The sequence below is a fragment of the Caenimonas soli genome (assembly GCF_013155545.1).
GTDB lineage: Bacteria > Pseudomonadota > Gammaproteobacteria > Burkholderiales > Burkholderiaceae_C > Ramlibacter > Ramlibacter soli.
The window spans coordinates 55,593-110,136 of sequence record NZ_JABJVV010000001.1; the positions used below are offsets into that span (position 1 = coordinate 55,593).

Consider the following 54,544-nt stretch of genomic DNA (forward strand, 5'->3'; position numbering starts at 1 on the left):
CGCCGCCCGTCCAGCCGGGAAAGCCGATACCGAAGATCGAGCCGATGTTGGCGTCGTGCACGGTAGTCAGCACATTCTCCGAAAGGCAGCGCGCGGTTTCGACGGCCTGCCGATAGAGCAGCCGGTCTTTCAGGTCCTGCATGTCCCAGCGGATGCCCGGCTGCTCGAACAGGTTCTTGAGTTCCGGCCAGAGGTACTTCTTGGCGCCCTTTTCCTCCGGGTACTCGTAGAAGCCGGCACCGGCCGCGCGGCCATTGCGATCGAACTCCTTGACCATGCGCTCGACCAGCAACTCGCCGGCCGACGGGATGTAGGTGCCGCCCTCGGCCCGAATGTCAGCGCGGGTCTGGTCCAGCACGTGCACCGACAGAGACAGCGCCGTCTCGTCCAGCACGGCCAAAGGTCCCACCGGCATTCCGGCCTGGATGCCCGCCTGTTCGACGACCGCAGCGGGGATGCCCTCGCCGACCATGGCCGAACCTTCCATCACGAAGGTGCCGAACACGCGAGAAGTGAAGAAGCCACGCGAGTCGTTGACCACGATGGGGATCTTGCCGATGGACTGGACATAGTCGAAGGCGCGGGCCACCGTTTCATCGTCGGTCTGTTTGCCGCGGATGATTTCCACCAGCTTCATCTTGTCCACCGGACTGAAGAAGTGGATGCCGACGAATTTTTCCGGGCGCCGGCTGGCCTTGGCCAGGCCGGTGATCGGCAGGGTCGAGGTGTTGCTCGCGAAAAATCCTCCGGGCGCCAGCATGGGCTCGGCTTCCTGGGTCACGCGTGCTTTGAGTTCGCGGTTCTCGAACACGGCTTCGATGATGAGATCACAGCCCTTCAAATCTTCGATCGAATCGCTGGCCGTGATGCGCGAGAGCAGGGCGTTCTGGTCCTGCGGGCTCATGCGGCCCTTCTCCACCCGCGGCTGGGTCACCTTGACGCTGTAGTTGCGGCCGGCCTCGGCCTTCTCCGCGGTCACGTCCCTCAGCACGGTAGGAACGCCGCGGCTGGCCTGCACGTAGGCGATGCCCCCGCCCATCATGCCGGCGCCCAGGATGCCCACCTTCTGCGGCTTGTAGCGCGGCACGTCCTTGGGCCGCGACTGCCCCGACTTGATCGCGTTCATGTTGAAGAAGAACGTGTTGATCATGTTCTTCGCGACCGGGCTGGCGATCAGCTTGGCCAGGTAGCGCGACTCGATGCGCAGGGCCGTATCGAAATCGACCTGCGCGCCTTCGACCATCGCGGCCAGCGCGTATTCCGGCGCCGGGTACAAGCCGCGCGTCTTCTGCTTGAGCACGGCGGGGGCCACGCTCAGCATGCCGGCGATCTTGGGATTGCTGGGTGTGCCGCCTGGCATCTTGTAGTTCTTGTCGTCCCAGGGTTGTTGCGATTGCGGGTGCGCGTCGATCCAGGCCAGGGCTGCCGGCCGGAGGGCCGCAGCGCCAGGCACCAGTTCATGCACCACGCCCATCTCCAGCGCTTCGCGCGGCGTGAACAGCTTGCTCTCCAGGATGTAGGGCTGCGCGCCCATCAAGCCCAAGAGGCGGGTCATCTTGGTGATGCCGGAGGCGCCGGGGATAAGGCCCAGCGTGATCTCGGGCAGGCCGAACTGGATCTTGGGGTTGTCCACGGCCACGCGGTAGTGGCCCACTAGCGCGACCTCCCAGCCTCCGCCCAGGGCTGTGCCGTTGAGGCAGCTGACGACGGGCTTGCCCAGCGTTTCCAAGGTGCGGAAATTCTTCTTGGTCTGCTGGATCTCCTGGAACACCTTCGGCGCGTCAGTGGACTGCAGGCGCATCGTGCCCTTCAGGTCCGCGCCGGCGAAGAAGGTGCTTTTGTTCGAGGCCAGCACGATGCCCTTGATGGCCTCCTTGTCGCGGACGACCTGGCCGGTGACTTCGGTCAGGTCGTTCTGCCACTGCGCACACATGGTGTTGACGGGCGATCCCTCCTCGTCGAAGGTGATGGTGGCGATGCCCTCGACGAGTTCGTACTTGATGGTTTTCATGAGATCAGATTCTTTCGACGATGGTCGCGATGCCCATGCCACCGCCCACGCACAGCGTGGCCATGCCATAGCGCAGTTTGCGGCGATGCAATTCGTCGATCAGGGTGTTGAGGATCATCGCGCCCGTGGCGCCCAGCGGGTGGCCCATGGCGATGGCGCCGCCGTTGACGTTGACCTTGTCGTGGGGCACGCCCATCTCCTTCATGAACCTCATCGGCACAGCGGCGAAGGCCTCGTTGACCTCGAACAGGTCGATCTGGTCGATCGTCATGCCGGCCTTGGCCAGGGCCTTGCGTGCTGCGGGCATCGGGCCGGTGAGCATGATTGTCGGGTCGGCGCCCGACAGCGCCGCGGCGACGATGCGCGCCCGCGGCTTGAAGCCGTGGGTCCTGCCCGCCGCCTCGCTGCCGATCAGGACAGCGGCCGCGCCATCGACGATGCCGGACGAGTTGCCGGCATGGTGCACGTGGTTGATGCGCTCGACCTGCGGATAGCGGCTGATCGCGACGTCGTCGAAGCCCATCGCGCCGAGTTGCTCGAACGCTGGCCGCAGCGAAGCCAGTGCCTCCATGGTGGTACGGGGTTTGATGAATTCGTCCTGCTCCAGGATGGTCTGGTCCAGGAAGTCCTTCACAGGCACCACGGAACCGGCAAAGAAGCCGCCTTCGCGCGCCTTGGCGGCACGCATCTGGCTTTCCATGGCGAAGGCATCCACGTCTTCGCGCGAGAAGCCTTCCAGCGTGGCGATCAGGTCGGCGCCTATGCCTTGCGGCACGAAGGCCGTGGCCGAGTTGGTTTCCGGGTCCTGCGCCCAGGCGCCGCCGTCCGAGCCGATGGGCACGCGGCTCATGCTTTCCACGCCGCCTGCCACCACCAGGTCCTCCCAGCCGGAACGCACTTTCTGGGCGGCCATGTTCACGGCCTCCAGCCCGGAGGCACAGAAGCGATTCAGCTGCACGCCCGAGCAGCGGAAATCCCAGCCGGCCTTCAGCGCCGCGACCTTGGCGATGACCGAGCCCTGTTCGCCGATGGGCGAGACCACGCCCATCACCACGTCATCGACCTGCGAGGTGTCGAAATCGTTGCGCCGCTGCAGCTCGACCAGCACGCCGGCCAGCAGGTTCACCGGCTTGACTTCGTGCAGGCTCCCATCCTTCTTGCCCTTGCCGCGAGGCGTGCGGATGGCGTCGTATACGTAGGCTTCGGTCATGATCTTTCTCCTGGCAGGGCGGCAAAAAGCCAGTATATTCATTTCACCAAGCGGGTGCTCTGTAAAAATAGCGACACTTGAGGGGATCAACGAATGAAAAAGCACGAAATCAACCGGCGCCAGCTGGGCGCACTGGGCGCGGCGCTGGCGGCGGGTCTGGCCTTGCCTGCCCGGAGCCAGGCACCTGCGCCGGTGCGCAAGCCCTACATCGCCGACATGCACTCGCACTACGGCATGTTCCTGCCTCGCCTGTTCGGTATGGACCTGGACAAGCACATGCGCGAGAACGGCATCGTGCTGCTTTCCTGGGCGGTGGTGGACGACAGGCGCTGGATCTCGTCCACTGCCGCCGGCTTACGCCAGGTCGCTGAGCCGCAGCCCGGCCAGATCTGGGCCTATTTCCAGGAATTGATGGCCGATTACGAGGGGCGGCTTGCACAGTGGAAGGTGGCCAAGGCGCTCACCGCGGGTGACGTCGATCTGGCGCTAGCGGGCGAACCGCGCGTGCTGCTGGCCTGTGAATCGGCCAACTTCCTGGAAGGCCAGCCCGAGCGCCTGGCGCAGGCCCACGCGATGGGAGTTCGCCACCTGCAACTGGTGCATTACATTCGCACGCCGCTGGGCGACCACCAGACCGCCGAGCCTGTCCACGGCGGCTTGACGCCCGTGGGGGCGAAGGTCGTGGCCGAGTGCAAGCGGCTGGGCATGGTCGTGGATCTCGCGCACGGCACGCCGGCGCTGGTGGACGGAGCCCTGGACGCCTCCGATGCGCCCATGGTCTGGTCGCACTCCTGGATTTCCCCGCAAGGCGGCACGCACAAGGACGTGGGTTATATCGCCCGTTCACTCTCTCTTGCTTCCGCCAAAAAGATCGCGGCCCGCGGCGGCGCCGTGGGCCTGTGGTGCCTTCGCTTGGGCAATGACCCCGCGTATCCCGTGAACAGCAAGGGCACGTTCGCGGACGAAATGATGCGCATGTGCGACCTGATCGGGCCGCAGCACGTCGCCTTCGGCACCGACATGGAGGGCGTCTGGCCCAACCGGGTATTGAACGACTACAGCGATTTGCGGGACGTCATCGACAACCTGCTCAAGCGTGGCATCGACGAGACGACATTGCACAACATCTTCATCGGCAACTACGCGCGCATCGTCAAGGCGGCCATGAACGGCGCCGCCAAAACCTGATTCCCAAGGAGCAGTCCCATGATCCCTCGCACGCTATTCACGGCCGACCACGAGGCCTTCCGCGACGCCTTCCGCAAATTCTGCGAGAAAGAGATCGCCCCGCACCACGAAGCCTGGGAAGAGCAGGGCTACGTGGACCGCGCCGTCTGGAACAAGGCGGGCGACAACGGCTATCTGTGCGCGACCATGCCGGAAGAGTACGGCGGCTCGGGCGTGGACAAGCTCTATTCGGTGGTCCAGATGGAGGAACTGGCGCGCGGCGGCTGGAGCGGCATCGGCTACAGCCTGCACAGCGAGATCGTCGCGCCGTACATCCTGCACTACGGCACCGAGGAGCAGAAGAAGAAATACCTGCCCAAGCTGGCCAGCGGCGAGATGGTGGGCGCCATCGCCATGAGCGAGCCGGCCGCGGGCAGCGACCTGCAAGGCATCAAGAGCACCGCCATCAAGCAGCCCGACGGCAGCTACCTGCTGAATGGCAGCAAGACCTTCATCACCAACGGCTGGCACGCCGACCTGGTGGTGGTCGTTGCCAAGACCCAGCCCGACGCCGGCGCCAAGGGCACCAGCCTGCTGCTGGTCGAGCGCGGCATGAAGGGCTTCGAGACGGGCAAGCGGCTCAAGAAACTGGGCTTGAAGGCGCAGGACACCAGCGAACTGTTCTTCGACAACGTGCGCGTGCCGGCCGAGAACTTGCTGGGTGGCGCGGCTTTCGAGAACAAGGGCTTCATCTGCCTGATGGAGCAGCTGCCCTGGGAGCGCATGCAGATTTCCGTGACGGCCGTGGCCTCGGCCCAGGCCGCGATCGACTGGACCGTGCAGTACGTGAAAGAGCGCAAGGTGTTCGGCCAGCCGGTGGCCAGCTACCAGAACACCCGCTACACCCTGGCCGAACTGCAGACCGAAGTGCAGATCGCGCAGGTGTTCGTCGACAAGTGCAACGAGCTGGTGGTGCAGGACAAGCTGGACACCGCCACCGCCAGCATGGCCAAGTACTGGACGACCGACCTGCAGTGCAAGGTGATGGACGAGTGCCTGCAACTGCACGGTGGCTACGGCTACATGTGGGAATACCCGATCACCCGTGCCTATGCGGATGCGCGGGTTCAGCGCATTTACGGCGGCACCAATGAGATCATGAAAGAGGTGATTACGCGCGCTATGGGGCTGGGCGCAAAGTAGCGCCGCAGCCCCGACGCATCACTCGGCCGTGGCTCCGTCGATCACGGCGCTTACCTTGGAAATCTTGTTGGCCGGAAAGCCGCCTTTCTCGGCGTGCTCGCGCACCTCTTTCTCGCTGTCGGCGATGTAGACGCAGTAGATCTTGTCGTCGGTCACATAGCTCTGCTGCCAGGTGACCTTGGGGCCCATCTCGCGCAGCACGTCGCACGACTTCTGCGCCACTCCCTTGAGTTCCATGCCCGACAGCTTGCCGGCGCCGGGGAACTCGCGCTCGATGACGAATTTGGGCATATCGATCTCCTCACGTTGCGGTGGTTGGGGGAACAGACTATGGTGCGAGATTCGCGCAAATACCATGACGACGACTCCGAAATTCATGCTCGAAACTCCGGGATCGAAGACGTCGTCGTTTGCAGGCGGCGCCGAGGTGCTGGCCGACGTGCTCGGCCGCATCCACCTTTCCAGCGCGGTATTCCTGCGCGGCGAGTTCTCCGAACCCTGGGCCTTTGCCTCCACCGATGCGGCGACGCTGTGCCAAATCGTGCAGCCCGGCGCCCGTCGCCTTGTCCTGTTCCACGTGGCCGTGGAGGGCATGTTCACCATCCGGCTTGACAGCGGCGAGCAGGCGACAGCCCGGGCCGGCGATGCGGTGGTGCTGCCGTATTGCGACCGGCACTCGATGGGATGCCCGGACGGCGTGCCACCGGTGCCGATCGCCTCGCTACTGCCGATGCCGCCCTGGCATGAGATGCCGGTGGTGCGGCATGGGGGTGGTGGCCCACGCACAAGAATCCTGTGCGGCTATCTGCATTGCGATGATCTGCTGTTCAATCCGGTGCTGCAGGCGCTGCCGCGGCTGATCCACGTCCGCCCGACTTCGGACCAGGCCGTGCAGTGGCGCGAGGCAAGTCTGCGCTACGTGGTGGAGCAAGCGGACCGTCCTGGCAGCCGCGGGGAAACCTTGTTGGCCAGGCTGCCGGAGCTGGTGCTGGTGGACTGCCTGCGCCAGTACGTCGAAGGGCTGCCGGCGCAACAGACCGGATGGCTGGGCGCGCTGAAGGACCCGATGCTCGGCCGCGCGATCATGCTCTTGCATGCACAGCCCGCAACCGCCTGGACGGTGGACCGGCTGGCGAGCAGCGTTGCCGTGTCGCGATCCGTCCTGGCCGCCCGGTTCGTCGAGGCGCTGGGTGTCTCGCCCATGCGCTACCTGGCGCAATGGCGTTTGCAGCTGGCGGCCAATCTCCTGCGCGACCAGCCGCAACTGGGCATGGCCGCCATTGCCGAGCGTGTCGGCTACGATTCCGAGGCCGCATTCAGCCGCGCGTTCAAGCGTCACCTCGGCGTTTCGCCGGCTGCGTGGCGCAAAGGAGCACCCTGATGCTGCGAACGCTGAAAGACCTCTTCAACTCCGTCTCGGCCTCGCCGGGCGCCGGCGGCGCGCGCAACGAACATTCTCTCCAGCTGGCCACCGCGGTTTTGCTGGTCGAAGTCATGCGTGCCGATCCGGAACTCGGGCCGCAGGAACGGCTCGCGGTGGTCTCGGCGCTGCGGCAGAAATTTTTGCTGGCGGACGACGAGCTGTCACGAATGGTGGAATTGGCCGAGCAGACCGCACGCACGGCATCGGACTTCCATCAGTTCACGTCGGTCATCAATGATGGCTTCAGCCATGAGCAAAAGATCCGCATCGTCGAGTACATGTGGCAGGTGGCGTATGCCGACGGGCATCTGGACGCGCACGAGAACCACCTGATCTCCAAAGTGGCCGGGCTGCTGCACGTAACGCACGGCGAGTACATCGCGGCAAAGTTGCATGCCAAAGAATCACAGGCGTAGTTACCTCGGTTAACGAGGAACCGGCTTGACACGTCCCCTCTCGCCGATATACTAAACCGACTGGTTAACTATAGGAGCGCCCATGAAAATCAGTTCGAAGATTGCACCGTGCCTCTGGTTCGACAACCAGGGCGAGGAGGCCGCCAAGTTCTACACCGGCATCTTCAAGGATTCGAAGATCGTTGCCGTCAGCCGGTATGGCGAGGCCGGGCAGGAAATCCACGGACAAAAGCCCGGCACGGTGATGACAGTGGCATTCGAGCTCGAGGGGCAGTCGTTCACTGCGCTCAACGGGGGCCCGGTGTTCAAGTTCAACGAGGCCATCTCGCTGCAGATTTCCTGCGAAAGCCAGGAAGAAGTCGATCACTACTGGAACAAGCTTTCGGCGGGTGGTGACGAGAAGGCGCAGCAGTGCGGCTGGCTCAAGGACCGGTTCGGCGTGTCGTGGCAGGTGGTGCCCCGTGCGCTGGTCGAAATGCTGCTCGACACTGATGCAGGCAAGTCGCAGCGCGCCATGACGGCGATGCTAAAGATGAAAAAACTCGACATCGCGGAGCTGAAGCGCGCGTATGAAGGCCGCTGAGGAGCAGTCATGAATCCAGTCGTCCACTTCGAAATTCCCTATGAGAATCGCGACCGAATCGCCAAGTTCTACCAGTCGGCTTTCGGCTGGCAACTCCAGATGCTGGGCGAGGACATGGGCAACTATGTGCTCGCCACCACCGCGCAGGCGGACGCCAAGCCCGGTGCACCGGCGGGCGCCATCAATGGCGGCTTTTATCCGCGCAATCCCGACTGGCCTGCCCAGTACCCATCGATCGTGATCGCCGTGCCCGATATCGCGGCCGCCATGAAGACCGTGGCATCCGCCGGCGGCGAGGTGCTGGGCGAGCCGATGGACATCCCCGGGGTCGGCAAGTACGTGTCGTTCTTCGACACCGAGAAGAACCGTCTGAGCATGCTGCAACCCTTGCCGATGATGGCGGGCGCTTGAGTGACGGAAGTACTCGACAAGGTGTTCTGGGCGCTGTCGGACGCGACCCGGCGCGACGTGCTGCGGCAGCTGGGGCAGGGCGGCGCCACGGTGACCGAACTCGCGGCGCCGCACGGCATGTCCTTGCCGGGCTTCATGAAGCACCTGCGTGTGCTGGAAGATGCCGGCCTGGTGACGCGCCAGAAGGAAGGACGGGTCGTGCGCTGCGAACTCGCGGCCGAACCGATGCAGGAGGCGGCTATGTGGCTGGCCTATTACGAGAAATTCTGGACGGCGCAGCTCGATGCGCTGGGCCGCTTTCTGTACCACGAAGAGGAGGTCAACCCATGGCCCAGAGCACCACGCAAGACAGGTCCAGCCTCAACATCACCCGCCAGTACGCCGTCGCGCCCGAAAAAGTCTGGCGGGCCTGGACCGAGCCGCAAGCGCTGAGCCGCTGGTTCGGGCCGGGCGAGCCGGGCTCGGTCACGAGGGCCGAGCTGGATGTGCGCACCGGTGGCCGCTACCTCATCGCCTTCCGTACCCAGGACGGCGAGGAGCACAGCGTGTCGGGCACCTACCAGGAGGTCGTGGAGAACCGCAGGCTCTCCTTCACCTGGGCCTGGCAGAGCACGCCCCATCGCGTCTCCCTGGTCACCCTAGAACTCCGCCCCACGGACCAGGGCACGGAACTGGCGTTCCGCCACGACCGATTCTTCGACCAGGCGGCTCGCGACAACCACGAGCGCGGCTGGAATCTCACCTTTGCCAAGCTCGACGACTTTCTTGCTGAAAAGGAGTGAATCATGTTGAAGCACAGCAATGCCATGGACACCATCGCCGTCAAGGACGTAGAGGCCTCCCGCAAGTTCTATGAGGGCCAGCTGGGCCTGGAGCCTGCTGCCAGCGAGCCGGGGATGCTGATCTTGCGCAGCGGCGACTCCGCCGTCATGGTCTACGAATCTGATTACGCGGGCACCAACAAGGCGACCTCGGCCACCTGGTCGGTGACGGGGGACCTCGAAGAGCTGGTGCGCACGCTGCGGGCTCGCGGTGTTCCGTTCCTGCACTACGACGACATGCCGCAAACCACCCGCCGGGGCGACATCCATGTCGCGGGCGACCGCAAAGTTGCCTGGTGCCAGGACCCGGACGGCAACATCCTCTGCCTGGCCCACGGCTAAGGCTTGTCTCAACCCTGCTTCAAGGAGGTTCCCATGCCCCGTTATGTCGATGGATTCGTCGTTCCCGTTCCCAAGAACAATCTCGACGCCTACCGCCGCATGGCGCGCAAGGCCGGCAACATCTGGAAGGAGTACGGCGCGCTGGAATACGTGGAGTGCGTCGCCGACGACGTGAAGCCCGGCAAGACCACGTCGTTCCCGCAGGCCGTGAAGCTCAAGGCCGACGAGACGGTCGTGTTCTCCTGGATCGTCTACAAATCGCGCTCGCACCGCGACAGCGTGAACGCCAAGGTCATGAAGGATCCGCGGCTGGCGCCGATGATGGACCCCAAGGCGATGCCATTCGACGGCAAGCGCATGTTCTGGGGTGGCTTCAAGACAATGCTGGAGCTTTGAGTCCGGCATGACATCAGTTCTGTCAGTAGGGTTGTGGCCGGCGAAATGCACGGCAGCGTAATTACTCAAATATCGTTAATATCCCCGCCATCTCACAAGGATGCTCGAATGTTTTCGCACAGCTCGCGACCCGCGCGCCTGGCAGGGGGCGCTCTTTTTTCCGTTCTTCTGGCCGGCGTATTGACCGCCTGCGGCGAGACCCGCGGAGCGGGCGGGCCGCACGGCTCCGGCGGGCCGCCACCGCAGGTGGACATCATGGTCGTGCAGCCCCAGTCGCTGCCCGTGAGCTTCGAGTACACGGGCCAGACGCAGGGATCGCGCGAGGTCGAGGTTCGAGCCCGGGTCACCGGCATCCTTGTTACGCGCAACTACACCGAAGGCTCGCCCGTGCGCGCCGGGCAGTCGCTCTTCACCATCGACCCAGTGCCGTTCCAGACCGCCCTGGCCCGCGCAGAGGCTGACCGTGGCGCCGCCCACGCCCGCCATGTCAACGCACAGCGCCACCTGACGCGGGTGAAGCCGCTGGCAGACCAGGGCATGGTCAGCAAGCGCGACTACGACGATGCGCTGGCGGCCGAGCAGGTCGCCGCTGCCGACGTGAAAGCAGCCGATGCGCGGGTCACGGAAGCGCGGCTCAACCTGGGCTATACGCGCGTCGTGGCGCCCGTCTCCGGCTTGGCCGGCGGCGCGGGCAAATCGGAGGGAAGCCTGGTATCGGGCCCGGACGTGTTGCTCACCACCATCGTGCAGATCAACCCGGTCAAGGCGGTGTTCGGCATCCCCGACGCCGAGCACGCGCGCATGCAGGCCGACATCAAGGCCAGGCGCCTGGTGCTGCCGCCCGGCGGATTCGCCGTGGAAGTCGCCGCTGCGGACGGCTCGCTGCTGGCAAAAGGCGGCAAGCTCCAGTTCAGCGAGCCGCTGGTCAATTCGGCCACCGGCATGGTGCGCTCGCAGGCCGAACTGCCCAACGGCGATGAGGCCATCAAGCCCGGGCAGTTCGTCCGGGTTCGGTTGATCGGTGCGACGCGCCCCGACGTCGTGCAGGTGCCCCAGCGCGCCGTGATGGAGGGCCCGCAGGGCAAGTTCGTCTATGTGGCGGCCCCGAGCGACAAGCCCGAGATGAAGGGCGCCGTGGTGGCCACTTCGCGCCCCGTGCAGGCGGGCGAATGGGTGGACCTGCCGGGCGGCAAGGGCTGGGTGATCCGCGAAGGATTGAAGTCGGGCGACAAGGTCATCGTCGATGGGCTGATGCGCATCGGGCCGGGGGCGCCGGTCCAGATTGCCCAGGCGCCCGCCGCTGGAGCTTCGGCGCCCGCACAGGCCGCATCGAAGTAAGGAGGGCGCATGTTCTCCCGTTTCTTCATCGACCGCCCCATCTTCGCGGCGGTCCTGTCCATCTTCATCATCATCGCCGGGCTGGCTTCCATGCGCGGCCTGCCGATCGCGCAATACCCCGAGATCGCGCCGCCGGTCGTGCAGGTGCAGGCTATCTACCCTGGCGCCAGTGCCCAGGTGCTGGAGCAGACCGTGGCAGCGCCCATCGAAAACGCCATCAACGGCGTCGAGCGCATGCTCTACATGAGCTCGACTTCGGCCGGCAACGGCGTGGTGCAGATCCAGGTGACCTTCGAGATCGGCACCGACGTCAACCAGGCGGCGCTGAACGTCAACAACCGCGTGAAGCAGGCCGAGGCCAAGCTGCCGCAAGAGGTGCGGCGGCAGGGCGTGACGGTGGAGAAGGGCTCGTCGTCGTTCCTGCAGGTGCTGGCTTTCTATTCGCCGGACGGCCGCTACGACGACATCTACACCAGCAACTTCGTCACGCTGAACGTGCTGGACCAATTGAAGCGGGTGCCGGGCACCACCAATGTGCAGATCTTCGGCGCCAAGGACTACGCGATGCGGGTCTGGCTCAAACCGGACCGCCTGGCCCAGCTCAAGCTGACCACGACGGACGTGGTGAACGCCATCAACGAGCAGAACGCGCAGTTCGCGGCCGGCAAGGTGGGGCAGTCGCCCACCTCCAGCCCGCAGGAGCTGGTCTACACCATCACGACCAAGGGCCGTCTCTCGGAAGCGCGCGAGTTCGAAGAGATCATCGTGCGGGCCAACGGCAATGGCGAAGCCGTGCGCCTGCGCGATGTGGCCCGGGTGGAACTGGGCGGCAAGGACTACGACTTCATCGGACGCATCAACGGCAAGCCCGCGACGCTGGTCGGTATCTTCCTGCAGCCCGGCGCTAATGCGCTGGACGTGGCGGGCGAGGTCAAGGACACCATGAAAGGCCTGTCCAAGCGCTTCCCCGACGGCCTGACTTATTCGATCCCCTACGACACCACGCGCTTCGTCGAAGTGTCGATCCGCGAAGTGCTGATCACCCTGAGCGAGGCCATGGTGCTGGTGTTCCTGGTGGTGTTCATCTTCCTGCAGAACTGGCGAGCCACGCTGATCCCGACCATCGCGGTACCGGTTTCGCTGATCGGCACCTTCGCCGGCCTGTTCCTGCTGGGCTACTCGATCAACACGCTCACGCTGTTCGGCATGGTGCTGGCGATCGGCATCGTGGTGGACGACGCGATCGTGGTGCTGGAAAACGTCGAACGCATCATGCACGAGGAGCATGTTCCGGCGCGGGAGGCCGCCATCCAGGCCATGAAGGAAGTGACCAGCCCGATCATCGCCATCGTGCTGGTGCTGTGCGCGGTGTTCGTGCCGATCGCCTTCCTCGGCGGCCTGACCGGCGAGCTGTATCGGCAGTTCGCGATCACGATCTCTATCGCCGTGGTCATCTCGGGCATCGTCGCGCTGACGCTCACGCCCGCGCTGTGCGTGCTGATCCTGAAGCGCGAGCACAAGGGCTCCAACGTCGTGTTCGACAAGTTCAACGGCGGCTTCGCCTGGATATCGCAGCACTACACCGAAGGCGTGGGCTGGATGATCCGCCGCGGCGGCGTGGCCCTCACGCTGTTCGTCGCGATGGTGCTGGTGACCACGGTCCTGTGGCGCAACACGCCCGGCTCCCTGGTGCCCGATGAAGACCAGGGTTTCTACATCGCCGCCGTGATCCTGCCCGATGGTGCCTCGCTGCAGCGCACCGACAAGGTGGTCAACGAAGTGCTGGAAATCATCAAGTCCAATCCCAACAACCTGGACGCGATCTCGTTTGCCGGCTTCGACTTCCTGGGCGGTGGCTTTCGCAACAACGCAGCCACCATCTTCGTCACGCAAAAGCACTGGGATGAACGCAAGGTGCCGGTGCAGGCCCTGGTCGGCGAGCTCTTCATGAAGACCGCCGGCGTCAAGGAAGCGCTGGTGCTGGCCTTCAATCCGCCGCCGATCTTCGGCCTGGGCAACGCCGGCGGCTTCGAGTTCTATATCCAGAACCGCGGCGATGGCGGCTCGGCCAAGCTGTCGGAGGTGACGCAGAAGTTCCAGGCCGCCGTGGCGCAGTCCAAGCAGCTGGCCGGCGTGCAGACCCTGTGGCGCGCGGCGACACCGCAGCTGTACGTGGACGTGGACCGATCGCGCGCCAAGGCGCTGGGCGTGCCGGTGGACGCCGTGTTCGACACCCTCGCTGCCACGCTCGGCTCTCACTACGTGAACGACTTCAACAAGTACGGCCGCACCTGGCAGGTGTTGATGTCAGCCGACCCGTCCTATCGCAACCAGCCCGACGACATCGGCCGCATGTGGGTGCGCTCGGACAAGGGCGAGATGGTGCCGGTATCCGCGATTGCCACCGTGCGCTATTCGGCCGGCCCGGAAACGCTGGATCGTTTCAACAACCTGCCTGCCGTCAAGCTGTTCGGGCAAGGCGCGCCGGGCGTGAGCTCGGGGCAGGCCATTGCCGAGGTGGAACGCATCGCGGCCGAGACCCTGCCGCCCGATTTCAGCTACGACTGGGGCGGCGCGTCGTTCCAGGAGAAGCGCTCCAGCGGCACTTCGGGCCTGGCGCTGGGCCTGGGCGCCGTCATGGTGTTCCTGATCCTCTCGGCGCAGTACGAGAAATGGTCCCTGCCGCTGTCGGTGCTGCTGGCCCTGCCGTTCGGCACCTTCGGCGCATTGGCGGCGGTGTGGTTGCGCGGCATGACCAACGACGTCTATTTCCAGATCGGCTTGGTGACGCTGCTGGGCCTGGCGGCCAAGAACGCCATCCTGATCGTCGAATACGCATCCCTCAAAGCGAGCGAAGGAATGAGCGCGCCGGCCGCGGCGCTGGAGGCGGCCCGCTTGCGTTTCCGGCCCATCGTCATGACGTCGCTGGCCTTCATCCTGGGCGTGCTGCCGCTGGCGGTGTCCACGGGTGCCGGTGCCGGTGCGCGCACCTCGGTGGGCACGGGCGTAATGGGCGGAATGCTGGCCGCCACCTTCCTGGCGATCTTCTTCGTTCCCTGGTTCTTCCGCGTGCTGGTGGATAAGCGGCTGCGCGAACGGCGCAGTGTCGAGGAGCTGCGGCAGGAAGCCCGCGCAGCCCATGAGCAGGCGGCGCGCGAGCAGCCGGCGTAACAGTCTGCGGGGGTGGCGGAAGACTTTCCGCCAAGGCCGGGCTGACACGCTTAGCAACTACTGATGCGCTTGCACGCACCAAAGCTACAAAAGAATGTGGCACTCTCAGGTGAACTTTCCTGTAGAGCTAAATGAACCTCGTAGTCGCCTCCCGCCAAGATAGCCGCCATATGCGTTTCGATGTAGAGGGCCGCTGGCACAACGGCGATGCCCTGAAGCTCGCCTATATGGTGAAGGCCGCCGTCACGCGCCTGCGCCAGGACCATGTGCTGATCGACCTGCGCCGCGTGGCCACCCCGCCCGATGCCGAGGGCAAGTTCCTCATCTGTGACCGGCTTCGCCGTGCCCTCGCCCCCAAGACGCGGGTGGTGCTGGTCGGACCGCCCGAGCTCGTCGACACCGAGTTCGTGCCGGAAGGCTTGGACCAGTGCCCGGACATTGCGTTGTTCGGCGCCGAGGGCGATGCGCTCAACTGGCTGAGCCTGCAATAGGCCCATCTGCAGCACGCAGAAAAAATCCCTCGGGTTTTAGGCCGAGGGATTGAAGGGCCGGGGGAAGAAACTTGAAGAAAACCCGGCCGCATAAGTTGGAGTGTGCGGCATCCAGGGGGTTCTGCCAAGTCATCCATAAATAGCGCTTGTCCTACAAAAACATCTGGTAGCACTCATCACAATTTAGTGACGATGCCTCATCGGTTGGAAGAGAGCCCGACAATTTTCGGGAAGCCGGCGCGCATCGCAAACACCGCTGACGCATAACAGCGACTCGACCGTATACCGCCCGCGTGAATTTGTCACGCGCGGACGGCTCACAAGGGATTTCCTTAACCCTTGTGCTGGCCTCAGCACTTGCTAATCTGTAGGATAGCGCTGACAAGAGGCTCAAGCCCGACGCGACACGCAAAGTAAGCGGCAAGACCAACAAAAATCAGCAGCCGCGGCGGTCCCGCCGGACGAGCTTCCCAGAATTTTTTGAGCAACCTCGCGCTTTCCCGTAAGCGCAGCTAACGCATATTGCGTTCCGAAAGACAGCCCATGTCGGATTTATCGGCGAACTCTCCTCCCCCCAACGAAGCCGCGGCCGCAGCCGAGGGAAGCATCTGGCTCACCGTCAAGAAAGCTGCCGCCCGACTGCAGGACTGGTTCGTCATCCAATCGATTGCCGTCAAGGTCATGGTCGTCGCCGTGGCCGTGCTGATCGCCGCGACGAGCATTTACTCGACGGTCCTCACGAAAAGGCAGGCAGCCGTAGCCGAGCAGGTCAAGCAGATGGCCGCGAGCGAGCCGGCGGCGGCCGTCCCCTGGACATTGAACTCGAAGCTCCCCGTGGTGTTTGGCAGCGGCTCCGTGCTGAGCTTCCTCGATGCCAATCCGGTGGAACGCATCACGGTGATCTACAAGCCGCTCATGTGGAACGTTTCCGATCGCATCGTGCTGATCGAGTCGCAGGGCAAGCAGTACGCCTACTACCCCAGCGACATGGAAACCAAGATCTTCGCCGACAAGGCCGTGCATGCGCCTTGGGGAGGCAAGCTGGGCTTCGTGCCGCGCGCCGACCTGGACCAGAGCAGCCTCCAAGTGCTTGAGCGCCTGGACAACCGTTTCGCCGGCGCCCGCCCGCAATCCGAAAAGGATGGCTGGAAGGCCGGCGTGAGCGGCGTGCTGTCTGCCGCGCTGACTGTGGGCCTGCTGGGCTTCCTGGCGTTCCAGCTCAAGGGCCAGTTCAAGTCGCTCAAGTTCCTCGAGCCGGGACAGGTGCACGGCAGCATCAACGACTTGGTGGGCATGGACGACATCAAGACCGAAGTGGCGCAGATCAAGGACCAGTACCAGCGCCGCGCCGCGTACGCCGAGTACGGCATCAGCAAGCCCTTCAACGTGATGTTCAGCGGCCCCGCCGGCACCGGCAAGACCAAGCTGGCGAGCTACCTGGCCAAGGAGCTGAACCTGCCGATCCTGTTCCATTCGGCGGCCAACCTGGAAACCGGTTTCGTCGCCGGCGGCTCGAACACGCTGTCGCGCATCGTCTCCATGGCCAAGCGGCGCAAGCGCTGCATCGTGTTCCTGGACGAAGCGCAAGACCTGTTCATGAAGCGCGGCGGCCACCGCAAGTTCGACGACGACACACAGAACACGCTGCTGGCAGTGCTGGACGGCGTGCGCACCAAGAGCGAAGCCGAGATCATCTGGATCGTCGCCAGCAACTTCAACAGCGAATCCATGCAAATGGACGAGGCGATGCTGCGTCGCTTCCAGATGAAGGTGGACTTCCGCATGCCTAACAAGGAAGAGCGCCTCGCGATCATCGAGCACTACCTGAGCCAGCGCGCCGAGAAGGTCCTGCCCGACATGGACCTGCGCCACCTGGTCGAACTGACCGAGGGCCGCAGCCCGGCCGACCTGGAAACCATCGTCAACCAGGCCGGCATCACCGCGGTGCAGGCGGGCGGCATGATCGGTGCCGACACGCTGATGCAGGCGGCAGAGCGCGTGATGGTCGGCAACGTCAACGCCAACACCACCAAGGAGCGTGAGCGCGATCGCCGCGTCATCGCCATCCACGAGTGGGGCCACTTCCTGGTGGACTTCGAGTTGGAGCGCAAGCAGGCCGGCGGCGACTGGGAGCGTATCCAGTCCGATATGAAGACCATCAAGATCTCGCTCAAGGCCAATCCGCGCAACAACGCGCTGGGCTTCGTGTTCCACAAGCAGGGTGCGAACCTGCTCAAGACCAAGGGCGACATCGAGCACGACGTGCGCGTGCTGCTGGGCGGCATGGCCAACGAGGAACTGTTCTTCGGCGAGGAAGGCACGACCAACGGCGCGCACAACGACATCACCCGCGTGACCAAGCTGTTGCACCACGCCGTCGGCGAGATGGGCATGTACCGCAAGACGCGCCTGAACTTCGGCGCGCTGTCCAACGACGGGCATGGCCGCAACCTCGACGAGGAAACCCGCAGCATCATGGAAGCCCAGAGCGAGCGCCTGTACGGCGAGACGAAGGCCCTGTTGATGCGCCTGAAGCCCCTGACCGAGCACCTTGCCGGCAAGCTGATGGACAAGGGCGAGATGAGCCTGAAGGAAGCGCTGTTCGAGATCCGCAGCTTCGAAGCGGCATGCTTCGAATTCAGCAGCCGCGCAGGCCTGGCCGGCGTCCGCTAAGCTCAGCGCCGTCCTACACCCGCCAGCCCCGTTTACGCACGGCAAGCCCGTGTGTTCTCCGGCGTCGGCGGCGGTGCGCCCAGCCTAGCCTGGAGGCATGTTTAGGAGGCTGTATGTCCGAAGACAAAGGAAGGCATGGGAACGACGAGCTCCAGGTGAGCCTGGAGCACGAATGGGAGCGGCACAACTGGACCCGATGGCTGCATTGCAGCGAGCAGGAGCTGCGCCACGCCGTTGAATCGGTCGGCTCCGACGCAGACAACGTCCGGCGCTTCCTGCGACAGGCCCGCTAGGGCCCCCCGTTTTACTTCGCTGCCGGCTTGGCAGGAGCGCGCGGCGCGGTGCCGCCGCCGGCGCCCGAGCCCTCGGGCGCGGACGTCACGCCCAGGCGCTTGGCGACGGTCTGCTCCAGCGTGCGAACCTTGGGCTCGATCGTGCCGCGAGTTTCGGCCAGCAGCTTCTCGACCAGGACCTTTTGCATATCGTCGCCCATACGTTGGTATTTGGCGTAAACCGGCGATTCCATGATGGAAACCACCTGCTTGAGCTCCTCTTCAGTGAGCTTTTCTTCCAGCAGCGCGCCGATGGTGGTGGGTGCGAGCTTGATGGCCCGGGTCTGGACCACGGGGACCGCCTCGTCGAGGTATTTCTGAACGTCGCCTTTTATCTCCTTGGCGACGGATTCCTGCTTGTCCTTGGCAACGCGCGCCGGCAACGCGGCGGCAGCATTGTTCAGCAGCTCGGCGGCGGGCTGCTCGACCAGGCCGCGCGCCATGGCTTCGATGCCGGGTTGCTGCAGTTTGAGAATCTTGGCGACCAAGTCTTTCTTGGCAGGGCTGGGCTGGGCCTGCACCGCGACAGCGGCCAGCAGGATCGAAAGGGTGATTAGGGATTTTTTCAACATGAGCCATCTTAAACCGGCGGGCAAGCTCAGCTGTAAGCGGCTGCGTCGTTGAGCGCATCGACCGCCTGCTGCAGGCCGCAGGGTTTCGGAAGCGCCCGCACCCCCGGAAGATCGATTTTCGCGAACGATGGCTTGCTGCTCGCTGAAGCCATAGGCGACGGCTATGGCCGAGCGACGAAGCCCGGCACCAATACTGCGAGGGTGAGCGCGGCTTACTGCCTGCGCGGGTTGTTCGGGTAAGCGTCGCGGCGGTTGGGAACGCCGTCGCCGTCGCGGTCCCGGTCGTAGCGGTTGGCGATACCGTCGCCGTCGCGGTCACGATATCCGCGGCCAGGGCCATGGCTATAGCCACGGCCACCGTAGATGTAGGTCGGTCGTTGATCGATCACGTACGGGACGCTGTTGCCGTAATAGCCGCCATAGCCGCCGTAGCCGTAGTAGGGCGAGCCGCTGCCGTAATAAACCTCAGCCGAACCGTAGGGCACGCCATAGGCTACGCAGCCCGAAAGGCCGGCAACGGCGAGCAAGGCGATGAGCACCTTCATACTGTTCTCCTCTGCGGGCAACGGATGCCCGGATGCTTACATTGGACGAGCCTGGGGTGTCGGGCCTATGTCCATATGTACAGCGGGAGTGTCGAAGGGTTACCAAACGTTCAGCCGCAGCGGCTGGGTTCAACCGCCTTTGTGCGGGCGCTTGCCGGGCTGCTTCTTGTTGCGGGTAGCGGTACCGCGTTCCAGGCTGACCTTCTGGCCACCGCCGTTGCGGCGCACGGCATAGCCTTCGAGGGCTTTGGGGGCCGGGGTGCGCTTGCGATCCGCTTCGGTGACGATCTTGTTTCCCATGGAGTTCTCCAGTTTTAGAAGTCGTTGAGTTTAAGGGGTGCGCCATCACAGGCAGGTCACCACCCCGCCTTGAAGGCTGCATGGTCCTCGCGGCCCCATCAGAATCGGACCCATCTGGTTCAGCCGCTGGCCATCGCTGTCCCAGCAGCCGGCCGGGTCGCAGGTGGTGATCACCGCGGGCCTCGGGATCGTCAATTGCGGCGGGGGCGCCGGAGGAGGCGCGGGCGGCGGCACGCTCGGGGCGGCTATCAACGGCGGGGGAACGACCTGCACCGGTTGTGGGGCGCCTGAACGTTCGCGTTCGCCACTGCTTGGGCCCAGGCAAGCCACGGCCGCCTGCTTGCGGGCCGCCGCCAGCCTTTGGGCGCGGGCCCTCGAATTCGACACGTTGTCGCCCAATGCGGCTTCCAGTTCGGCGCGCGCAGCCATGCACTCGCCCGAACTCAACGGATCGCGTGGCTGGGCCTGCGTCGCCAGCGGTGCTGCCAGAAGCAGCGCGGCAATGACCGGAAGCATCATCAAGTTTGGAGCACTCCGGCGGCTTGCGGTTCTGTCGCGGCTTTGTCCGACACGGCCGCCGCCGGGGCATACCTAACCTCGGGGCAACCGACCTCAGGAACCAGGAACCACCATGGCTTCACGCCGCGATACCAGCCCGACCCGCGCCAAGCAGGGGGATCAGCCGACCTCGTCGGTGCCCGCCCGCAGCGACATCGGCGAAAACAGCGCGAGTGAACTGATCGAGTCGCCACAGAAGCCGCGGCGCGACCCGCTGGATGCCCACGACTTCGGGGACGGCGGCGGAGGTGGCGGCGGCGAAGCGTTCAGCCGTGCAAAGCGCAAGCGCCGCAAATGACTCAGGGCTTGCCTGCGTCCTTGTCCTTGACGAAGCCGGCGGCATTGATGTCCTTGCCGGGTTTGGCCTCGCCCTTGGCTTCGGACGAGCGGCCCTCGCGCTCCTGTTTCCGGTCGGAGCGGTCCCGCTGTGTGCCGTCGGCCCCGACACCCTGGGGCATGCCATCAGGCGCACCCGTCATTTCGGTGTCGTCACCCAGGAAATCGGCATTGGCGGCCTGGGTGCTGAATCGGATAGGCATGTGAACTCTTTCGTGAAAATAGATACCAGCGCGCTTTCGCGCGATCGTGTTCAAGGCCACTATGCGCCGGGCCCATCTTCTCGGCTGTAGGACGGCGCCTCATGCGCTTTTGTCCAGTCCAACTCGCGCGATGATGGGCGCATGAAGATCGCCACATTCAACGTCAACGGCATCAAGACGCGGCTGCCCAATCTGCTGGAGTGGCTGGAGCGCGAGCAGCCCGACGTGGCCTGCCTGCAGGAGTTGAAGGCGCTGGACGGCGTGTTCCCGCACGCTCCGTTGCGCGAGGCCGGCTACCACGCACTGTGGAAGGGCCAGCGATCCTGGAACGGCGTGGCTATCCTGGCGCGCGGCATCGATCCGGTCGAGATTCGCCGCGAGCTGCCGGGAGATCTGCTCGACGACCAGAGCCGCTACCTGGAAGCGGCGGTGGATGGCGTGGTCGTGGCCTGCCTCTACCTGCCCAACGGCAATCCGCAGCCCGGCCCGAAATTCGACTACAAGCTCGCCTGGTTCGAGCGGTTCATCAAGCATGCGGCGGGCCTGTACAAGTCAGGCCATCCGGTGGTGATGGCGGGCGACTACAACGTGGTGCCGACCGATTTCGACATCTACAACCCGCGCTCCTGGCTGAAGGATGCCTTGCTGCAGCCGGAGACCCGCGAGTGCTACCAGCGCCTGCTGAAGCAGGGCTGGATCGATTGCATGCGCCATCTGCACCCCGATGAGGCCGTGTTCACCTTCTGGGATTACTTTCGCAAGCACTGGGACCGCAACGCCGGGCTTCGGATCGACCACCTGTTGCTCAATTCGGTCCTGGCGCCCTGCCTGGTCGAGGCGGGGGTGGACAGGTGGGTGCGCGGGCAGGAGCATGCCAGCGACCATGCGCCGGCTTGGGTGAGGCTGGATCTGTCGAAGCTGGGCAAGAAGCCCAGGGCCAAGGGAGCTGCCCGTGGCGTATGAACTCCACTATTGGCCCACGATCCAGGGCCGCGGCGAATTCGTCCGGCTGGCGCTGGAAGCTGCGGGGGCGCCTTACGTCGATGTGGCGCGAGGCGACGAGGCGGTGGGGCAGGGCATGCCGGCGATGGAACACTACCTCGAAGACATCTCGGTCGCGCGTCCGCCCTTTGCCTGCCCCTTCCTCGTCGATGGCAAGCGGGTGATCGGCCAGTCGGCGGCGATCCTGCTGTACCTCGGGCCGCGGCTGGGCCTGGTGGGCAAGAGCGAAGGCGACCAGTTGTGGACGCACCAGATCCAGCTGACCATCGCCGACGCGGTGACCGAGGCGCATGACATGCATCACCCCATCGGCAGCAGCCTGTACTACGAGGAGCAAAAGCCCGAAGCGGCCAGGCGCGCGCAGGATTTCCGCAAGACCCGCCTGCCGAAGTTCCTGGCCTGGTTCGAGGCGGTACTGGGCCGCAATCCCCGCAACCGCGGACGCGCAATGCCGCATCTGGTGGGCGCGCGCCTCTCGTATGCGGATCTGTCGCTGTTCCAGTGGGTCGAAGGCCTGCACTACGCCTTGCCCAAGGCAACTCGCAAGGCCCTGGGCAAGGCACCACTGGTGCAGGCGCTGCACGCGGGAGTGGCACGGCACAAACGCGTGGCTGCGTACCTGGCGAGCGACCGCCGCGTGCCGTTCAGCGAAGACGATCTCTTCCGCCGGTATCCACAACTCGACGGCTAGTTTCTTTGCCACGGCTTGCACCGTAGGCAATTCCCCTAAGGCACGCGGCCGTTTTGCCTAGGGGTGGCCAGCTCGGCCATGGTTTCATCAGCTCACCCACTCATAACAAGGGGACAGAGATGAATCCGAGCCAGCCCACACAAGAAGTCAAGATTCCGCGCATCCTGGTGGTCGATGACATGCCGGACAACCTGTTCCTGATGAACGGCCTGTTCGAGGACCGCTACCAGGTCATCCAGGCCCCCTCGGGCAAGGACGCCCTGAAGATCGTGATGTCGGACAGCCCGCCCGACATGGTGCTGCTGGACATCATGATGCCGGACATGGATGGCTACGAGGTGCTGCGGCGTATCCGCCAGCACACGCCCACCGCGAACATCCCGGTCATCTTCCTCACCGCCCTGGCCAGCCAACAGGACGAGCGCCTGGGCATGGACCTGGGCGCGGTGGACTACCTCACCAAGCCGGTCGACCCCGAACTGGTGGTGCAGCGGGTCGAGGCGCATGTGCGCGCCACGGCCCACGCCCGCCGGGTCGAGGAACTGTCCGAGAAACTCGCCCGCCACCTGTCGCCCGCCAGTTGGGAACGGCTGTTCTACGGCGCCGAACTCGAGGCCATCCGCTTCGAGCAGAAGCAGCAGACCGTGCTCTACGCCGAGGCGGCCGGAGCGAGCAACCTGAGCGAGCGCGACCGCGACAGCTTCGCCGCCGAGGTCGAATGGCTCGCGACGCGGCATGGCGGCGTGGTGGACCGTTTCGTGGACGGCGCGGCCGTCATCTTCTTCGACGAGCCCGGTCCCTGTGTCAGGATGGCGATGGACCTGCAGCGCAGCGCGAACGAGCTGCACCTGCGAATGGGCATCCACACCGGCATTTGCGATATCGGCACCTTCCGCAGCGACTATGAAGGCCGCTGCACCCTTATTGGGATCGAGACCGGGCTGGCGGCGAAGGTGGCCGCTACAGCTGCTAGCGGCAGCATCGCCGTTTCCCCCGAGACCTATGTGCTGGTCAGGGACGAAATCCAGACCGACACGTCAGGCTGCCTGTTGACGGAGGAATTCCACGACAGCGACCTGGCGCAGATCTGCCTGACGCCCACCCCCCAGAAGGGCGAGCACGTTCTCAGCACCTTCGCAGGCCTGGGCCTCTAGTAGCCGACTGTGAAACGCTGGCGCGGATGCGCCGGCTTTTCGAGTTCATCCACAAATGCCACGGCGTAATCTTCCGCCGAGATCCGGCTTTCGCCTGCCGCGTTGCGAATCAGCTGGTCGCTCCCGAGCCGGTACCGGCCCGTGCGCTCGCCCGGCGCGATCAGGGCACTCGGGCTCAGCATCGTCCAGTCGAGGCCGTCCTCGCCGCGCAGCAGGCGCAAGGCCTGCCGCGCGCCTTCCGCACTGGCCTTGTGCGCGGCCGGAAACTGCGGCGTGTCCAACAACTGCACGCCGGGCGCCACTTCCAGGCTGCCCGCACCACCGACCACCAACAGGCGGCTGACGCCGGCCTGCCGCGTCGCGGCGATGATCGAACGCATCCCTCGCAGGTAGTACGCCTCGGTGTCGGCCTGCGCGTGCCCGCTGAATGCGCTCATTACGGCGTCGTGGCCCTTCAACTGGGCTGCCAACGCATCCGTGTCATTCACGTCCGACTTGACTGGATCGAGGTTGGCCGAAGGCGCGAGCTTGTGCGGCTGCGTCACCAGCGCCCTGACGCGGTGGCCCCGCGAGAGGGCTTCCTTCAGCAGCGCCGATCCGATGAAGCCGGTGGCACCAATCAATGCGATGTTCATGGGGTGTGTCCTTGTGAGGTGGTAACGATGCGTGGACTGTCGCTCTCATTGCTTTATTGATAAACAGCAACAACCACAATTGATTGTTTAGAAATAGAAGACAATCACTTGCATGCCTGATCGCACCCATATCGACCTGAATTCGCTACCGGTGTTCGCCGCGGTGGCGGAGGCCGGGGGCTTCACGGCGGCCGCGGAGAAGCTGGGCATGGCCAAGGCCAAGGTCAGCCTGACGGTGGCGCGGCTGGAGGCGCAACTGGGAACCAGCCTGTTCGCGCGAACCACACGCCGTGTGGTGCTGACTGAAGCGGGCCAGGCCCTGTACGCCGAATGCGTGCCGGCCTTGCGCGGAGTCCAGGAATCGCTGGCACAGGTGGGTAACGCAGGAAATCTCGGCGGCGTACTGCGCATCAGTGCGGCAGTGGACTATGCGGCGCAGTCACTCTCGCCGGCGCTGGCGGCGTTCGCCGCCAGGCATCCCGGCCTGGAAATCGACGTGCGCACCAGCGACCGGGTGGCGGACTTGCTCAAGGAAGGCATCGACCTGGCGATAAGGCTCGGCTGGCTGCGCGACTCCACCCTGCGAGCCACCAAGCTCGGCGACTTCGAGCAGCATGTGCTGGCTGCGCCGGCCTACCTCGAGGCGGCAGGGCCCATCAAGGTGCCGGCCGACCTTGCGCAGCACGCCTGGGTGGCGCTGACCCTGCTGCCCACTCCGCTGACCTGGAAGTTTGCATCGGCGCGGGGCCAGACCCGGACGGTGCGCATGAACGCGCGGCTGCGCACGGACTCTGGCGCCACCTTGCGGGCACTGCTGGAAAACGGCATGGGCATTTCCGTGATGGACAGCCTGAGCAGTGCCCAGGCCGTGCACGACGGCCGTCTGGTGCGGGTTCTGCCGCAGTGGTCGCTGCCCAAAGGCGGCGTCTACGCGGTCTATCCGCCCGGCCGGCACGTGCCGGCCAAAGTGCGGGCCTTCATCGACTTTTACGGCGCCTGGCTCGAGCGCGCCTAGCCGGCAAAGCCGCCCTCGTCCAGGAACCGCTGTTCCTCGGGCGTCGTGGTTCGCCCCAGCATCGCGTTGCGATGCGGGAATCGCCCGTATTTTTGGATGATGTCGCGGTGGATGACGGCCCACCGCAGCGCCTCATCGCCCAGCGCCTGGGCCAGCTGCACGGCCAGATCCTGGTCGGTCAGGTCCTCGGAATGCGAGAGCGGCAGGTAGAAGAAGTTGCGCAACTCCTGGGCTGCCCGCGTGTCGTGGCCGGCTTGGACGGCGAGGCGCGCGATCTCGCGTGCCTTAGGGTCGCTCTCGTACATGCGCTGCGTGCCGCGAAACGCATTGCGGGGAAATTGGTCAAGGAGGATCAGCAGGGCCAGGGCGCCTTCGGCATCCTGCGCCCATGCATCGAGCTCGCCGCGCTGCGCAGCCTCATGCGCACCCAGGAAGCGGGTGCGAAAGTCGTGGTCGAATGCCTCGTCCTTGCGAAACCAGCGGGAAGGGCCGGCATCGCGCCAAAAGGCCAGGACGTCCTCGGGTTGAACCGTCAACAGGAGTGAGGGGGACATCCGGCCATTTTGCTCGCCGCTACTTGGTCGCCGAAGCGGGGGCGGCGGGCGGCATCACGATGGTCGTGGACGACGACTCGGCCGGGGCGGCGGGCGCTCCCGGCGATCCTGCGGCACCCGGCGCACCGGCGGGCCCCGGCACCGGCACCACGGTCGTCGACGAGGACGGCGCGGGCGCCGTGCTGGGCGGATTCACCACCGTGGTCTTTTTTTCGCACGCGCTAAGTGCGGCGGCTGCGGCCATCAAGGCGGCGATATGCATGAGCTTGCTGTTCATCTGGGACTCCCGGTGTCGGATTGGGGTGACAGGACTCTAGGTCTGCTGGCTGAGCCTCCTTGTCGGACAGGACGGCGCATCTGGCGTAGGACGAAACCCAGCGACGCGCTCGAGCTGACCAAGTTGTACGACAACTAAAGCTCCCAAACTATGGTTCACCCTAATGGGTCGGACTCAGGCCTGCGCTAAATTCGCGAAAGTTGTACGACAACTTGACTGGCCTCAATTTTTCCTCAAATCCAAGGAGACCCGCATGTCCAACCGCTCCCGGCGTTCCCTGATAGCTGGTGTTCTGGCGGCCTTGGCCCTGGCCGCCGCACCGCTGCCAGCCGCCGCACAGGCTTATCCGAGCCGCCCCATTACCCTGATCGTTCCCTGGGGTGCGGGCGGTGGCACCGATGCCACGGCGCGCATCATCGCCAGCCTGCTCGAAAAGGAATTGGCGCAGCCGGTGACGGTGGTGAATCGCACCGGCGGTAGCGGCGTGGTCGGTCATGCGGCCATCGCGTCGGCGGCGCCCGATGGCTACACGCTGGGTTTGGCCACCGTGGAGATCGGGATGATGCATTGGCAGGGACTCACCGAGTTGACCGGCGCCTCGTACACGCCCATCGGCCTGGTCAACGCCGATCCGGCGGGCATCCAGGTGCGGGCCGATGCGCCCTACAAGACAGTCTCCGAACTGCTGGCCGCCATCAAGGCCAACCCGGGCAAGTTCAAGGCCTCGGGCACGGGGCAGGGCGGCATCTGGCACCTGGCTATCGCCGGCCTGCTGCGCGACCAGAAGATCGATCCCGCGGCGCTGCCCTGGGTCCCGAGCAACGGCGCCGCGCCGGGCCTGCAGGACATGGTGGCCGGCGGCGTGGAGGTGGCGCCGGTGTCGCTGCCCGAGGCTCGCTCGTTGATCGATGCCGGCAAGGTGAAGAGCTTGGCGATCATGAATGACAAGCGTTCCGCGCTGTACCCCAACGTGCCGACGTTGAAGGAGGCGATCGGCAGCGATTGGACCATGGCGGCATGGCGGGGCATCGTTGCGCCCAAGGGCATTCCCGCCGACGCGCGCGACAAGCTCAGTGCGGCGGTGCGCAAGGTGGCGGCCAGCAAGGAGTACACAGACTTCATGGCCAGCCGCGGCTTCGGCGTGATCTACGCGGGCCCCGAAGATTTCGGCCGCTTCATGGCGAAGTCCGACACCGACCTGGGCGCCACGATGAAGGCCGTCGGCCTGGTCAAATAGACCGCCGCAGATGAAACTGAACGACGCCATCTTCGGGCTGGTGCTGCTGGCCCTGGGCTCGACTGTGCTGGTCTCGGTGCAGGCCTTCCCCAAGATACCGGGCCAGCCGGTGGGGCCCGCTCTCTTTCCGGGCCTGATCGCCGCGGGCCTGTGCGTCGCAGGCTTGCTGCTGATCGTGCACGGCGTACGCGATCGCGCGCGCCAACCTTGGCTGGTCTGGGACCCGTGGGTCCGTTCGCCGCGCCATGTGGTGGCGTTGCTGGTCCTGCTCGGGTCGGTGCTGTTCTACATCCTGGCCTCTAGGTGGCTCGGCTTCCTGCCCACGGCGGTCATCATCCTGCTCGCAATGTTCTCGACCCTGCGCGTGCCGCTTTGGCGCGCGGTGCTGATGGCGGTGGTCACGGCCGCGGTCGTGCATTTCGCCTTTTACAAGCTGCTGCGCGTGCCGCTGCCCTGGGGCGTTCTCACGCCCTACTCCTGGTAATGGACGCCGTCGCCCAGGCTTTCTCGATGGTGTTCGAGCCATACACCATCATGGTGATGGTGATCGCGTCGCTGTATGGCCTGTTCGTCGGCGCGGTGCCGGGACTCACCGCCACCATGGCGACCGCTCTGCTCGTGCCGGTGACGTTCTTCATGCCGCCGATCCCGGCCATCGCGGCCATGGTCACGGCCACCGCCATGGCGATCTTCTCCGGCGATATCCCGGGTTGCCTGCTGCGCATCCCCGGCACGCCCGCATCGGCCGCCTATACCGACGAAGCCTATGCCATGACCCGCAAGGGCGAAGCCGAAATAGCGCTGGGCGCCGGCCTGGTGTTCTCGGCGGTGGGCGGCCTGTTCGGCACGCTGGTGCTGATCGTGGCGGCGCCGGCTTTGGCGAATTTCGCGCTCAACTTCAGTTCGTTCGAGTATTTCTGGCTGGTTCTGCTGGGCCTGACCTGCGCCGTGTTCATCACCTCGAACGAGCCGCTCAAGGGCGTCGTGACCTTGTTGCTGGGCCTCTTGGTGGCTTGCGTGGGGCTGGGCAATCCGGCGGGCTTCCCGCGCTTCACTTTCGGCAACGCCGAGATGACCGGCGGCATCGGGATGATCGCCATGATGATCGGCATGTTCGCCATCTCGGAGATCATCCGCTTCGTGGTGGATACCAGCCCGCCCGCCGAACTGGTGGTCGAGAAGGTCGGCAACGTGATGGCGGGGCAGTGGGCGCTGGCCAAGAAATATCCGGTGCAGATCCTGCGCGGCAGCGCACTGGGAACGGCCGTGGGCGCATTGCCCGGGGCTGGGGCCGACATCGCTGCGTGGATGTCGTACGCGATGAGCAAGAAGTTTTCCAAGGAGCCCGAGAAGTTCGGCACCGGCCATGTCGAGGGCATCGTCGAATCGGGTTCCGCCAACAACAGCGCACTGGCCGGAGCCTGGATCCCCGCGCTGGTGTTCGGCATCCCGGGCGACTCGATCACAGCCATCGTGATCGGGGTGCTCTACATGAAGAACATGAACCCCGGGCCGACATTGTTCACCACCAATCCGCAGAACATCTACGCGGTGTTCCTGCTGTTCATCGTGGCCAACATCATCATGATCCCGCTGGGCATCCTGTGCATCAAGGTGGCCCGGCGCATCCTGCGCGTGCCGCGCGAGGTCCTGATGCCGATGATCCTGCTGTTCTGCATCGTCGGCACCTTCGCCATCAACAACACCACCTTCGAAGTGGGCGTGATGCTGGTCGCCGGCATCATCGCCTACCTGCTCGAGGCCAACCGCTTCCCGATCGCGCCGGCCATCCTGGGAGTCGTGCTGGGCGGCATGCTCGAGGAAAACTTCATCACGTCCATGATCAAGAGCAACGGCGACCTGGGCGCGTTCTTCTCGCGGCCCATTGCCCTGGCGCTGGCTGTCGTTACCATGCTGGTCTGGTTCGTCCCCCTTATCCTGCGCGGCGTGCGCTCCCTGCGCGCACGCGCACTCGCCACCTGATTGCCATGAGCTCCACCTATTCAGTCGATTCCCTCACAAGCTTCGCCACACGCCTGCTGGCAGCCGCCGGCCTTTCCGCCGACAAGGCCGATGCGGTCGCGCAGATCCTCGTCCAAGGCGACCTGATGGGCCACAACACCCACGGGCTGCAGTTGCTGGGACCTTACCTCGCCGAACTCGAGAGCGGGGCGATGACCCGCGAAGGCGAACCCGAGGTGCTGGCGGATGCGCCGGCGGCCGTCACCTGGGACGGCCGGCGCCTGCCCGGTCCCTGGCTGGTGCTCAAGGCCATGGCCCTGGCTACGGAACGGGCCCGGCATTGCGGCACCGGAACCGTGGTGATCCGGCGCAGCCACCACATCGCCTGCCTGGCCGCCTACCTCAAGCGGGCGACGGACCAGGGCCTGCTCATGGTGCTGACCTGCTCCGACCCGAACGTGGCCAGCGTGGCGCCCTTCGGTGGCCTGGATCCCGTGTTTACGCCCAATCCCATTTCGGCCGGCATCCCGACGACAGGGACACCGGTGCTGATCGACATTTCCACGTCGGCCACGACCAACGGCCTGACCGGGCGCCTGCACAAGGAAGGCGGGCGGCTGCCCGCGCAATGGGTGATCGACGGGCACGGCCAGCCCAGCGATGATCCCGGCGTGCTGTTCAAGGAGCCCAAGGGCACGATTCTTCCGCTGGGCGGCATCGATTCGGGGCACAAGGGCTACGGCCTGTCGTTGCTGGTGGAGGCCCTGACCGGCGGCCTGGCCGGCCACGGCCGCGCCGACGCAAGGGAAGGTTGGGGCGCCACCGTGTACCTGCAGGTGATCGATCCGCGCGCATTCGCCGGGCTGGATGCTTTCACCCGCCAAACGGGCGCGGTAACGCAGCAGTGCCATGCGTCGCGCCCGGCACGCGAAGGCTCACCGGTGCGTACGCCGGGCGAGAAGGGGTTGGCCCAGGCCAAGAAGCAGCGCGAGGCGGGCGTCGCCCTCTATCCGACGATCATGCCGTCACTGGAGCCCTGGGCGAAAAAGCTGGGTGTGGCGATGCTCTGAGCGTCTGGGAGCCCCTGCCGGGTACCGCCTGCCGCGACGCGAGGACGATCCCCCCTATAGCTTGCCGGCAGACCGCGCCTCCAACGCCCGGATCTGTTCGCGCGCTTCGTCACCTTCGGGAATCGGCCGGCCGCTGTCGCGCCATTCCACCGCGGCCTTGAAGCCCTCGGCCTGCGCATAGCGGCGGAACCACAGGCCTTCGGGGTTGTGGCGGGTGATGCCGTCGAACAATGTCGCCATCTGCTGGCTTTGCTCCAGTCCCATGGCGAGCATGACCTGGTTGACCACCATCTTGTGCATGGCCAGGTGGTTGCGCGGCACGCCGGCGATGCGCGCGGCGAGCTTCATCGTCGCCGCTTCCAGCTCGGACGCTGGTACTGCCTCGTTGGCCAGGCCCCATTGCGCGGCTGTCTTGCCGTCGATGGTGTCGCCGGTGAACATGAGCTGCTTGGCGCGTGTGGGCCCCAGCCGGTAGGTCCACATCGCCGTGGTGGGACAGCCCCAGACACGTGTGGGCATGTAGCCGATGTGAGCGTCATCGGCCATCACCAGCAGGTCGCAGCACAGGGCGATGTCGCTTCCGCCCGCCGCGGCGTAACCGTGGACCTTGGCAATGGTGGGCTTGGGGCTGCGCCACAGGCTCATGAAGTCCTCGGTGTTGCGCTTCATGTACGCGTAGTCGCTCATGGGGTCCCAGGGATGGCGTTCCTGCTGGCACGGATGGTCGATGCGGCCTTCGCCAAACATCGTCAGGTCGTAGCCGCCACAGAAGCCCTTGCCGGCGCCTTCGACCACGACGACGTGCACCTCGTCCTCGCTGTTCGCCCAATCGATTGCGGCGCGGATTTCACGCGGTGTCGCGTCGTTGATGGCATTCAGGCGTTCGGGCCGGTTGAGCAGGAGGCGGGCGATGCGCGGGTTGGTCGCATCCTGGGTGATTCGCAGCGTGCTGAAGTCAGGCATGGGCTATCTCCTTTCGTGACAGTTGCAGCCTACACGGCACTGGCTTGCCTGCCTGCAACGCCCGTGACTTCCGCCTTCTAGAGTGAAGCCACCTTGAATTTCGATGGGAGCGAAGCATGGGCAGCAGCAACACCAGCGTGGGCCGTGGACCGGCGCACGGCGGGAACGAAAATCACGACGGCGATCCGCTCAACAAGACTTTCGGAGAGACGGTCAAGGAGGAGCCGCCGGCGGGCAACGACCTGATCCTCGAGCAGGAGGAGCAGCGGCAACCCTCCACCAAGACCCCCGGGGAACTGCCTAGTCGCAAAGGCTGAGCTGTCGGGCGTGTCCTACAGACAGCCCGAACAGGCCATGCCCAAAATTACGGTCCATCCCGGCAATACCAAGGAGAAAGCCATGATGACCCGCCACACCGTTCTTCGCACCGCCCTCGCTGCGGGCCTCGTCGCCCTCACCGTGGCCGGCTGCGGCCAGATGCGACCCTCGCAAAAAATGGACATCTATGAGGCCACCCTCACTGGCGCCCAGGAGGTTCCGCCCAGCACGTCAGCAGGCAGAGGCACGGCCGAAATCCAGTTCAACAGCAATACCAACGCGTTGACCTGGAAGGTGACCTATAGCGGCCTTTCGGGCCCGCTCACCGGCGCCCATATTCATGGACCCGCGGCCGCCGGCGCGAACGCGGGCATCGTCGTTCCCTTCAGCGGCAACCTGAATGCGCAGCCGATCCAGGGGCAGGCCACCATCACGCCGGCCCAGTTCGGCGACCTGGCTGCCGGCCTCTGGTATGTGAACCTGCATACCGCGCAATCCCCGGGCGGCGAGATCCGCGGCCAGCTGCGCCGCCGCCAGTAAGCTGCTGATGGCCGCGGTTGCGCGGCCGCGATCGAGGCGATATAGTTGCCCACGCAACTATATCGCCCGTGCCTCAATCCCCATCTTCCATCGCACCTGACGGCGTCCCCGTCCTCATCGCGGGCGGTGGCCCGGTGGGGCTGACCCTGTCCGCTTTGCTGGCACGCCACGGCATCGCCAGCCTTGTGATCGAGGCGGACGAGGGCTATTGCACCGGCAGCCGCGCCATCTGCATCTCGCGCCGGTCGCAGGAAATCATGGGCTGGGCCGGCGCCGACGGGCCGCTGGTGAACACGGGCCTGCCGTGGACGGGTGGACGCAGCTATTGGCGCGACACCGAGGTGCTGCATTTCCAGATGCCCAGCGAGCTGAACCAGCGCTTCGCGCCCATGGTCAACATCCAGCAGTACTACATAGAACAGTTCGCGCACGAAGCGTTGCAGCGGGCGCCCGAACTGGCCCAGGTGCAATGGAGCAGCCGCGTTGTGGGTGTGCGCGACAAGCCGGACGAGGAGGGCGTCGAGGTCGATATCCAGACGCCGACGGGCCGGCAAACGATTCGCGCCGGCTGGGTCGTCGCGTGCGACGGCGGCCGAAGCACGGTGCGCGAGCAGCTCGGGTTGCAACTGGAGGGCACCCAGTACGAGGGCCGCTACGTGATCGTCGACGTCGTGCAGAAAACCAGGCGGCCGATCGAGCGCCTGGCCTGGTTCGACCCGCCTTCCAACCCGGGCTCCACCATCCTCATGCACCGCCAGCCCAATGACGTCTGGCGCATCGACTACCAGATCCGGGACGACGAGGACCCGGCCGAAGCCGTCAAGCCCGAGAACGTGCTGCCGCGCGTGCGCAGCCACCTGGCGATGATCGGCGAGAACGAGCCCTGGGAACCACTGTGGATCTCGATCTACAACGCCAAGTGCCTGACGCTGCCTCGCTACCGCTATGGCCGGGTGTTTTTTGCCGGAGACGCGGCCCACCTGGTGCCGATCTTCGGGGTGCGCGGGCTCAATTCCGGCCTGGACGATGCGGGCAACCTGGCCTGGAAGCTGGCGCGCGTGATCGAAGGTAGCGCTCCCGACGAATTGTTGGACAGCTACTCCACCGAGCGGGTGCATGCAACGCGCGAGAACATCGCCTACGGAGCCAAGAGCACCGAGTTCATGGCCCCGCCCAACTTCGCCTTCAAGCTGATGCGCGAGGCGACCCTGCGCCTGGCGGTGTCGGACGCGAAGGTCCGCTCCCTGATCAATCCGCGCCAGTCGTCGCCGATCGCCTATGTCGGATCGCCCCTCAACGTCCTCCAGCAGGGCCAGTGGGCCAACGGCCTCGCCGAACCGGGCCTGCCGGCGCCCGAAGCCCTGTTGCAAGGGCCGCATGGAAACTTTCACCTGACTCAGCGCTTCGGCAAGGACTTCATTTGTCTCGTTTTCAGCGACGGCGCCTTGCCCACGGCTGTGAAGGAATTGGCAACTCACGGCATCGCGGTGTTGGATATTCCCCCGCAGGCTGATAGCCTCGGCCAAGCGCGCCAGCGTTATGGCCTGCCGGATGCGCAGGCTGCCGGCCTGGTGCTGGTGCGCCCGGACGGCTATGTCATGGGCCGCTGGCGAGGCCTCGAGCCGCGGGCGCTGCTGGATGCATTCAACAAGAAAGGATTTACGGAATGACGGATAACGACCTGGACCGCAGCTATTCGGCGCTGTGCGAATCGCTGGCCAGCGTGGGTGAGAGCAAAGGCGAGTTGTTCCTCTCCATGGTCTGCCTGTCGCTCATGGCCCGCTATGAGCGTGCAGAAGATGTTCTGACCCTGATCGACAACGTCCACGCCCAATGCGCGGCCGAGGTGGAGGATGGTGCCTGAGCCAGCCAGTCCCGCGTCGCTGGACCGGACGCTGAGCTATCGCCTGCACCTGGTCAACAAGCTCACCGACAAATCCAGCGCCGACGCCTATGCCCAGGAATTCGGGCTGCCGGTCGGCCAGGCGCGTTGCCTGGCGGCAATCGGCCGATTTGCTCCACTCTCGGTGGTCGACCTCGCCGGCAAATCAAACCTCGACAAAGCACAGGCCAGCCGCGCCTCGCAGGCCCTGGTGGAGCGTGGCCTGGTTGCCAAGCGGCCCAGCGACAGCGATGCCCGCAGCGTGGTGCTGAGCTTGACCCCGCGCGGCCGCAAGCTGTGGGCCGGCGTCATGGACCTGATCGGGCAGCGAAACAGCGAGATATTCGGTTGCCTGAGCCCGGCGGAGCGGAAAGAACTGGGCCGCATGCTGGACCGCCTGATCGAGCACGCGCGGCCCCAATACCCATAAGGCTGGCGCTTTGAGGCCTTAAATCGTAAAATCGAGGGTTCCCCCCAATAAAGCCCCGATGAACGCCCCCGTCGACGTTTCCTTTTTCGCGCGCGCCGCCAAGCCCATCACCAGCTACCGCAAGTACTGGGCGAGCCGCTTCGGCACGTCGAAATTCCTGCCGATGAGCCGGGCCGAGATGGACCAGCTGGGCTGGGACAGCTGCGACATCATCATCGTCACGGGCGACGCGTACGTGGATCACCCGAGCTTTGGCATGGCCGTGATCGGGCGCGTGCTGGAAGCGCAGGGCTTTCGCGTGGGCATCATCGCCCAGCCCGACTGGCAAAGCGCCGAACCGTTCAAGGCGCTGGGCAAGCCGAACCTGTTCTTCGGCGTCACCGCCGGCAACATGGATTCGATGATCAACCGCTACACGGCCGATCGCAAGATCCGCAGCGACGACGCCTACACCCCCGGCGACGTCGGCGGCAAGCGGCCCGACCGCGCGTCGCTGGTCTATTCCCAGCGCTGCAAGGAAGCCTGGAGTGACGTGCCCATCGTCATGGGCGGCATCGAAGGCTCGCTGCGCCGCATCGCGCACTACGACTACTGGCAGGACAAAGTGCGCCGCTCGATCCTGGTCGATGCCAAGTGCGACATCCTGCTGTACGGCAACGCCGAGCGCGCCATCGTCGAGATCGCGCATCGCCTGGCCGCGAAAGAGCCGGTGCAGCAGATCACCGATGTGCGCGGCACGGCCTTCATCCAGCGCAACAAGCCCGAGGGCTGGTTCCAGATCGATTCCACTTCGGTCGATACGCCGGGCCGCGTCGAAGAGCACATCAATCCGTATCAGACCACTTCGGAGCAGGCCGAGGCGCAAGGCACGACCTGCGTCAAGGAAGAGGGCAGCGGCATGCCCGAAGCCAACCCGGCGATCCAGCCCCTGACGTTCGTTCCCAACCCCGCGCTAAAGCAAAAACTGAAGGTCCCGCCGCGCGACCACACGGTGATCCGCCTGCCTTCGTACGAGCAGGTGAAGAGCGACCCGGTGCTCTACGCCCACGCCAACCGCGTGCTGCACCTGGAAACCAATCCGGGCAACGCACGTGCATTGGTTCAAGCGCATGGGGACCGCGACGTGTGGCTGACACCGCCGCCGATCCCGCTGACCACCGCCGAGATGGACTACGTGTTCGGGCTGCCCTATGCGCGCAGCCCGCATCCGAGCTATGCCGACGAGAGCGGCGGCCACGACGCCGCGACCAAAATTCCCGCGTGGGAAATGATCCGCTTCTCGGTGAACATCATGCGCGGCTGCTTCGGCGGCTGCACCTTCTGCTCGATCACCGAGCACGAGGGCCGCATTATCCAGAGCCGCAGCGAGGAGTCGGTGATCCGCGAGATCGAGGAGATCCGCGACAAGGTTCCCGGCTTCACCGGCGTCATCTCCGACCTGGGCGGGCCCACCGCCAACATGTACCGCATCGGCTGCAAGAGCCCCGAGATCGAATCGGCCTGCCGCAAGCCCAGCTGCGTGTACCCCGGCATCTGCCAGAACCTCAACACCGATCACTCGGCCCTGATCAAGATGTACCGCCGCGCGCGGGCCCTGAAGGGCGTCAAGAAGATCCTGATCGGCTCCGGCCTGCGCTACGACCTGGCCGTGCAGTCGCCCGAGTACGTGAAGGAGCTGGTGCAGCACCACGTGGGCGGCTACCTGAAGATCGCCCCTGAGCACACCGAGCAGGGTCCGCTGTCGCGGATGATGAAGCCCGGCATCGGCAGCTACGACAAGTTCAAGGCGATGTTCGACAAGTACTCGGCCGAGGCCGGCAAGAAGCAGTACCTCATCCCGTACTTCATCGCCGCCCACCCCGGCACGAGCGACGAGGACATGATGAACCTGGCGCTGTGGCTGAAGAAGAACGGATTCCGTGCCGACCAGGTGCAGACCTTCTACCCCAGCCCGATGGCTACGGCCACGGCCATGTATCACAGCAACAAGAACCCGCTGCGCAAGATCACCCGCGACAGCGAAACGGTGGACATCGTGCGCGGCGAGCGCCGCCGGCGCCTGCACAAGGCCTTCCTGCGCTACCACGACGCCAACAACTGGCCGCTGCTGCGCGATGCGCTCAAGGCGATGGGCCGGGCCGACCTGATCGGCAACGGCAAACACCAGTTGATTCCGGCCTACCAGCCCATCACGGATGGCAGCTACCAGAGCGCGCGGCGCAAGAATTCCACGCCGACGGCAGTCAAGCCGAGCGCCCCGGTGAAGGGGCGTTTGCTGACCCAGCACACCGGCTTGCCGCCCCGCGTGACGGGCTCCAGGAAGCCACGCTGACAGCCCGCTCTAGCCGTGTGCGTCTTCGATCAGGCGCGCAGCCTCGGGGTCCTCGATCAGCCGTAACACGTGGTCGGGATTCACGGGTTTGGTGAAGTGAAAATCGAAGCCTGCCTTCTTCGCCGCGGCCCGGTCCCGCTCCTGTCCCCAGCCGGTGATCGCGACGAGCAGGGTGGACTCCCCGCCCGGCGAGGAGCGGATGGCACTGGCGACCTCGTTGCCGCTCATGCGGGGCATGCCGATGTCGAGCAGGGCGACCTCGGGTGCTTGCTCGTTGAACTGCTGCAGCGCCGCCTCGCCATCGAAGGCGAGCGACACATCGTGGCCCTCCAGCCGCAGCACTTCCGCCAGGCTCTCGGCGGCGTCCCGGTTGTCATCGGCCACCAGTACGCGGCGTGAGCGGCCGGCCCCGTTCACCGTGGGCTTGGCCGAAACGGCGTGGGCGGGGGCTTCGCAAAGGTCCAGCCGCAAGGTGAAGGTGCTGCCGCGGCCCACGCCCTCGCTTTGGGCGGTCAGCGTCGCACCATGCATCTGCGCCAGCCCGCGCGACAGCGCCAAGCCGATGCCAAGCCCCGTAGCGCCACCCGAATGCGGGTTGCGCACCTGGGTGAACATCTCGAATACGCGCTCGAGCGAGTCGCGCGGGATGCCGATCCCGTTGTCGCTGACCTCGATGACGGCGTCATTGCCTTCACGCCGGGCCGTGAGGCGAACGGTGCCTCGAGGGTGCGTGTATTTGGACGCGTTGGTGAGCAGGTTGGAAATCACCTGGGCAATGCGTATGGAATCCACCATGGCCCACAACGGGGCGTCCGGCCACTCGATGATCAGCTGCTGCTTGCGCGCTTCGATAACCGGCCGGGCCGCTTCCAGCGCCGAGTCGGCGGCCTGGCGCAGGTCGCTGACCATCCTTCGCAACTCGAGCTTGCCGCGGGTGATGCGCGACACGTCCAGCAGGTCGTCCAGCAGCACCGCCATGTTGCCGACCTGGCGCTCGATCACTTCCAGGCTCCAGCGCTGCTGCTCCGGCTTCGCCTCCGGCGATCGGGCGATCATCGCGGCCTGCCGGATCGGAGCCAATGGATTGCGCAGCTCATGCGCCAGCGTGGCCAGGAACTCGTCCTTTCGCTGGTCGGCTTCGCGCAGGGTCTGTTCGTGGAACTTTCGCTCGGTCACGTCGGTGAACCAGACCGCCAAGCCGCCTTCGCAGGGCGATGCGATGACGTGGAACCAACCCTCGGACGGATGGGTGGAACGGAATTCGAACTCGACCGTTGCGTCCTTTTCGAGCGCCATCACGTATTGGGATAGCACACCCGGCTCATCCCAGGCGCCCGGCAGGACATCACGAACGGCGTGGCCGACCAGTTCGGGCACCTCGTGGCCCAGCAGGTGCGCAGCCGCACTGTTCATGTAGTCCCAGCGCAGGTCGACAACGGTCCCGTCCGCATCGCGCAGCGGTTTGAACAGGCAGAACGCAACGGCGGAACTTTCCAGCGCCACCTCGACTTGCCGCGACAAGGCCAGGGCGTTCTGGCGCAGCGCTTCATGTTCGATCAGAACGGACGCCATCTGCGAGCAGAGGTCGCCCAGCTGGTCATCGCGCGGCGTGCGTTCCTTGGGCTCCGGGAAATAGATCGAAACCACGCCGAACGCTTCACCGGCCCGGTTGAACATGGGCCTGCTGTGGATGCACCGGAAACCTTCCTGGCGGCCTAGCTCGCGAAACTCGGCGAAGTTGGGGTCCTGCTCGATGTCCTCCACCACGACCACGCGCTGCTCGAGAAAGGCGACGCCGCAGGCCCCTTGCCCGACCGGCAGGGCACTCAGCGCGATCTCGGCTTCCGGGCTGAAGCCCAGTGTTGCAGCGGCCGTGAGCGTTGCCGAATTGGTGTCGCAGAGCGAAACCAGTCCGTGCCTGGCACTCTGCAGTTCGCACAGCGATCGCAAGATGGCAGTGAGCTGGCCCCTCAGGTCGGGCAGCAAGGCGATGCGGTTGCCGAGCTCTTGCAGGGCCTGAAGGTCCTGCACCTGCGAGTTGAGGTCCTGCTCGCGGAAACGCGACCGATGCAGCTTGTCACCCACCACCAGGAGCACGACCGCGGCCGCCACGTAGAGCGCGATCGAAACCCTGTCGCCGACGTTCGCTACGCCGAAGCCGGCGGGATCGAGCCAGAACATGGAATTGATCAGGCCGCCCACCAGAACGATCAGCGCGGGCCGCCATCCCAACCACATTGCGGCGATCCCAATCGCGGCAAGGAAAAAGGGGAAGGGCGTCCGGGTGCCCAGAAGGGGCCGTAGCGACCACTGCAGGAACACGGCAAGCAGCAGCAGCACAACGGCTATCGCAAAGGCCCGGGGCGGAGAAAGCCGTAACGGAGTCGCTTGCATGGCACTGCGCGGGCTGGCGGCCTCTTTTTCAGGCCGAGTGCACCGGGTCCTGTGACATACGCGGGTCGGTGATGTGGGCCAAGAGTTCATCCACCGCTTCGAGCCCGGCGGGCTTGGTCAGGTGATGGTCGAACCCGGCTTTGCGCGAGCGAGCCCGGTCGTCCTTCGCGCCCCAGCCGGTCAGGGCCACCAGCACCGCCTCGCGGGTGTGCGGCGACGCGCGCAACTCCCTGGCAACCTCGTAGCCGTCCTTGCCTGGCATGCCGATGTCCAGGAAGACGATGTCGGGATGGAATTCGTGGGCCATTCGCACCGCCTCGTCCCCGTCATTGGCCACGCGTGTGCTGTGGCCGCTCAATTCCAGCAGCGCCGCCAGGCTCTCGGCCGCATCCGCGTTGTCGTCCACCACCAGCACCCGGCGGGATGGCGCGCCTTCGGCTGCGCCTTCCGGAAGGATCGGAAGCTCGCGCTCCTTGGGCGCTTCGGCCAGTGGCAGCCGGACGGTGAAGGTACTGCCGCCGCCGTTGCCCGCACTCTCCACCGTCACCGTACCGCCGTGCAGTTCCACCAGGCGGCGCACCAGCGCCAGACCGATGCCCAGGCCGCCCTGTGAGCGATCCCGGTTGCGCCCGACCTGCGTGAACATCTCGAACACCTCGGGCAGTGATTCGGTAGCGATGCCCACGCCGGTGTCGGACACGGCTATGGCTACCCGGCTGGCTTCCCTGCGCACCGTCAGCTCGATATGCCCGCCGTGTGGCGTGTACTTGGCGGCATTGTTCAAGAGGTTGCTCACCACCTGCGCCAGGCGGGTGGCGTCGGCAACGATCTGCAGGGTGCTTTCCGGGACGTGCACCTCCAGCGTATGGCCTGCCGACGTAATCAGTGGCATGCTGGTCTCCACCGCGCTGCTCAGCACGTTCTTGAGAGTGACCCGCTCTTTCTTGAGCTCGACCTTGCCGCTCGAGATCCGTGCGATGTCGAGCAAGTCGTCCACCAGCCGCACCAGGTGCTTGAGCTGGCGCTCCATCATCTCGCGGGCGCGTTCCTGCGCCGGGGGGTTGTTCATCGCCCTCCGCAGCAGCTGCAAGCCATTGGTCAGAGGCGCCAGCGGGTTGCGCAGCTCGTGGGCGAGGGTCGCCAGGAATTCCGTCTTGCGCCGGTCGATCTCGGCCAGCTCGGTCGCCAGTTGCCGCAGGTTCTCCTCGGTGCGCTTTCGTTCGCTGATGTCGTTGAACAGGATCGCCACCTTGTCGCTGCCGGGCCCGCCCAGGCGAGTCGCATAGACGTCGAACCAGCGTCCCAAGGCGCTGCCGTACTCTTCGAAGCGCACCGCATCCCCGGTGGCGGCAACCCGCGAATACGTGTCGAACCAATGCTGTTCGTGGTTGGGCACGAGCTCTTTGACGCTCTTGCCTGCCGCCCCGACCAGGCCGGTGTGCTTGGCGAAAGCCGGGTTCATCTCCAGGAACCGGAAATCGACGACCCGGCCGGACTCGTCGGACATCAGCTCGATCACGCAGAAGCCCTCGTCCATGGAGTCGAACAGCGTGCGATAGCGCTCTTCGCTGGCGCGGAGTTCTTCCTCGGCGCGCTTGCGATCGGTGATGTCCGCGGCCGTGCCGAGGATGCGCCGCGGCGAGCCGTCCGCGCCGGGCCGCAGGATGCCCGTGAGTTCCATCCATCGCACCTCGCCGTCTTCACGATTGACGAAGCGGCCCTCGAACTGCAGGCGCATGCCCAGCGTGGCGGTGAACATCATGGCCTGCTCGAACGATTCGCTGTCGTCAGGATGCACGAACCCCGTGACGAACTGCTCCGCCGTGGCAGGCTCGTTGGCAGGCGTCATCCCGAACAACTGATGAACGCGTTCGTTCTCCCAGCTGATGCTGTTGTTGGTGGCGTCCCAGACCCAGATGCCCAGCCCCGCGGCATCCGTCGCCAGCCGCACACGCTCTTCGCTGGCGCGCAGCCGCTCCTCGCTTTCGCGGATCAGGGCTGCGGCCGCTTCGGCCTCCTCACGCCGCACCTGCTCGGTGGCGGCCGCCTCGCGTGCCGACTGCGCCTCCTGGCGTGAAGTGATGTCATGCATCGACACCACGGCGCCGAGCTTGTGGCCGGTTTCGTCATAAAGGGGCTGGCCGCTGGCGACCACACTCCGAGGCTTGCGGCCTTTGGGAGCGATGACCAGTTCGGTGTTGTGGACCTGCTCTCCCGAAAGGGCGCGAAACAGCGGTGTTTCCTCCTTGGCCAGCGGGGTCTTGCCGTCGGCGGCGTAGAGGTCGTACTCGCCGGCCCACTGCTCGGCATCCAGCGAGCGGAAGGCGAGGCCGTGAAATTCGCGTGTCGCCCGGTTGAACAGGGTCAGTTTGCCATCGGGGCCGCAGGCCACGATTCCGTCTTCGACCGCTTCGAGCACCGCGGACAGGAAGACTCGATCCTGCACTGCCTGCTGCTCGGCTGCCTGGAGTTCCTGCTTGCTGCGATGCAGTTCGACGAAGAAGGCGACCTTGGCTTTGAGCACCGCGGGCATCAGCGGCTTGCCCAGGAAGTCGACCGCGCCCATGGCATAAGCCTCTTCGATGGAAACGTCGGACGGATCGGCCGTGATGAAAATGATGGGCGTGGCGCGCGAACGCCTCTGCGCGCGGATCAGGCGCGCGGTTTCGAAGCCGTCCATGCCCGGCATGCGCACGTCCAGCAATATCGCGGCGAAATCCGCATCGCGCAGCTGCCTGAGCGCGGCTTCACCGGAGGACACGGGCACCAGCGGCTCACCCAGCTCCTGCAGCACCGCCTCGAGAGCCAACAAATTGGCAGGCTCGTCATCGACAAGCAGAATCGGGGCCGGGGGGCGGGTATTCACTCACCAAAGCTACTCCAAAAACGTCGAACTCAACGTCGGAAAAACACGCAACATGAGCCCCCTCGAAGAAGGCGGCGCCAACATAATGGGAAATGAAGAAGCCCCGCACGCATGAGAATGGATGAGTTGATCGCGAGGCGAGTCCTCCTGGCCCAAGCCATAGAAACCGCGGACACGCAAGGAGGGCTGCTCAGCGAGGTCGAGCGCGACCAGATCGATCGCCAGGCGCGGCACGATGCCGGCGTAGCCGGCGAGGAGCGCCAAGCCGTCGCGCCCGAGCACTTCGTCGACGTGCGCGCCCAGCGCGTCCTCGCAACGGTGCAACGGCGCAACCCGACGTTGGCCGCCATGCAGGAACCAGGATCGCTCAGGGGATGGCTGACGGTCGGCATACCGATGGCCGCGCTCGTGCTGGGCGTACTCACGGACGTCATCGCCAACCCGCACCGGGTCGATCTTGTATCGCTGCCGCTTCTGGGAATCGTCGCCTGGAACCTCGCGATGTACCTCGTTCTCATCGGTGGCTGGATGCTGGCGCGCCGTGGACGGCAGCGGCCGCTACTGGCGGGACTGGGTCGTTGGACCGACGGCCCGCGCGCTCTCAAGCGGCGTCCTGGCAACCTGCAATCGCAAGTCACGGCGCTGTTCCACCTGCGTTGGTATCAGGCAACTGAGGCCCTGCATATACAGCGGTGCAAGCGGGTGCTGCATCTGGCCGCGGCGGCCTGGGCGGTGGGCGTGGCCCTCTCGCTGCTGACGCGGGGCCTGGTGGTGGAGTATCGGGTGGGATGGGAGAGCACCTTTCTCAACGCCGGACAGGTGCACGCCATCCTCAGTTTCTTGCGGCTTCCCGCTCTCCTCGTTTTTCCGTTCCAGCCATTCACGGTGCAGGAAGTGGCGAGCCTGCAGTTCACGCAGGGTGGGGGCGTGGCAGGCGCGCGATGGGTGTACATGTATGTTGCCCTGCTATTGGTGCTGGTGGTAGTGCCTAGAGTGGTGCTCGCAGCCGCCGCGTACGCGCGCGAACGGATGCTTGCGCGCAAAGTGCGGGTCGATCTGGGCGACCCGTATTTCCAGCGGCTGGTCTCGCTGCTGAGTTCCGCTCGTGTCCACCTCGGCCTCATCACGCATCGCGAAGAGGATCGCAGCGCCTTGCTTCGGGTGCTGTCGCAGGAACCCGATACCGGGCGCACACTGATCAGGTCGGGCCACGATGATGTCCTGCGCCTGATTGACCTTTCGGGCGCGCCGGCGCCGGCTCCATCTTCCCCAGCATCGTCCGCCGAGGCCGGCTGGATGGGGCGGCTGCTCGGCCTGGTGTCGCGAGGCAAGGCAAGCGTGAATCCAGTGGGCGAAACGCTTGGCGCCGCACGTGAAGACTGCGACGTCGTGCTTCACGTATCCGGCGCAGCGGGCGACCCCGCTGCCGCGCAGCCCCTGCTGCAATGGCTGGGCAAGCCGGTGCTGGCGCTCTGGAATCGGCCTGGGCCGCCCGATCCGGGGCAGCTCCCTTTCGATGCCTTCGCCCGGTGCTGGGTCCAGGAAAGAACGCTGCTGGACGCCATAGGGCGGTTGCTGCCGCAGGCCAAGGCAGCGGGGTTCGCGAGGATCGTGACCGCCTGGGAGGCGCGCAACCAGGCGCGCTTCGCCCGCGCCATGGCCGTACTGGCGGAGCATTTGCTGTATGCCGCGCGCCAGGTGGAAGAGGTACGCAGCAACGCGCTCACGGTAAAGAGCTTGATCCCCACCGAGCGGCAGGCCCAGTCGCAAGCCCGGCAGGCGGCGATGGACGCCGTCGTCAAGCGGCTGGATGCCTCGGCGTCCGAGATGTTTTCCCGACTGCGCAAATTGCATGGCCTGGACGACAGTACGGCGGAGATCCTGCACGAGCGCATGCGGGAGAAATTCGTCGTGCAACAGGCGATCGACACGCCGCAAGCGGGAATGGCGGGCGCCGCCACCGGTGCCGCCATGGGTGCGTCGGTGGACCTGCTGGTGGGTGGCCTGACCCTGGGAGCCGCAACCGCGCTGGGTGCGCTGGTGGGCGGCAGCGCTGCTTTCATCGCAGCAGCATGGAAGAACCGCGCGACCCCGGGCGGCGCAACGGTGATTCAGCTCAGCGACGAGATGATGCAAGCGATGGTGGAGGCGGCGTTGCTGCGCTACCTGGCGGTGGCGCATTACGGCCGCGGACCCGCCGGCGCCGAAGGCGAATTGCAGCAATTCTGGAAAAGCGATGTTGTGGCCGCAGTGGAGGCCCGCGAGACTTTCCTGCCGCCCTTCTGGACGGCCGCGCGGACGCAACCCGATTCGGGAAGACTGGCGATGGCCCTGGCTCACGAGCTGGAAACAATTGCCCGCAAGGTGCTGGGGTCGTTATACACGGCGGCGTGACGGGGTTTTTGGCTGATCCCTCGGCGGACGGCGAGATCAGCGCTTTTGGACAACGGTGCGAGATTGCGTCCTACATGAAAGCCGCTGAGCTTGTACAAATATTGCCACTTCGTTACACCCACCGGAGAACAGCAATGCAAGACAGCAATCCCACTGAGCAGCGCCGCCTGCGCGGCTTCGCAGCCATGTCGCCGGAAAAGAAGAAGGAAATCGCAGGAATGGGTGGCCGTGCCGCGCACGCCGCCGGACGTGCCCACCAGTTCAGCACCGAAGAGGCTCGCGCTGCAGGCAAAAAGCGCCACCAGCGCCCTGATACGGCCAGCCAGTAATCTCGCACCGCAGCAACATTTGTTGCGGCACTTTTTACAAGCGGTCGCGTAGGAAAAGCGCCTGTTTCAGCGTCAGATCGGATAACCGCAGCTTTTAGACCTACAACGGCTCAGGCACGCGTATTGCAACTCCCCGTAAGCAACTTAGGGGGTTGTAATGGACACAGGACTGACCCAGCTGGAAGATTACGCAACGGCCCTCGCCCGCGAAAGGGCGGCGTGGGAAGCGGTGCGAGGCAAACTGCCCGGTTCGTTGGCCTTCGACCAGGAGCGCTGGCAGTGCTGGCGCAGGGCGGTGGACGAGGCGGACAAGGCCGCAGCGAAGGCCAGGACGACCATTGCAGTCGTCACCAAGCCCACTCAGCGGCCACCGCTCTTCGGAAGGGGATGGCCCCAGGCCGTACGACTGCCTCCTATCCTCGGAGGCAGCAAGCGCGCGGGCTAGCACCGCGCCCTCAACCTGTCCTACAGCCGGTGCGGTTGCAGAAAGTAAGCCCCTCGACGGTTGCATTGCTGACCAGGATTTCCGGAGCCGCGCTGATAAGGTGCCCGCTCCAAACCAGAGAGGATATGCACATGAGCTCAAGGAATTCCCGCTCCACTTCAGGCGACGACTCGCAAGCCGCAGCCTGGACCCCCCTCAACATGCTTACCGACCTCCCGCGCAAGCAGCTCGAGCTCGTGACTCGCTCGGCCACAGCCGTGTACCGCGGCTCGGAGACCTTGCGAAAAATCCAGCTGCAGGCGGCACATCGGGCTTCAGTCCACCATGAGGAAGCCGCCGAAAAACTGCGCGGCCCGTGCGACTTGGGCGAAATAATGGCCATACAGGCCGACCTGCTGCGCTTCAACGTACAGGAGGCCGTGCACTACTGGCAGCAGCTGGCCAGCGCGGCATTGAAGACCCAGGTCGATCTGGTCGGCAGCGCCGGGCGGGCGCTGGACACGGGCGCCGAGCCTTCTTTGGAAGCGCTGCAGCAAGCATTTGCGGCATCGCTGGATGGCTCCGCGGAGAGCGCGGCCCGCCACTGAGTTTTGATTGCGCCCACACGACTCAGCGGCATAGTATGGTCCTCCCAGGCAGCTTGGCATGACTCCAGAGGAACAGCTTCTAAGCGAATGGCGAATCGCTGCGAAGGCCGCATTCGCTGCGGAGAGGGCTGTTTCGGACGCATTCGTTTGCTACTTCAGCAACAAGGGATCGCCACCGACGCAGGAGCAGCTCAAGGAAGCCGCGCGCCGCCGGGAAATCGCCAACGATCTTTTCCATGTCGTGATGGGCGAGGTGACCCGCGGGCCCCGAAAGTCCGCGGATCGTGGATCCGGACCGATTGCTAGATGAGGGTGAGGGCGGTTCGCCCGGCTACATTGGCCACCGTCGCCAGCAATTCAGGCGGCTCCACGGGCTTTGTCAGGTGCGCGGCGAAACCGGCACGTAGGGCCTGGGTGCGATCTTCCGGGCGGGCGAAGGCGGTAAGCGCCACCGCGGGCAGCCCGCCGCCCCGCGCCTCGCCGAGGTTGCGGATGGTTCGCAGCAGCGAGAATCCGTCCACGTCCGGCATGCCGATGTCGCTCACCAGCACGTCGGGCCTGTGCGACTCGATCAGCGATAGTGCCTCTGCCGCATTGCCGGCAGTCAGCACCTTTGCCTCGCATTCGCCCAGCACGCGCCGCGCCAGTTCGCGGCCGTCGTCGTCGTCGTCCACCACCAGGATGGTCAAGCCCGAGAGGTCGATCGCGTCATAGGCCGCCGTGAGGCGGATCGAGTCATGCTCCTCGGGCCGGCGCTCGGCGTGGTCCTGGGCGAAGGGCGCGGGCAGCGACAGGCTGAAGCTGGTGCCCAGCCCTTCGCCCGGGCTGCTGACGCCGACGCTGCCTCCGTGCAGTTCGACCAGGCTCTTGACGATGGACAGGCCCAGCCCCAGGCCGCCATAGCGGCGTGTGGTGGAAGCATCGGCCTGCCGGAACCGTTCGAACACATGATCGACGAAGTCCGGCTTGATGCCGATGCCGCTGTCGGTCACCGTGATCTTGACCTTCGCTTCCTCTTGCGCCAGCGTCACCCGCACGGTCCCACCCGTGGGCGTGAACTTGATGGCGTTGGACAGCAGGTTGCCCATCACCTGCTGCAGGCGGCCGGGGTCGCCCGGGATCGCGGCCACCGAAGGCTCCAGCATGCGCTCGAGGCGCACGCCCTTGGCTTCGGCGGCGGGCCGCACGGTTTCCAGGGCGGCCTCGATGAACATGATGGGCTCCACCGGTTGCACGTCCAGCCGGACCTTGCCGGAGGCGATGCGGTTCATGTCGAGCAGGTCGTCGATCAGCTGCACCTGCAGCCGGGCATTGCGCTCTATCGTGTCCAGGCCTTTTTGCAGATCCTGCGGCGCGCCAAGCCCGCGGCGCAGGATGTGGACCCAGCCCATGATCGCGCTCAAGGGCGTGCGCAGTTCGTGCGAGAGCGTGGCCAGGAAATTGTCCTTCAGGGCGCTCATGCGCTCGGCAAGGTTGCGCGCCGAGCGTTCGCTCTCGAGCAGGATTTTGCGCTCCTCGGCCGACTGCTGCGCCGCCTCATACAGGCGGGCGTTGTCGATGGCGACCGCGGCCTGCGCCGCCACGCCCACGACGATTCTTTCGCTGCGATCCGTGAACACGCCTGGTTCGGGGTGGCCGAAGAACAGGCCACCAATCACTTCGCCGGAACGCGAAACGACCGGCACCGCCAAATAGCTGCGCACCCGCAAGTGGCCAGCCGGCATGCCGTGATGCGGCGCCCATTGGCCGTAGCGCGGGTCCTTCTGGATGTCGTCGCTGCGGATCGGTGGGCCGCCGCGGAAGGTGGGGCCGAACACCTCGGTCGCGCGCGGCTGGCCGAACTGTTCGAAGACTTCGGGTGGCGCGCCGGACAAGGTGTACAGCAGCAATGATTCGCCTTTGCTGTCGACCACGTTGTAGAAGAACGCGCCGAATTTCGCCCCGCTGATTTGCGTCCCGGCGTCGGTCACGGCCTGGACCAGCGAACGCAGGTCGAGCTTGGAGGCCAGGTTGCGGCCGGTGCGGTTGAGCAGCTCGAGCACCCGGGTTTCATCGCGCAGGGCTTCCTCTGCCTTGCGCTGCAAAGTGATATCGCGGTAGCTCCAGACTCGCCCGACGATGCGGCCATCGACGACCTGCGGCCGCGACTGGCGCTCGAGCACGCGGCCGTCGGTTGGAGTGAGGACATCGAAGCTCGTGGGCGGGGCGGCGCGGTAGATGGCGTGGACGAGAGCCTTGAATTCCTCAGGCCGCTCAAACCAGGCGGCCATCGCTTCCAGCAGATGGCGATGGTCCCGGTCTTCCATGGTGCTGCGCGGCAGCTGCCACATCTGCACGAACTTCTCGTTGTAGCCGGTGACCCGATAGTGCTCGTCGGTGACCAGGATGCCGTCGGTGGCGGAATCCAGCGTGGCCTTCATCATGGCCAGCGAAAGCGCCAATTCCTCGGTCTTGCGCTCCAGTGCGTCGCGAGCTTGAAGCAGTTCGTTCTCGGCCCGCTGGCGCGCCTTCAGGATGCTGGAAGCATTGCGTAGCGCGACTGCCTTCAGCAGCTCGTCTTCATCGGCGGTGGCCATACTAGACCCCAAGTACCGCCGAGGCGAGTGCAGTGCCAACCACCCGTGCCCGGATCTTGGCGAATGCCGTTTCGCGGCTGGTGGAAGTGTCGTCGCAAAACGGCGAGAAACCGCAGTCGTCGGTCGTGCCCAGTTGCGCAGGCGGAATGAACTCCGCCGCCTCCAGGATGCGGTCGCGGACTTCCTCTGCTCTTTCCACGCGCGGGTCGATCGGCGCCACCACGCCCACGAAGATGCGCTGGTCGGGTTTCATGTACTTCCGGATGATCTTGAGGACCTTGATGCGATCGCGCTCGCCGGCCAAGGCCACGTAGAAGTTGCCGGCTTTCAGCTCGAACAGGCTGGGCAGCAATTCTTCGTAGTCCACGTCGGCGCTGTGCGTGGAATCGCGGTCGCCGCCGGGGCAGGTGTGGATGCCGATGCGCTTTCGATCGGCCTCAGAGAAGCGGGACAGGGCGAGGTTGTTCAGGTCGATGAAGCTGCCAAGCAACATACCGGTCGGATCGATCTTCATGGCCAGGCGGCCTTCGGTGAAGTCGATCTGCACCTTGTGCGCACCTTTTTGCAGGCAGCGCCTTACTTCGGTTTCGTGCTCGCGCAGCAGGTCGTCGATGAATTCCTCACGCGAATAATCGGGCATGCCGTCCGCGGGATACATCAGGCTCAGTGCCGAGGGCGAAATGACAGCCTGCTTGACCGGAAGGCTGGTGTACTTCATGGCGACGTCCATGAAGCTGTCGGCGTAGCGCTTGTAGCGAAAGGGTCCTTGCGTCAGGCGCGGCATGCGGCGCGTATGGCCGGCGGCGAACGGAATGGCAAAGCCGTCGGGGGCCGTATTGCGCAGGCCGTGAACGCAATAGGTCCAGAAGTTGTGATACTTGCGCTGCTCTCCGTCGGTGACCACGGGCGAGCCTGTGGCTTCGAAGTGCGCGACGGTGTCGCGCACGGCTTCTTCATAAAGGGCGGAGAGGTCGGGATGGTCGTCGTTGCCGACGCGCTGGATGGCGGACAGGAGGCCAAGCGGCCGCGGAATGCTGCCGATCGGCTCGGTGGGAAGGGTCATCGGGCGATGGTAGTCGCCAAGGTGGGGCGATTTTGTAGGACTAAACCTGCAAATTGCTGGGCTGGCCGCCGACGTCGAAGGCCGAAATGGAATTGCGCACCATCCGCACGCCAGGCATATCGGTCAGCTGCATCAACAGAACGCTGCGCTCGTCAGCCGGTACGCGCCCGGAAACCCGCACCACGCCGGATTCCACTTCGATGTCGATCGCTTCCGGCTGGCTGACCAACTCGGGTAGCCGCGCCTTGATCTGCTCACGCAATTGGGCGTCGGTAGGGCGATCGGCGGCCCCCGCGCGATTGCGCGAGATCGCGGCGTCCACGCAATACATTGCCGCCGCACCAGCGGCAAAAGCCGCCGCCACATTCCATAGAGACCTCATTGATACTCCTTCTAGGCTGCCTTCTTGCGCGGCTTGGGCTTGACGCTGGCCGTGGCGCGGGCACTGCTCTTGGTCGCAGCGGCCTTGCGCGCGCGAGCCGGCGCATCTTCGTCGTTGGCGGCCTTGCGGCGCGATGTGGTCTTGGGCGCTTCTTCGGCAGCTTCCTCGGCCGCCTTGCCCCCGCCCTTGCGCAGGCTGCGTTTGAGGAGTTCGGTCAGGTCGATGATGTCGGCGCTGGTCTTGACCTCCTCGCCTTCCAGCGGCTTCATGATGTGCTCGCCCTCGCCGGCCTTCACCTTTTGCTCCACCACCTGCTCCAGCTTCTCGCGGAACTCGTCGTGGAAGGCCTCGGGCTTCCACTTGTCTTCCAGCTCGTTGACCAGCTGCTCGGCCATCTTCAGTTCTTTCTCGGTCACCTTGGTGTCCGAGTCGGGCAGTGGCAGGCCGGCGGTGTCGCGGACTTCGTCCTCCCACCGCAACAACTCCAGCACCAGCCCCTCTTCGGAGGGCATCAGCGCCGCCAGGTGCTGGCGGGTGGAGATGACGACGCGGGCGATGCCGACCTTGCCGGTGCGGCGCATGGTTTCCTGCAGCAGCTTGTAGGGTTTCTGGCCCTTGCTCGCCGGAGCCACGTAATAGGGCTTGTTGTAGTAGGCCGTCGGGATCTGGCCGCCGTCGATGAAGGCCTCGATCTCGATGGTCTGGGTCGACTTGGGCAACGCCGCCTTGATCTCCTCGGGCGTGAGCACGACGTACTGGTCTTTCTCGTACTCGAAGCCCTTGACGACTTCTTCCTTGGTCATGGCCTCGCCGGTGGCCTTGTTCACCTGCTTGTTGCCCACCGGGTTCATGGTGCGCTTGTCGAGCAGATTGAACTTCATCCTGTTCTCGGCAGTCGCCGAATGCAGGGTGATGGGAATATGGACCAGGCCGAAGCTGATCGCGCCTTTCCAAAGCGTACGGGTGCTGGAGGGTGCTGGCATCTTCTCACCCTAGCCGCTTGGGCCGCGGGCGCTGTAGGACATCGCAGAAAGGATGTGTGCGACGGATTAGTCGATCAGCTTGTTCTTGAGCGCGTAGTAAGTCAGGTCGCTGTTGGACGTGAGGCCCATTTTTTCCATCAGGCGGGTGCGGTAGGTGCTGACGGTCTTGACGCTCAGCGACAGGGCGCTCGCGATGTCACCGGCGGTTTCGCCCTTGGCCAGCTTGAGGAAAACCTGGAACTCGCGCTCGGACAGCAGGTCGTGCGCGGCGCTGCCTTCCTTGCGATTGAGCTGTTGGGCAATGAGCTCCGCCACCGAAGGGGAGATATAGCGCCGGCCCAGCGCGATCGTGCGGATGGCGTTGACGATCTCCATCGGCTCGCATTCCTTGTTGAGGTAGCCGCTGGCGCCCTGCCGGATCAGGTTCACGGCGTACTGCTCTTCAGGATAGCCCGACAGGATGAGGATGCCGACGTCGGGCGCCTTGGCGCGGATCATGGCCAGCGCGTCGATGCCGCTCTGCCCGGGCATGGACAGGTCCATGATGATCACGTCCATTTCGGTGGTTCGCACCAGGTCGATGGCTTCGCGCCCGCTGGACGCCTCGCCAACGACCCGAAGGTCCACCATTTCGGATAGGAATTGTTTGAGCCCCGCGCGGACGATGGCGTGGTCGTCGACGATGGCTACTTTGACGATGGAATCATTCATGTTTGGTATGTAACAGTGCCTCAGCAGCCCGAAGTGTGCGCCGCAAACGGCCGCTGCGGGTTACGGCGGCAGGGTTCGACGCTAACTTCCGGCTTTGTCCTACAGCTTGGAGCAGCGCAACAACGCCGGAGTTCAGCCCGACGGTTAGGCCATCGTGTGCAGCGGAATGTCTTTTTTTACGGCCAGCCTGTCCAGCTCGAGGCGTGTTTGCCCGAGCAGAAAGGCAGCAATGGCCTGGTGCGTTGCCGGGGCCAGCATCGCGCGCATATCCGCGGCCGCCACACCGGCGGCCGTGCACAAGGCAGCGGCAAAGTGCGGCTCGAGCGCGGCAACCGCGACCCTGCCGTCCTTGCAGGGATAGATGCGATAGCCCGCATGGGCACCGCCCACCGAGCCAGTGGGCTGCGTCAATCCCCATTGGCGCGGCAGCGCCAGATAGGCCGCCGCATCCGACAGCGCCACTTCAATGAAAACGCCGCGCTCCTGCGATACCGCCTGCAGCACGGCCTCGCTGACCATCAGCGAGCCGCTCATGTCGGCGTACAGCGTGGCAGGAAGTTCCAGGCCGGGCACCAGGCCGTTATCGGCCAGGTAGGTGAGATCGTGGCCGGGCTCCTCGGCTCGTGGCCCCGGCGCGCCCACGATGGCCACCTGCGACAGGGCAGGGTAGAGGCGATGCAGCTTACTCCACCCGAGTCCCAGTTTCTCCAGCGCCGACGGCCGAAACGACGTGAGCAGCACGTTGGTCTTGGCCAGTTCGCGGTGCAGGATCTTCTGGCCGGCTTCGGTCTTGAGGTCGGCCGCCAGCACCTTCACTCCTTCGTGCAGCTGCGCATAGGCCGCCTTGTTGTAGTGGCCCATCGGGTCGCCCGACGGTGGCTCGAGCTTGACGCAGGTGGCGCCCATCTGGCGGCAGCGCATCAATGCGGCCGGGCCGGGCAGGTTGAGCGCGAGGCTGAGAACGCGAGTACCTTTGAGGACGCGGATAGGGCGGGCCATTGTGCTTACCAGGTGATTCTGTGCAAGACTATCAGAGAGCCCATCCATTGCGGAGAAGCGATCTGACCCACGTTGAAGGCTGCATGAATCCGCTTCGTTTCGTCGTGTTGTTGTTGCTTGCCTTGTGCGCCGGGGGCGTTTGGGCCCAGCAAGCCTGGCCCGCCAGGCCCGTCGACCTGGTCGTGCCGTTCGCCGCAGGCGTACCTAGCGACGTGGTCGCGCGCACGCTGGCGGACTCCGTGAGCAAGACGCTCGGCCAGACGGTGCTGGTCGAAAACAAGCTGGGTGCGGGCGGCACTGTGGCAGCGGCCTATGTGGCCAAGGCAGCGCCCGACGGCTACACCTTCTTCATCCACCACAATGGCATGGCAACCGCCCCGGCGCTGTACCGCAAGCTGCCGTACAACCCGCTGACCGATTTCGAGTTCGTCAGCCAGGCGGTGGACGTACCCATGACGCTGCTGGCCCGCAAGGACTTCCCGGCCGGCAACCTGCAGGAAATGATCGCCTATTTGAAGGCCAACAAGGAAAGGATCAACCTGGCCAATGCCGGACTGGGCTCGGTCTCGCAGCTGTGCGGCCTGCTGTTGGAGCGCGCATTGGACGTTAAGCTGACGGCGGTGCCGTTCCAGGGCACTGCGCCGGCCATGAACGCCTTGCTGGGCGGCCAGGTCGACATCCTGTGCGACCAGAGCACGCAGGCCATTCCGCAGATCAATGCCGGCACCGTCAAGCTCTATGGCGTGACCACCAAGTCCCGCATCAAGGCCTTGCCCGATGCGCCCACGCTCCAAGAGCAGGGCTTGAAGGACTTCGAGGTGGTGGTCTGGCACGGCATCTACGCGCCCAAAGGAACGCCCAAGTCCATCATCGAGCGGATGAACGCCGCCGTTCGCGCCGCGTTGAAAGATCCCGACGTGGTGAAGGGCATGGCCGACCTGGGCGCCGAGATCGTGCCCGACAGCAAGCTCAGCCCCGAAGGCCTGCAAATCTGGTTGAAGGCCGAGATCGACAAGTGGGGCCCTATCATCCGCGCCAGCGGTACCTTCGCAGACTAATGATCCACATTCGCAATATTGACCATCTCGTCCTTCGCGTTGCCGACCTGGACAAGATGCTTCACTTCTACTGCGACACGCTCGGGTGCAGCATCGAGCGCCGCCAAGACTCGCTTGGCTTGGTGCAGCTGCGCGCTGGGGACTCCCTGATCGACCTTGTGCCCGTCGATGGAAAACTGGGTCGCGCCGGTGGTGCGGCACCTGGGGCGGAAGGCAGGAACATGGATCACTTCTGTCTCCGGGTCGAGCCGTTCGATGAGTCGGAAATCCGCAACCAGCTGGCAAAGCATGGCTATGCGGCCGGCCCCGTGGAGCAGCGGTACGGGGCGGAGGGTGAAGGTCCCTCCATCTATGTCACTGATCCCGAGAACAATGTCGTTGAGCTCAAGGGTCCGCCCAATACCTAGACCGAGGCCCTCGTGAGCATCCCCCGCCTCATCCAGCCCTTCTGGAACGAGTTTCATGCCACCGTTGGAGGTGACGTTCTGGCCCGTTTCTATGAGGCCTTCCACTTCGACGATAACGAACCAAGTGCAAATGCGCTGGCACAGCTCGTTCTTGCCGGAACAAAGCGCGCCACTGCCGGGTTGGTGTGGTCCTTCGAAGCGGACAACAAGCGACCTCCGAAGCGCGGTGACCTTAGCGTCGTGACCAACTGGCAAGGTGAGCCGCTCTGTGTCATCGAAACCAAGGCTGTGGCGACCGTTCCCTTCGAGGAGGTCGGTGAGGAGTTTGCCGCGGCCGAGGGCGAAGGCGATGGCTCGTTGCGCTATTGGCGCGAAGCCCACTGGGCGTATTTTGGAAGAGAATGCAAGCGCATCGGAAGAGTGCCTGACCTGAGAATGCCAGTCTTTTGCGAGCAGTTCGAGGTCGTCTACCGTGGAGCCTGATCATGAACTCCGAAAATTCTTCCTACGAGGGTGGCTGCACTTGTGGCTTCGTGCGCTATCGTATGTCTTCGAGGCCGCTGTTCGTCCACTGCTGCCACTGCCGCTGGTGCCAGCGCGAAACAGGCGCTTCGTTTGCCCTGAACGCGCTCATCGAGGCTGATCGCGTTCAGCTTCTTGCCGGAGAGGTTGAAGTCATCAATACGCCATCCAACAGCGGCAAGGGACAGAAGATCTCTCGCTGCCCCAGGTGTCGCATTGCCGTCTGGAGCAACTACGCCGGCGCCGGCGATGCTGTTCGCTTCA

58 protein-coding genes (2 of these 58 only partly in view) are annotated in these 54,544 nt (G+C 65.1%); 38 read left to right on the forward strand and 20 right to left on the reverse strand.

Annotated elements, in window-relative coordinates:
- A protein-coding gene (locus HNE04_RS00285) for a 3-hydroxyacyl-CoA dehydrogenase NAD-binding domain-containing protein (RefSeq protein ID WP_172215677.1) crosses the window boundary here: on the reverse strand, nt 1-2,011 show its 5' portion. Its footprint begins 137 nt before the window's first position; only the first 2,011 of its 2,148 coding nucleotides appear in the window; it begins with the start codon at nt 2,009-2,011; its stop codon lies beyond the left edge, outside the window.
- A 4-nt stretch (nt 2,012-2,015) separates the two neighbouring features.
- The gene (locus HNE04_RS00290; RefSeq protein ID WP_172215678.1) at nt 2,016-3,221 is read right to left on the reverse strand and encodes an acetyl-CoA C-acetyltransferase; all 1,206 of its coding nucleotides are present in this window, start codon (nt 3,219-3,221) and stop codon (nt 2,016-2,018) included.
- Between the two features lie 93 nt (nt 3,222-3,314).
- Between HNE04_RS00290 and HNE04_RS00295 the strand changes: the two genes are divergently transcribed.
- Both HNE04_RS00295 and HNE04_RS00300 read left to right on the forward strand, forming a co-directional pair.
- On the forward strand, nt 3,315-4,409 hold the full coding sequence (locus HNE04_RS00295; RefSeq protein WP_172215679.1) for a dipeptidase: 1,095 nt from the start codon (nt 3,315-3,317) through the stop codon (nt 4,407-4,409).
- A gap of 18 nt (nt 4,410-4,427) precedes the next feature.
- Complete coding sequence (locus HNE04_RS00300) at nt 4,428-5,591, forward strand: acyl-CoA dehydrogenase family protein (RefSeq protein WP_172215680.1); 1,164 nt, start codon at nt 4,428-4,430, stop codon at nt 5,589-5,591.
- 18 nt (nt 5,592-5,609) lie between these two features.
- Here the strand turns inward: HNE04_RS00300 and HNE04_RS00305 are convergent, their stop codons facing one another.
- Nucleotides 5,610-5,882 carry a DUF4242 domain-containing protein gene (locus HNE04_RS00305; protein WP_172215681.1) on the reverse strand — a complete coding sequence of 91 codons (273 nt, stop codon included), beginning with the start codon at nt 5,880-5,882 and terminating at the stop codon, nt 5,610-5,612.
- Nucleotides 5,883-5,946: 64 nt separating this feature from the next.
- Here HNE04_RS00305 and HNE04_RS00310 point away from each other — a divergent pair, with 64 nt between their 5' ends.
- The 13 genes from HNE04_RS00310 (at nt 5,947) to HNE04_RS00370 (ending at nt 17,949) form a co-directional block, all read left to right on the forward strand.
- Entirely contained in the window at nt 5,947-6,972 is a 1,026-nt protein-coding gene (locus HNE04_RS00310) for an AraC family transcriptional regulator (protein WP_172215682.1), read from the forward strand.
- Nucleotides 6,972-7,430 carry a tellurite resistance TerB family protein gene (locus HNE04_RS00315; protein WP_172215683.1) on the forward strand — a complete coding sequence of 153 codons (459 nt, stop codon included), beginning with the start codon at nt 6,972-6,974 and terminating at the stop codon, nt 7,428-7,430. The genes HNE04_RS00310 and HNE04_RS00315 overlap by 1 nt, the downstream gene beginning before the upstream one ends.
- Nucleotides 7,431-7,512: 82 nt before the next feature.
- Nucleotides 7,513-8,013 (forward strand): VOC family protein, encoded by a 501-nt coding sequence (locus HNE04_RS00320; protein WP_172215684.1) that lies wholly within the window; start codon nt 7,513-7,515, stop codon nt 8,011-8,013.
- A 9-nt stretch (nt 8,014-8,022) separates the two neighbouring features.
- A complete protein-coding gene (locus HNE04_RS00325; RefSeq protein ID WP_172215685.1) occupies nt 8,023-8,424 on the forward strand; it encodes a VOC family protein in 402 nt (133 codons plus the stop codon).
- On the forward strand, nt 8,425-8,856 hold the full coding sequence (locus tag HNE04_RS00330; protein WP_172215686.1) for an ArsR/SmtB family transcription factor: 432 nt from the start codon (nt 8,425-8,427) through the stop codon (nt 8,854-8,856).
- Nucleotides 8,751-9,206 carry an SRPBCC family protein gene (locus HNE04_RS00335; RefSeq protein ID WP_172215687.1) on the forward strand — a complete coding sequence of 152 codons (456 nt, stop codon included), beginning with the start codon at nt 8,751-8,753 and terminating at the stop codon, nt 9,204-9,206. The genes HNE04_RS00330 and HNE04_RS00335 overlap by 106 nt, the downstream gene beginning before the upstream one ends.
- 3 nt (nt 9,207-9,209) lie before the next feature.
- On the forward strand, nt 9,210-9,587 hold the full coding sequence (locus tag HNE04_RS00340) for a VOC family protein (protein ID WP_172215688.1): 378 nt from the start codon (nt 9,210-9,212) through the stop codon (nt 9,585-9,587).
- A 33-nt stretch (nt 9,588-9,620) separates the two neighbouring features.
- Nucleotides 9,621-9,983 carry a DUF1428 domain-containing protein gene (locus HNE04_RS00345; protein ID WP_172215689.1) on the forward strand — a complete coding sequence of 121 codons (363 nt, stop codon included), beginning with the start codon at nt 9,621-9,623 and terminating at the stop codon, nt 9,981-9,983.
- Nucleotides 9,984-10,091: 108 nt separating this feature from the next.
- Entirely contained in the window at nt 10,092-11,321 is a 1,230-nt protein-coding gene (locus HNE04_RS00350; RefSeq protein ID WP_172215690.1) for an efflux RND transporter periplasmic adaptor subunit, read from the forward strand.
- 9 nt (nt 11,322-11,330) lie between these two features.
- The gene (locus tag HNE04_RS00355; RefSeq protein WP_172215692.1) at nt 11,331-14,492 is read left to right on the forward strand and encodes an efflux RND transporter permease subunit; all 3,162 of its coding nucleotides are present in this window, start codon (nt 11,331-11,333) and stop codon (nt 14,490-14,492) included.
- Between the two features lie 170 nt (nt 14,493-14,662).
- Nucleotides 14,663-14,983, forward strand: a complete 321-nt coding sequence (locus HNE04_RS00360) for a hypothetical protein (RefSeq protein WP_172215694.1) — start codon at nt 14,663-14,665, stop codon at nt 14,981-14,983.
- Nucleotides 14,984-15,526: 543 nt separating this feature from the next.
- A complete protein-coding gene (locus HNE04_RS00365) occupies nt 15,527-17,656 on the forward strand; it encodes an AAA family ATPase (protein ID WP_172215696.1) in 2,130 nt (709 codons plus the stop codon).
- A 113-nt stretch (nt 17,657-17,769) separates the two neighbouring features.
- Complete coding sequence (locus HNE04_RS00370; protein WP_172215698.1) at nt 17,770-17,949, forward strand: DUF3606 domain-containing protein; 180 nt, start codon at nt 17,770-17,772, stop codon at nt 17,947-17,949.
- Between the two features lie 11 nt (nt 17,950-17,960).
- Here the strand turns inward: HNE04_RS00370 and HNE04_RS00375 are convergent, their stop codons facing one another.
- From HNE04_RS00375 to HNE04_RS00390, 4 genes are all read right to left on the reverse strand, one after another.
- The gene (locus HNE04_RS00375) at nt 17,961-18,560 is read right to left on the reverse strand and encodes a hypothetical protein (RefSeq protein ID WP_172215700.1); all 600 of its coding nucleotides are present in this window, start codon (nt 18,558-18,560) and stop codon (nt 17,961-17,963) included.
- A 212-nt stretch (nt 18,561-18,772) separates the two neighbouring features.
- Nucleotides 18,773-19,105, reverse strand: coding sequence for a thrombospondin type 3 repeat-containing protein (locus HNE04_RS00380; protein WP_207717434.1), 333 nt, complete (start codon nt 19,103-19,105; stop codon nt 18,773-18,775).
- 129 nt (nt 19,106-19,234) lie between these two features.
- The gene (locus HNE04_RS00385; protein ID WP_172215702.1) at nt 19,235-19,405 is read right to left on the reverse strand and encodes a hypothetical protein; all 171 of its coding nucleotides are present in this window, start codon (nt 19,403-19,405) and stop codon (nt 19,235-19,237) included.
- A 45-nt stretch (nt 19,406-19,450) separates the two neighbouring features.
- Nucleotides 19,451-19,927, reverse strand: a complete 477-nt coding sequence (locus HNE04_RS00390; protein WP_207717388.1) for a hypothetical protein — start codon at nt 19,925-19,927, stop codon at nt 19,451-19,453.
- Between the two features lie 109 nt (nt 19,928-20,036).
- On the opposite strand from HNE04_RS00390, the gene HNE04_RS00395 reads away from it, so the two are divergent.
- Nucleotides 20,037-20,261, forward strand: a complete 225-nt coding sequence (locus HNE04_RS00395) for a hypothetical protein (RefSeq protein WP_172215706.1) — start codon at nt 20,037-20,039, stop codon at nt 20,259-20,261.
- A gap of 1 nt (nt 20,262) precedes the next feature.
- Here HNE04_RS00395 and HNE04_RS00400 read toward each other — a convergent pair whose 3' ends face one another.
- Nucleotides 20,263-20,502 (reverse strand): hypothetical protein, encoded by a 240-nt coding sequence (locus HNE04_RS00400; RefSeq protein ID WP_172215708.1) that lies wholly within the window; start codon nt 20,500-20,502, stop codon nt 20,263-20,265.
- A 141-nt stretch (nt 20,503-20,643) separates the two neighbouring features.
- On the opposite strand from HNE04_RS00400, the gene xth reads away from it, so the two are divergent.
- The 3 genes from xth to HNE04_RS00415 all read left to right on the forward strand — a co-directional run bounded on the left by xth (nt 20,644) and on the right by HNE04_RS00415 (nt 23,349).
- The gene (gene xth / locus HNE04_RS00405) at nt 20,644-21,465 is read left to right on the forward strand and encodes an exodeoxyribonuclease III (protein WP_172215710.1); all 822 of its coding nucleotides are present in this window, start codon (nt 20,644-20,646) and stop codon (nt 21,463-21,465) included.
- Entirely contained in the window at nt 21,455-22,195 is a 741-nt protein-coding gene (locus HNE04_RS00410) for a glutathione S-transferase (protein WP_172215712.1), read from the forward strand. The genes xth and HNE04_RS00410 overlap by 11 nt, the downstream gene beginning before the upstream one ends.
- A 119-nt stretch (nt 22,196-22,314) precedes the next feature.
- Nucleotides 22,315-23,349: a response regulator gene (locus tag HNE04_RS00415; RefSeq protein WP_172215714.1), complete on the forward strand. Its 1,035-nt coding sequence runs from the start codon at nt 22,315-22,317 to the stop codon at nt 23,347-23,349.
- Here the strand turns inward: HNE04_RS00415 and HNE04_RS00420 are convergent.
- Entirely contained in the window at nt 23,346-23,984 is a 639-nt protein-coding gene (locus HNE04_RS00420) for an NAD(P)-dependent oxidoreductase (RefSeq protein WP_172215716.1), read from the reverse strand. The genes HNE04_RS00415 and HNE04_RS00420 overlap by 4 nt on opposite strands.
- A 112-nt stretch (nt 23,985-24,096) precedes the next feature.
- Here HNE04_RS00420 and HNE04_RS00425 point away from each other — a divergent pair, with 112 nt between their 5' ends.
- Nucleotides 24,097-24,999, forward strand: a complete 903-nt coding sequence (locus HNE04_RS00425) for a LysR family transcriptional regulator (protein WP_172215717.1) — start codon at nt 24,097-24,099, stop codon at nt 24,997-24,999.
- On the opposite strand, the gene HNE04_RS00430 is transcribed toward HNE04_RS00425, so the two are convergent.
- Nucleotides 24,996-25,553, reverse strand: coding sequence for a DUF924 family protein (locus HNE04_RS00430; protein ID WP_172215718.1), 558 nt, complete (start codon nt 25,551-25,553; stop codon nt 24,996-24,998). The two genes, HNE04_RS00425 and HNE04_RS00430, sit on opposite strands and share 4 nt — an antisense overlap.
- Before the next feature lie 19 nt (nt 25,554-25,572).
- The gene (locus HNE04_RS00435; protein ID WP_172215719.1) at nt 25,573-25,830 is read right to left on the reverse strand and encodes a hypothetical protein; all 258 of its coding nucleotides are present in this window, start codon (nt 25,828-25,830) and stop codon (nt 25,573-25,575) included.
- A 253-nt stretch (nt 25,831-26,083) separates the two neighbouring features.
- Here HNE04_RS00435 and HNE04_RS00440 point away from each other — a divergent pair, with 253 nt between their 5' ends.
- The 4 genes from HNE04_RS00440 to HNE04_RS00455 are packed head-to-tail and all read left to right on the forward strand — an operon-like array spanning nt 26,084 to nt 30,099.
- Nucleotides 26,084-27,067: a tripartite tricarboxylate transporter substrate binding protein gene (locus tag HNE04_RS00440; protein ID WP_172215720.1), complete on the forward strand. Its 984-nt coding sequence runs from the start codon at nt 26,084-26,086 to the stop codon at nt 27,065-27,067.
- 10 nt (nt 27,068-27,077) lie between these two features.
- Nucleotides 27,078-27,551 carry a tripartite tricarboxylate transporter TctB family protein gene (locus HNE04_RS00445; RefSeq protein ID WP_172215721.1) on the forward strand — a complete coding sequence of 158 codons (474 nt, stop codon included), beginning with the start codon at nt 27,078-27,080 and terminating at the stop codon, nt 27,549-27,551.
- The gene (locus HNE04_RS00450) at nt 27,551-29,050 is read left to right on the forward strand and encodes a tripartite tricarboxylate transporter permease (protein ID WP_172215722.1); all 1,500 of its coding nucleotides are present in this window, start codon (nt 27,551-27,553) and stop codon (nt 29,048-29,050) included. The genes HNE04_RS00445 and HNE04_RS00450 overlap by 1 nt, the downstream gene beginning before the upstream one ends.
- Nucleotides 29,051-29,055: 5 nt before the next feature.
- Nucleotides 29,056-30,099, forward strand: coding sequence for an Ldh family oxidoreductase (locus tag HNE04_RS00455; protein ID WP_172215723.1), 1,044 nt, complete (start codon nt 29,056-29,058; stop codon nt 30,097-30,099).
- A gap of 54 nt (nt 30,100-30,153) precedes the next feature.
- Here the strand turns inward: HNE04_RS00455 and HNE04_RS00460 are convergent, their stop codons facing one another.
- Nucleotides 30,154-31,062, reverse strand: coding sequence for a crotonase/enoyl-CoA hydratase family protein (locus tag HNE04_RS00460; protein ID WP_172215724.1), 909 nt, complete (start codon nt 31,060-31,062; stop codon nt 30,154-30,156).
- A gap of 116 nt (nt 31,063-31,178) precedes the next feature.
- Here HNE04_RS00460 and HNE04_RS00465 point away from each other — a divergent pair, with 116 nt between their 5' ends.
- The 6 genes from HNE04_RS00465 to HNE04_RS00490 all read left to right on the forward strand — a co-directional run bounded on the left by HNE04_RS00465 (nt 31,179) and on the right by HNE04_RS00490 (nt 36,564).
- Nucleotides 31,179-31,379 (forward strand): hypothetical protein, encoded by a 201-nt coding sequence (locus HNE04_RS00465; protein ID WP_172215727.1) that lies wholly within the window; start codon nt 31,179-31,181, stop codon nt 31,377-31,379.
- Nucleotides 31,380-31,461: 82 nt separating this feature from the next.
- On the forward strand, nt 31,462-31,920 hold the full coding sequence (locus tag HNE04_RS00470) for a CHRD domain-containing protein (protein WP_235964692.1): 459 nt from the start codon (nt 31,462-31,464) through the stop codon (nt 31,918-31,920).
- Nucleotides 31,921-31,988: 68 nt separating this feature from the next.
- Complete coding sequence (locus HNE04_RS00475; protein ID WP_172215729.1) at nt 31,989-33,590, forward strand: FAD-dependent oxidoreductase; 1,602 nt, start codon at nt 31,989-31,991, stop codon at nt 33,588-33,590.
- Nucleotides 33,587-33,784: a hypothetical protein gene (locus HNE04_RS00480; RefSeq protein ID WP_172215731.1), complete on the forward strand. Its 198-nt coding sequence runs from the start codon at nt 33,587-33,589 to the stop codon at nt 33,782-33,784. Before HNE04_RS00475 ends, HNE04_RS00480 begins: the two co-directional genes overlap by 4 nt.
- Nucleotides 33,774-34,232, forward strand: a complete 459-nt coding sequence (locus HNE04_RS00485) for a MarR family winged helix-turn-helix transcriptional regulator (RefSeq protein ID WP_172215733.1) — start codon at nt 33,774-33,776, stop codon at nt 34,230-34,232. Before HNE04_RS00480 ends, HNE04_RS00485 begins: the two co-directional genes overlap by 11 nt.
- Before the next feature lie 58 nt (nt 34,233-34,290).
- Nucleotides 34,291-36,564 carry a YgiQ family radical SAM protein gene (locus HNE04_RS00490; protein ID WP_172215735.1) on the forward strand — a complete coding sequence of 758 codons (2,274 nt, stop codon included), beginning with the start codon at nt 34,291-34,293 and terminating at the stop codon, nt 36,562-36,564.
- Nucleotides 36,565-36,573: 9 nt separating this feature from the next.
- Here the strand turns inward: HNE04_RS00490 and HNE04_RS00495 are convergent, their stop codons facing one another.
- Nucleotides 36,574-38,904, reverse strand: a complete 2,331-nt coding sequence (locus tag HNE04_RS00495) for a hybrid sensor histidine kinase/response regulator (protein WP_172215737.1) — start codon at nt 38,902-38,904, stop codon at nt 36,574-36,576.
- 82 nt (nt 38,905-38,986) lie between these two features.
- Nucleotides 38,987-41,824: a response regulator gene (locus HNE04_RS00500; protein WP_172215739.1), complete on the reverse strand. Its 2,838-nt coding sequence runs from the start codon at nt 41,822-41,824 to the stop codon at nt 38,987-38,989.
- A 117-nt stretch (nt 41,825-41,941) separates the two neighbouring features.
- On the opposite strand from HNE04_RS00500, the gene HNE04_RS00505 reads away from it, so the two are divergent.
- From HNE04_RS00505 to HNE04_RS00520, 4 genes are all read left to right on the forward strand, one after another.
- Complete coding sequence (locus HNE04_RS00505; protein ID WP_172215741.1) at nt 41,942-44,218, forward strand: DUF3482 domain-containing protein; 2,277 nt, start codon at nt 41,942-41,944, stop codon at nt 44,216-44,218.
- Between the two features lie 134 nt (nt 44,219-44,352).
- Nucleotides 44,353-44,547, forward strand: coding sequence for a KGG domain-containing protein (locus HNE04_RS00510; RefSeq protein WP_172215575.1), 195 nt, complete (start codon nt 44,353-44,355; stop codon nt 44,545-44,547).
- A 157-nt stretch (nt 44,548-44,704) separates the two neighbouring features.
- Nucleotides 44,705-44,992, forward strand: coding sequence for a hypothetical protein (locus HNE04_RS00515; protein WP_172215743.1), 288 nt, complete (start codon nt 44,705-44,707; stop codon nt 44,990-44,992).
- A 200-nt stretch (nt 44,993-45,192) separates the two neighbouring features.
- Nucleotides 45,193-45,579: a phasin family protein gene (locus tag HNE04_RS00520; protein WP_172215745.1), complete on the forward strand. Its 387-nt coding sequence runs from the start codon at nt 45,193-45,195 to the stop codon at nt 45,577-45,579.
- Between the two features lie 302 nt (nt 45,580-45,881).
- Here the strand turns inward: HNE04_RS00520 and HNE04_RS00525 are convergent, their stop codons facing one another.
- From HNE04_RS00525 to HNE04_RS00550, 6 genes are all read right to left on the reverse strand, one after another.
- Nucleotides 45,882-48,155: a hybrid sensor histidine kinase/response regulator gene (locus HNE04_RS00525; RefSeq protein ID WP_172215747.1), complete on the reverse strand. Its 2,274-nt coding sequence runs from the start codon at nt 48,153-48,155 to the stop codon at nt 45,882-45,884.
- Nucleotide 48,156: 1 nt separating this feature from the next.
- The gene (locus HNE04_RS00530) at nt 48,157-49,218 is read right to left on the reverse strand and encodes a uroporphyrinogen decarboxylase/cobalamine-independent methonine synthase family protein (protein ID WP_172215749.1); all 1,062 of its coding nucleotides are present in this window, start codon (nt 49,216-49,218) and stop codon (nt 48,157-48,159) included.
- Nucleotides 49,219-49,258: 40 nt separating this feature from the next.
- Complete coding sequence (locus HNE04_RS00535; protein ID WP_172215751.1) at nt 49,259-49,540, reverse strand: BON domain-containing protein; 282 nt, start codon at nt 49,538-49,540, stop codon at nt 49,259-49,261.
- Between the two features lie 71 nt (nt 49,541-49,611).
- Entirely contained in the window at nt 49,612-50,583 is a 972-nt protein-coding gene (gene ku, locus HNE04_RS00540; RefSeq protein ID WP_172215753.1) for a non-homologous end joining protein Ku, read from the reverse strand.
- Between the two features lie 66 nt (nt 50,584-50,649).
- Nucleotides 50,650-51,282, reverse strand: coding sequence for a response regulator (locus HNE04_RS00545; protein WP_172216731.1), 633 nt, complete (start codon nt 51,280-51,282; stop codon nt 50,650-50,652).
- A 156-nt stretch (nt 51,283-51,438) separates the two neighbouring features.
- On the reverse strand, nt 51,439-52,293 hold the full coding sequence (locus tag HNE04_RS00550) for a CoA transferase (protein WP_172215755.1): 855 nt from the start codon (nt 52,291-52,293) through the stop codon (nt 51,439-51,441).
- A gap of 83 nt (nt 52,294-52,376) precedes the next feature.
- Here HNE04_RS00550 and HNE04_RS00555 point away from each other — a divergent pair, with 83 nt between their 5' ends.
- The 4 genes in view from HNE04_RS00555 to HNE04_RS00570 are tightly spaced (at most 12 nt apart) and all read left to right on the forward strand, a layout consistent with a single transcriptional unit that may run on beyond the window.
- The gene (locus HNE04_RS00555) at nt 52,377-53,351 is read left to right on the forward strand and encodes a tripartite tricarboxylate transporter substrate-binding protein (protein ID WP_172215757.1); all 975 of its coding nucleotides are present in this window, start codon (nt 52,377-52,379) and stop codon (nt 53,349-53,351) included.
- On the forward strand, nt 53,351-53,758 hold the full coding sequence (locus HNE04_RS00560) for a VOC family protein (protein ID WP_172215759.1): 408 nt from the start codon (nt 53,351-53,353) through the stop codon (nt 53,756-53,758). The genes HNE04_RS00555 and HNE04_RS00560 overlap by 1 nt, the downstream gene beginning before the upstream one ends.
- A 12-nt stretch (nt 53,759-53,770) precedes the next feature.
- On the forward strand, nt 53,771-54,241 hold the full coding sequence (locus HNE04_RS00565) for an ASCH domain-containing protein (RefSeq protein WP_172215761.1): 471 nt from the start codon (nt 53,771-53,773) through the stop codon (nt 54,239-54,241).
- Between the two features lie 2 nt (nt 54,242-54,243).
- On the forward strand, nt 54,244-54,544 hold the 5' portion of the coding sequence (locus HNE04_RS00570; RefSeq protein WP_172215763.1) for a GFA family protein. 191 nt of this gene lie beyond the right edge of the window; 301 of the gene's 492 nt are visible here — the first part of the coding sequence; the start codon lies at nt 54,244-54,246; the stop codon falls past the right edge of the window.

Bases quoted from the DNA above. Each gene is read 5' to 3' on its own strand.
- HNE04_RS00480 (WP_172215731.1), top strand. From the start codon at position 33,587: ATGACGGATAACGACCTGGACCGCAGCTATTCGGCGCTGTGCGAATCG.
- HNE04_RS00445 (WP_172215721.1), top strand. From the start codon at position 27,078: ATGAAACTGAACGACGCCATCTTCGGGCTGGTGCTGCTGGCCCTGGGC.
- HNE04_RS00525 (WP_172215747.1), bottom strand. From the start codon at position 48,155: ATGGCCACCGCCGATGAAGACGAGCTGCTGAAGGCAGTCGCGCTACGC.
- HNE04_RS00520 (WP_172215745.1), top strand. From the start codon at position 45,193: ATGCTTACCGACCTCCCGCGCAAGCAGCTCGAGCTCGTGACTCGCTCG.
- HNE04_RS00340 (WP_172215688.1), top strand. From the start codon at position 9,210: ATGTTGAAGCACAGCAATGCCATGGACACCATCGCCGTCAAGGACGTA.
- HNE04_RS00380 (WP_207717434.1), bottom strand. From the start codon at position 19,105: ATGAAGGTGCTCATCGCCTTGCTCGCCGTTGCCGGCCTTTCGGGCTGC.
- HNE04_RS00360 (WP_172215694.1), top strand. From the start codon at position 14,663: ATGCGTTTCGATGTAGAGGGCCGCTGGCACAACGGCGATGCCCTGAAG.
- HNE04_RS00395 (WP_172215706.1), top strand. From the start codon at position 20,037: ATGGCTTCACGCCGCGATACCAGCCCGACCCGCGCCAAGCAGGGGGAT.
- HNE04_RS00335 (WP_172215687.1), top strand. From the start codon at position 8,751: ATGGCCCAGAGCACCACGCAAGACAGGTCCAGCCTCAACATCACCCGC.
- HNE04_RS00305 (WP_172215681.1), bottom strand. From the start codon at position 5,882: ATGCCCAAATTCGTCATCGAGCGCGAGTTCCCCGGCGCCGGCAAGCTG.
- HNE04_RS00455 (WP_172215723.1), top strand. From the start codon at position 29,056: ATGAGCTCCACCTATTCAGTCGATTCCCTCACAAGCTTCGCCACACGC.
- HNE04_RS00465 (WP_172215727.1), top strand. From the start codon at position 31,179: ATGGGCAGCAGCAACACCAGCGTGGGCCGTGGACCGGCGCACGGCGGG.
- HNE04_RS00310 (WP_172215682.1), top strand. From the start codon at position 5,947: ATGACGACGACTCCGAAATTCATGCTCGAAACTCCGGGATCGAAGACG.
- HNE04_RS00290 (WP_172215678.1), bottom strand. From the start codon at position 3,221: ATGACCGAAGCCTACGTATACGACGCCATCCGCACGCCTCGCGGCAAG.
- HNE04_RS00420 (WP_172215716.1), bottom strand. From the start codon at position 23,984: ATGAACATCGCATTGATTGGTGCCACCGGCTTCATCGGATCGGCGCTG.
- HNE04_RS00470 (WP_235964692.1), top strand. From the start codon at position 31,462: ATGATGACCCGCCACACCGTTCTTCGCACCGCCCTCGCTGCGGGCCTC.
- HNE04_RS00440 (WP_172215720.1), top strand. From the start codon at position 26,084: ATGTCCAACCGCTCCCGGCGTTCCCTGATAGCTGGTGTTCTGGCGGCC.
- HNE04_RS00300 (WP_172215680.1), top strand. From the start codon at position 4,428: ATGATCCCTCGCACGCTATTCACGGCCGACCACGAGGCCTTCCGCGAC.
- HNE04_RS00295 (WP_172215679.1), top strand. From the start codon at position 3,315: ATGAAAAAGCACGAAATCAACCGGCGCCAGCTGGGCGCACTGGGCGCG.
- HNE04_RS00325 (WP_172215685.1), top strand. From the start codon at position 8,023: ATGAATCCAGTCGTCCACTTCGAAATTCCCTATGAGAATCGCGACCGA.
- HNE04_RS00350 (WP_172215690.1), top strand. From the start codon at position 10,092: ATGTTTTCGCACAGCTCGCGACCCGCGCGCCTGGCAGGGGGCGCTCTT.
- ku (WP_172215753.1), bottom strand. From the start codon at position 50,583: ATGCCAGCACCCTCCAGCACCCGTACGCTTTGGAAAGGCGCGATCAGC.
- HNE04_RS00450 (WP_172215722.1), top strand. From the start codon at position 27,551: ATGGACGCCGTCGCCCAGGCTTTCTCGATGGTGTTCGAGCCATACACC.
- HNE04_RS00400 (WP_172215708.1), bottom strand. From the start codon at position 20,502: ATGCCTATCCGATTCAGCACCCAGGCCGCCAATGCCGATTTCCTGGGT.
- HNE04_RS00460 (WP_172215724.1), bottom strand. From the start codon at position 31,062: ATGCCTGACTTCAGCACGCTGCGAATCACCCAGGATGCGACCAACCCG.
- HNE04_RS00385 (WP_172215702.1), bottom strand. From the start codon at position 19,405: ATGGGAAACAAGATCGTCACCGAAGCGGATCGCAAGCGCACCCCGGCC.
- HNE04_RS00515 (WP_172215743.1), top strand. From the start codon at position 44,705: ATGGACACAGGACTGACCCAGCTGGAAGATTACGCAACGGCCCTCGCC.
- HNE04_RS00430 (WP_172215718.1), bottom strand. From the start codon at position 25,553: ATGTCCCCCTCACTCCTGTTGACGGTTCAACCCGAGGACGTCCTGGCC.
- HNE04_RS00505 (WP_172215741.1), top strand. From the start codon at position 41,942: ATGGATGAGTTGATCGCGAGGCGAGTCCTCCTGGCCCAAGCCATAGAA.
- HNE04_RS00490 (WP_172215735.1), top strand. From the start codon at position 34,291: ATGAACGCCCCCGTCGACGTTTCCTTTTTCGCGCGCGCCGCCAAGCCC.
- HNE04_RS00415 (WP_172215714.1), top strand. From the start codon at position 22,315: ATGAATCCGAGCCAGCCCACACAAGAAGTCAAGATTCCGCGCATCCTG.
- HNE04_RS00425 (WP_172215717.1), top strand. From the start codon at position 24,097: ATGCCTGATCGCACCCATATCGACCTGAATTCGCTACCGGTGTTCGCC.
- HNE04_RS00375 (WP_172215700.1), bottom strand. From the start codon at position 18,560: ATGTTGAAAAAATCCCTAATCACCCTTTCGATCCTGCTGGCCGCTGTC.
- HNE04_RS00530 (WP_172215749.1), bottom strand. From the start codon at position 49,218: ATGACCCTTCCCACCGAGCCGATCGGCAGCATTCCGCGGCCGCTTGGC.
- HNE04_RS00510 (WP_172215575.1), top strand. From the start codon at position 44,353: ATGCAAGACAGCAATCCCACTGAGCAGCGCCGCCTGCGCGGCTTCGCA.
- HNE04_RS00320 (WP_172215684.1), top strand. From the start codon at position 7,513: ATGAAAATCAGTTCGAAGATTGCACCGTGCCTCTGGTTCGACAACCAG.
- HNE04_RS00435 (WP_172215719.1), bottom strand. From the start codon at position 25,830: ATGAACAGCAAGCTCATGCATATCGCCGCCTTGATGGCCGCAGCCGCC.
- HNE04_RS00550 (WP_172215755.1), bottom strand. From the start codon at position 52,293: ATGGCCCGCCCTATCCGCGTCCTCAAAGGTACTCGCGTTCTCAGCCTC.
- HNE04_RS00315 (WP_172215683.1), top strand. From the start codon at position 6,972: ATGCTGCGAACGCTGAAAGACCTCTTCAACTCCGTCTCGGCCTCGCCG.
- HNE04_RS00345 (WP_172215689.1), top strand. From the start codon at position 9,621: ATGCCCCGTTATGTCGATGGATTCGTCGTTCCCGTTCCCAAGAACAAT.
- HNE04_RS00355 (WP_172215692.1), top strand. From the start codon at position 11,331: ATGTTCTCCCGTTTCTTCATCGACCGCCCCATCTTCGCGGCGGTCCTG.
- HNE04_RS00555 (WP_172215757.1), top strand. From the start codon at position 52,377: ATGAATCCGCTTCGTTTCGTCGTGTTGTTGTTGCTTGCCTTGTGCGCC.
- xth (WP_172215710.1), top strand. From the start codon at position 20,644: ATGAAGATCGCCACATTCAACGTCAACGGCATCAAGACGCGGCTGCCC.
- HNE04_RS00370 (WP_172215698.1), top strand. From the start codon at position 17,770: ATGTCCGAAGACAAAGGAAGGCATGGGAACGACGAGCTCCAGGTGAGC.
- HNE04_RS00560 (WP_172215759.1), top strand. From the start codon at position 53,351: ATGATCCACATTCGCAATATTGACCATCTCGTCCTTCGCGTTGCCGAC.
- HNE04_RS00485 (WP_172215733.1), top strand. From the start codon at position 33,774: ATGGTGCCTGAGCCAGCCAGTCCCGCGTCGCTGGACCGGACGCTGAGC.
- HNE04_RS00365 (WP_172215696.1), top strand. From the start codon at position 15,527: ATGTCGGATTTATCGGCGAACTCTCCTCCCCCCAACGAAGCCGCGGCC.